We start from the raw sequence: 57,671 nt of genomic DNA, 5'->3' as shown, positions 1-57,671 counted from the left end.
CCACCACGTGCGAGGCTATGTCGCCACGGGGCGGCAGAAACACGGGGCGGCTTCGGCCGTCGGTAGGCGCAAGACCGTCCCGATGCCGCGAGTCCACGCGATGACGATCCGCCTGAAACGCGCTGGGTATCGCAGTCGCTATCGTCTACGCAAGCAGGTGGTCGAACCCGTGTTTGGCCAGATCAAGCAGGCGCGTGGGTTCAGGCAGTTCTTGTTGCGGGGCCTGTCGCAGGTCGCTGGTGAGTGGAGGTTGCTCTGTAGCGTGCACAACAGGCTGAAACTGGCCAAAGCGAGAGGATGACGCCCTCACACCTGGCCGACACGGCGGCGGCTAGCTGAATTATCACGTCTCGCTGTCGTACCTCGCCGAGAACATACCGCTCGGCACTCATTGCCGACCATTACTCGGACAGGCTCCTAGGGCTAGAGGAAGTGAAGTCGCTTCGCTCCTTCGTTGGGCGATCACACAGTGTGGAGGGGCATTTGGTCCCTTTTTTTGGCGGGAAGATACTGTCAGAGATCAGACCGCAGGACGTAGAGGCCTTCAGGGGACAGCGGAGGAAGAAGAACGGCAATCCAGCGAGCGTGCAGACGGTCAATCACGATCACATTGCCCTGAAGCATTGTCTGAATGTGGCGATCCGGAGGGGACTGCTTCAGAGCAATCCTGCATCAAAAGTTCCGATGCCCAATCCGGAGAACGAACGCGATAGGGTATTGAGCGATGAAGAATGGAGCAAGTTGTATCAGGCAGCTAAGCCGCATTTGCGTCCTGTCCTTCTCACTGCCTATCAGTTAGGGCAGCGGTTCAGTGAAATTGTTGGCCTGACATGGGATCGGGTCGATATAAAGCGAGGTTTCATCACGTTGCGGTCTCTCGATACGAAGACCAAGACGGCACGACAGGTGCCAATGACTCCGGACGTTAAAATGACACTTCAACGCCTTGCCAAGGTTCGGACCCTTACGACGGCGACAACCGAAGCTGTCTCCCGACATGTCTTCACTTATGAGGGGAAACCTCTCCAGCGTGTGAGCCGATCTTTTAAAACTGCTCTGAAGGATGCCGGCATCTCAGACTTTCGATTCCACGACCTCCGCCACTGTGCCTCCACAAATCTACGAAGGGCAGGGGTGGACACAGCAACCGCTATGAAGATCGTTGGCCATAAGTCAGAGAAGATGTGGAAGCGATACAATGCGATTGAGGAGCGGGACTTGACGCAAGCGGCTCAAAAGGTTCACAAATACCTCCAAGAGAACACTAGGGGAACACTAGCCGAGAACATTGCTACTTATTCTGCTAATAAGCGCACATAAGTAATTGAAAAAGTGAAGGCGCCCGTAGCTCAGTCGGATAGAGCATCAGCCTTCTAAGCTGAGGGTCGCTGGTTCGATTCCAGCCGGGCGCACCATAGGTCTTCTTCTCCATATGCTGGTTATTTCATCGTGCCGTCCTGCCATCCTTGCCCTCTAGGTGAATCGATCTGGTAGATCGGGTCTGTTTTGTTTGTTTGTTTGTCTGGTTGAACCAGACTATACGGCTTCTTGGTATCCGACTCCGTCGTGCACCTTTCACGAAGCTCGAAATTCATAAGGTCATTGGGGTAAGGAAAAAGATTCTAGTATTGCAAAACTTTCGAGAACTTGTCCCTCTTGAAGTCTCCAGGCCAAGCGCAGTATCGTAGCTCAGCTAGGGCCGTAGATCTTCATTATTACTGACTTATCCAGAACGGAGGGTACCATGGCAGTACGATTGGGAGACGAAGCACCGAATTTCACAGCAGAGACGACAGAAGGAACGATCAACTTCCACGAGTGGCTGGGTGGCGGTTGGGGAATTCTTTTCTCGCACCCGAAGGACTATACCCCGGTTTGTACCACGGAACTAGGGACAGTCGCGAAGATTACTCCGGAGTTCAAGAAGCGCGGAGTCAAAGTGATTGCCGTCAGTGTCGACCCTCTGGATTCGCACAAGGGCTGGATCAACGATATCAATGAGACGCAAAAGACGACGATGAATTACCCGATCATCGCCGATCCTGACAAGAAGGTTGCGACCCTCTACGACATGATCCATCCGAACGCGATCGATAACATGACGGTTCGATCAGTTTTCATTGTCGGGCCGGACAAGAAGGTCAAGTTAACGTTGACCTATCCTGCTTCATGTGGTCGAAACTTTGATGAATTATTGAGGGTAGTCGACTCTCTTCAGTTGACCTCGAAGTTCAAGGTGGCGACGCCGGCCAACTGGAAGGATGGAGAAGACTGCATCATCACCCCGGCTGTAAACGATGCTGAAGCAAAGACGCTGTTTCCCAAAGGCTTCACAGTCGTGAAGCCCTACCTGCGCTATACTCCACAGCCGAACAAGTAACGAGAGGTTTGACCGGTATCCGGTATTAGGGGCGGGGGCGGCCGTGAGCTGCTCCCGCCCTTTGTATGTGATCCAGGATGTTGAAGTAGCGCGCCAGCAGGAGAAGACCGTTATTTGGTGTGGTTTGTTTGGTTAAACCAGACAGACCAGATGAACCGGAGAAATAAAACAAACCAGTTTGAGTCTCCTGCTCGTTGTTTGTCTTTTATCCCAAACGTGCAGGCTTAGGAAGTGCCCGCGTTGACAAGGGCAAGACGATGGACGAGAGGAGGAGTAATGCCTTGATAGTGGGAGGGGATTGAGCCTGTGGTATTACTCCTTTGCAGTCCAGCCGAAAACGATGACCGCCATACCAAGAATGGCAATTCCGGCTCCAGTCCAGTCGAAGACGGAGAGTTTCTCGCCATCCACGACCTTCAGCCAGACGAGGGCCGTGGCCACATAGACGCCGCCATAGGCAGCGTAGACCCGTCCGCTGGCGGCCGGGTGGAGCGTGAGGAGCCAGACAAAGGCAGCGAGGCTGAGCGCTGCCGGAACCAATAGCCAGATTGATCCGTCCTTGCGAAGCCAGAGGTACGGTAGAAAGCAGCCGACGATTTCGGCAAGGGCCGTGAGAACAAAGAGTGCAGCGGTCTGGATCAGAAGCATAGGTACGTTCCCTTTCTTCTGGGCGATAACGTCTCATCACGCAATAGAAGAGTCAAGTTCGAAGGGCTCGGGCAGGGAATGATAATTTACGATTGAAGGTCAGTGTGTCGAAATATTTTCCCGCAGTTTGCTATACGAGTAACAGGCCAGCTGAGCGAACTTTTCCCCAGGAGGTAGAGCCGAGAAAGTGTTCAAATTCGCGAGCGGTTCCTGGAAACGTGGTTTTCGTTTTTTGGAGTAGGGGGTAGGGATTCGATAGGTTGTGTTGCGGTGTCGATTGGCGAATCAGATCGTCAAGCCACTGAGCTTGTTGCTTGGCAAGTGTCAGGACGTGATTGCTGGTTCGTCCCGTGAAAATGAGTCGCGTCCTATTTCCCACAGTTTCACAAACTGGTTGTCCACCGAGCCAGACCAAGCGCCGTTCAGCTTGAGGATTGTCCTCCATCTGTCGGTTGTTTAGCAGTCGGCGTACCCATGTTGCTGCTACTCGTGGCTTGGGGACGGAATGATCGAACCACTCCCGCACATCCAGTCTAAGCCCGCGGTCTTCGAGATAGTTCAGCATGGATCGACGTAGGCCTTCGCCGAGCCACTCCGGGGTTTTGGCCAGACGGTCCTGATGTATCAAATCATTCTCGGCGAAACCATGAAACTCCGGGCCTACAATGCGGATACCGTTTGCGGTGGGATTGAGGCCAATGGGGCTGTGGGCCGTCGTGGTAAACCGATGCCAAAAGGCAGATTGTATCAGGCCAGCCGCAACTAACTGGCGAACTCGCTCCAGCGAATCGACAGTCTCTTGAATCGTTTCGGACGGACAGCCATACATCAGATAGGCATGTATCAGTATCCCGGCCTCCTTAAAGGCTGCAGCGACCAGTGCCGTCTGGTCGACAGTAATGCCCTTCTTGATCTTCGAGAGAATGCGGTCCGACGCGGCTTCGAGTCCCGCCGTCACAGCGATGCAGCCTGAGGCGGCCAGGAGACGGCAGAGGTCTGGGGTAAAGGCTTCTTCAAATCTGATATTGCCCCACCATGAAATCGTGAGGCCTCTTTCAAGGAGCGCCAAGGCGAGTGCCTTCAAAGCCGCGGGTGGCGCTGCTTCGTCGACAAAGTGAAATCCCCGGCTCCCGGTTTCCGCGACCAACTTCTCAATCTGTTGGATGAGCCGATCTGTCGGCGTCATCTCATAGCGACTGATGTAGTTGAGCCCGACGTCGCAAAATGTGCATTGTTTCCAATAACAGCCGTGGGCAACCGTGAGTTTATTCCAATGGCCCTCCGACCAGAGGCGATGCATCTGGTTGGTACTGTCAAGAATCGTCAGATAGCGATCGAGCTTGAGCCCATCGTATGTCGGGCAGCCGACATCGCCCATGGTGAAATCTCTCGCGGAGGGGTCGTGTGTGTAGATGACACGACCCGCGTCTCGATAGAAGGTGCGGCAAAGGGCCGTGCGCGGCCTGGTTCCAGCCAGGTGTTCCACGAGCGAGAGCAACGGACGTTCGCCGTCATCCAAGGTGATGAAATCCACATAGTCGAACACGCGGGGATCGCTGACGCGGCGCAGTTCGGTATTGGCATAGCCTCCCCCGAGGACGACAAGAATATTGGGCTGGCGTTGCTTGATGGCCTGGGCAATTCGAAAACCTCCATAGAGATTGCCGGGAAATGGAACGGATAGCCCCACGAGCGATGGGTCTAGACGATCGATGTGAGCCCACAGAGCATCCAGCATGAATTGATCGGTCAGGCTTGGTGGCTCCGCCAAGGCCGTTTCCATGGCAGTGAAAGAGGATGCTGAACGTGCGATATGTTCTGCATATCGGCTGAGCGCAAAATGCGGCGAAATCGTCGCCTGCACCAGATCCGCCAGGTCTTCGAGAAACCAGGTCGCATATTGTTTCGCCCGGTCTTCCATGGGCACCCTGCGAGCGAATGCCGATCTTCCGCGTGATCTGGGCCCCTGTGGTAAGACACCGACTCGAGCCAGGTGTACGGCCAAGGCAGGATTGCGTCCCTGCAGAAATTCCATCACGGGAGCAATCTTGTCCAGATAAGCTTGCTCCATGGCGAGCATCTGCGTTGCCTCCTCAGGCAATTTCTCTCCCTGCTCACGAACCAAATCAAACACCTGCTGAAGCCCCGCCCGGCTAAATAGGCGCAGCACCATTTCGATCCCAAGATCGGCCTGGCGACAGGCGATTCCCTGTGAACGGAGGAACCCCGTGAGAAAAGCGGTGGATGGATAGGGGGTATTCAGCTGAGTGAGCGGAGGGGTGAGCAGCAGAACCGGTCGGCCAGCCATGGGCTCGACATATCATACTGATTGGGCAGATTGCTATGCACCATTGACCGGGAAATTGATACCCGACTTTCTTTGTGGATTTGGTGACGGGACGGTGAGAATCGACCACAACGAGCACGACTGAAGCATAGCTGCTCTAACCCTGGGGATACCGATTAAAGTATTACCACAAACATGCCGGTAGAGTAGGGCTGAACGGACTACGTACCCATTGGATCTAACCCGTGGCCCAACGGACCATTCCTCTCGAACAGCTCAAGGTCGGCATGTACCTGATCGGCGTAGACCGATCATGGTTACACACGCCGTTTCTTCGTCATAAGTTCAAGATCAAGGATCAATCTGAAATCGACGCGCTCCTGCGAGCCGGGATCACTCAGGTGACGATCGACACCAAGCAGGGGCTGGATGTTGTAGACCGTGAACCAACTCGGGCAGTGACGTTCGAGCCGGTTCTTGTCGAAAGCTCCCCAGCCGTGACACCCCAGGCTTCTGTGGCCGTACCATCTTCCCATCCCCCTGCGGTCATGCTGGCTGAGAACCTTGCAAAAGCCACGCAGCGTCGCGCCCAATGGGTACAGCGTCTGAATGGCCTGTTTGAGCAGGCGCGCAAGACCGGGTTCTTGCAACAGGAAGTCGTATATCAGGTCATCGATGAAATTATCGGTGACGTGCTCGAGCGGCAGGCCGCCTGTTATGCGGCGTTGGTATTGCGACGGCCTGATCCAACGCTCCATGAACATGGGCTGACCGTCTGTACCCTGTCCGTGATGCTTGGGCAGGCCCTGGGCTACAACCGTGAGCAGTTGGAGCAACTGGGGATCGGGGGCATGCTGCACGATATCGGACTGACACGCATACCCCAGAACCTTGTGAAGCGTCCGGGCACGTTGGCCCCGGCTCAAAAGGCTTTGTACGATAGCCATACGACTCAAGGAGGCGCGCTACTTGAACAAGGCGGATCGTTCGGCCAGGCCGTTCTTGCCATTGTGAAAGGACATCATAATTTGACCGTGGAGGCCGGAGAGAGGGAAGGGCTGTCGACAACAGATCATGCATTCACCCGCGTGGTTGGGATCATTGATCAGTATGATGAACTGATTACCGGACACACAGGTTTGACGCCGATGTCTTCGCATCAGGTGTTGACACAGCTCTACCAGCGCTATCGAACTGATGAGGGGCTTGTGCAGATTGTGTCCTACTTGATTCGTGTTATCGGAGTCTATCCTCTCTACAGTCTGGTCGGATTGAGTTCCGGCGAACTCGCCGTCGTCGGCGCAATCACACCGGGGAAAGCCCACCTCCCCCTTCTGTATATCTGCAGAGACCAGTATGGGAATCGATGTCTTCCCCCGACCCCCTTGGATTTAATCCATGAACCAGAGGGTGGAAGGGCGATTCGTGATGTGCGGGATGCGGTTCGAGAAGGGCTCGATGTCGAAACGATTCTGCGGCAGGTGGCAGCATGAGCCGGTCACAGGGCCAGACCCCTGATCCTGTTCCCCAAGGGAGCCTCTACTGGTTGCCCACTCGTGAGGACACGTCTCTCATTTTCGAATCATCCGGCGAAGCGATGTTTGTGACGGGTCGGGATGGCCGGATTTTGTCTCTCAACCCCGTGGCGCAGCAGCTTGTAGGTCGTCATCAGGATGTCGTGGGCGCACGGTTTCACGATGTGGTGGGCTGTCTTGCTTCAGCGGAAGCAGGCTATCGCGGTTGTCCGTTGGAACACACCATAGGGACTGGTGAAGTTACGATGGTATCGTCCCATCAGTGGAACCGAGCCAATGGGATCGGAATTGAAATTGCCGCGACATTCTGGCCTAGGGGTCGAGGCCCGGAGCCTGTCGGGGCCATTGTCGTCTGTCGGGATCTCACGCTGGAGCGGGAAACGGAGCGAAACATTCAACGGGTGGCCAGGCTCGCGGAAGATGCGCCGAATCCTATTGTGGAGTTTGACGAAGACGGCGTCATGCTCTACGCCAATACTGCGATGGTGGAACTCCTCAATTACGGGACCTCCATTCAGGGGCGAGTGGAAGCCGTACTTCCCCCGAACTTGCCGGATGTATTGAATCACTGCCTCGCTTCGCAAGAGCCCACCGTTCGATTAGAACACCGCGTGGAAGACCGTGTGCTCGCCTGGTCTTTTTTCCCTTTAGGGAGCTCGAAGCAGGTTCGAGTTTATGGAACGGATATCACGGCAGATGTGGCATTGCGCCGGGCGAAAGAAGCAGCAGAAGAGTCGGCGCGCGCGAAGGCGATCTTTCTGGCCACGATGAGTCACGAATTGCGCACACCGATGAACGGCGTGTTAGGCTGTACCCAACTCCTTCAAGATACGTCTCTCACCGATCAGCAGCGGCAGTTACTGGAGACCATGCACCGGTCGGCAGAGTCGCTCTTAGTTCTCGTCAACGACATTCTCGACTTCTCGAAGATCGAAGCAGGGAAGATGACTTTGGAAGTCGCCGACGTCGAAATCCGCCCTCTCATTGAGGACGTCATCACGTTGACGTCGGAAGTGGCAAAGAAGAAAGGGTTGGCCGTTCGGGTTCAACTGGCGCCGGATATTCCGGCTGTATTGCGCGGCGATCCGATTCGTCTCCGGCAAGTCCTGTTCAATCTGGTCGGGAATGCGGTCAAGTTTACCGAGCAGGGCGGGGTGCTTGTCTCTGTGAGGCTGATGCCATGCAATCAGAAGAATTCCGACGCCATCGTGCTCTACTGGACGATCAAGGACACAGGCATCGGGATTACGGCAGACCAGCAGGCGCGATTATTCGGAGCCTATGCTCAGGCAGAAGCATCGACGGCCAGGCGATATGGAGGGACAGGGCTCGGTTTGATGATCTGCTGCCAATTGGTCGAGCTTATGGGTGGAGCGATGATGGTGGAGAGTAAACCGGGCGAGGGCAGTGCCTTTTCGTATACCACCAGCCTGTTGCCCGCGATTCAGCGTGAGACGTCTGCTCATGTCGGCAAGGCATCCACTCCATCGATGACCGACCGCACCACCGCGCTCCGGATTCTGGTCGTAGACGACAATGAGATCAATCAGGTTGTGGCCTGTAAATTTTTGCAGAAACTTGGCTGTCAGGTCGAGGTGGCGCGGAACGGGCGGGAGGCCGTGGAGTCGATCGCCCATGCGATCTACGATGCCGTCCTCATGGATTGCGAGATGCCGGAAATGAACGGCTATGAAGCGACGCAGGAGGTCAGACGTCGCGAACAGAGCACGACCAGGCATCTGCCCATTATTGCCCTCACCGGGCATGCATCGCCGGAAGATGCAGCAAAGTGCCGACAGGCAGGAATGGACGATGTCGTCACGAAACCCTTGACCGTCCCAGCTCTCCGCGAAAAACTTGAACGATTGCTTGCAGTGCCTGCCTCCCAAACTTCTTAAGTTCCTGCGAGTGTGTGCTGAAGCTCTGGATCTCTCGATGTGTGACCCAGTTGAAGGAACTCTGGTAGCGCATGAAGGTTCACGCTGGATTTTGCCCGGCCGCGTCGGTACCATATCGATCTGTCGTAAATACTCAGGTAGCTAGACCGAAGGCTTTGAGGGGTAGGGCTGCTTGTGTGACCATACCCTTCGGCCTTCAGCCTGAACACCTAAAGAGTTACGATGCAGAGAAGCGAAGACTCGGCAGGGTTTGGAGAGGAGTGCACAACGTGACTGAAAAGCTAAACCTTCTTTATAGCGACTTCAATTGTCCCTTCTGTTACGCGCTACACGAGCGGCTTCACGAACTAAGCTTGATCAGCCGCTGTGAATGGCGGGGTGTCCAGCATGCGCCACAACTTCCTCGTCCCATGAAACCTTGGCAGGGCATGTTGGGCGCTGAACTGCGCCACGAGGTGACGGTCGTACAGCGACTGGCGCCGGGTCTGCCCATTGCGCTCCCTCCCGGTAAGCCGAATACCAAACCGGCGATTGAACAGGCGGCGGCACTCCTGCGTCGTGATCGAGCGCAGGGCATGGCGTTTGTGCGGGAGACCTATCGGGCCTTCTGGTGTGAGGGTAAGGACATTTCTGATCCGGTGGTCCTCAAACAATTGGCCGAGCAGACAGGAGCGTCGACGGAGAACGTCGGCGCGATCGATGACGAAAGTCGCCAAATCGGTCAAGCGTGGGAATCGGCCTGGCACAGAACCGGCCAGGCCGGGGTTCCCCTCATGGTCTCACCAGAGGGTGAGCTCCTCGTCGGCTGCGTACCGGAGGAGGAGGTACGGCGCTTCTTTCAAGGTGAATGAACCGTCAGGTCGCGGTTGAGGCCGAGCGTAAAAGCTGATACGTGCTCGACCTTAGCCTCAACCTTAACCTGCTTCGGGTTATGCCAGGTCCAGATTCATGACGTAGTTCTGCAGCTCCCGCCGTTGCTCTTCTTCCATGTTCTTGAATCGCTCGATCTCCTTGCGCAGGGTTTCCAACTCTGTCTCCTGTTGATCCAATTTCTTGACATAGCGATTGTAGAGATCGGAGTTCTGCTGGAGCCGCTGCATGTTTTCGCGGATGCGGGCATGCTCCGCCGTAATCTCAGCAGTCCGTTGGTCGAGGCGAATTCGCTGGGCGCGCGCGTCGTCCAGCTTGCTGCGCAACTGCACTACGCGTTGTAGTGCTTCTTTCACTCTTGGGCTGACTTCCTTGGCCTGCTGGTAGTGAAGGATCTGGTCGAGGCCGCTCTCCATCAAGAGGATCGATTCCTGAAGGGGCAGCGTTTCCTTGACGCGGATCGCCGCGCTCTTCCCCGCATCGACGGCGACGCTGAATCGATACATGTCTCTGGTCCGTTCGGTCGGCTCTTTCGGTTCGGCCAGTTTCCAGTCTGCGCGATAGGGTTGTTCGATCAGGACGGTCCTGGCCTTGGCGTCGCGGTTCTTTACGAGATAGGTCCGGTCTTCGACCAGACGCCGTGAGATGAGCATCGTGCCCTTCTTGAGTGAGACCGTCGCGAGTTCCTGTGTGCCTCCCTGGAATGTCGGCTCGACTTCGGTCTTGAGGTCGAGCGCATAACTGATGAGGCGGTCTTGTCCAGGAGGAAGATCTTCGATACGCGCATCGCCCGCATAGGCGCCGCTGTCGAACAGCGTGATCGGCCCTTGCATGAGATGGAGTGACGAGGTGTTCTTGAGCCGATAGCCGTTCAGCGGATGTTTCGCGTTGACGCTCTGGTTGTACAGCGAGACTTTCTGCCCCTGGAGCGTCTGGCCGATGATGGGCAACAGCGCGCTCTGGTGTTTGGCCAGGGTAACAGGTTGGTCGATCCGATATTCGAACAACTCGCCCTTGTCTTCGGCCATGGCCATAGAAGTGACGCCTTCATCCAAGCTGCTCATTTCCATTTCGGAAGCGACGGCAGCTGCGGCAGGGGCATTGGCACGACCAGCGGTAAGACCTTGGGCCAACTTGCCGAGCAAGCGATCCTTTTTCATCTCGCTCTTGGCTGGAGGAGCAGCCGCCATCGGTCTGAGCTCGTCCATCGCATCGCCGTAGGTCTGGGGTTTGAGATTGGCATAGAGCTCAGGCTGGACGATTGGACGGGGATTGTAGAGGGGTTGGTACAGGTCCATGGCGAAGGAAATGGGTCGTCCAGACACAAGTGAGAGGGTCACGTTACGCCAGTCCTGCGGAGTCTGATTCTCCACAATGGCCCAGCCTTGCAGATAGGGCGCCTTGTCTTCATCCAGGACGAGCCGGTAGGTGGTCTTCCAGACCGGCGTTTCCGTCAGATACGCGATACGGGCTTGGCGGTTCCCAGTGCCGTCGAAGGTAATTGAGACCGTCTTTTTCTGGGCATCGTGATTCGTCGCGAGGGCTGCCAGCGCCTGCTGGAGTTCACCGTTCAAGGCTGCATTCGTGAGCTTGATGCGTTGCACGTTCGCCAGCGAGAGCGTACGAATCCCATCTTCCGTTAGGAGCGAGACATAGTCCTGTTCCACCATACGCTGCTGCGAGCCCTCTCCAATGAATTCCGTTTTCTTCTCAACGCCCAGTAGCGTCCCAGCGATGGGATTGGGCGCGGTGACTTCAACCGGCTCTCCCCGAACCTGCATCAGGATCTGCCCGAGAGTGGGATTCCCGTTCAGGTTGATACCGAAACCGCCCAGTGTCTTCGTCACGGGATCGCGCGACCCATAGGTGATTGAAGAGACCTTGCCACCGCCGAAGTCCTGCACGACCAGACTTTTCAGCATGTCGTTGATCTGGCTCGTGTGCAGGCGCAGATCGAGCCGCGTACGATCATTCACCGTCCCCTCATGCTGAAAGTATCCGACACCGCTGGAATAGAGGGAAATCCTGGAAAGGGGAACGACAGCCCCCTCCTCCGCCAGAACAGGCCAGGGAGACAGCAGGATTGACACGAGGATCACACGTCTTATGAGGGCGTGACCGGAGTGAATCGACCGTGCATACATAGGGCCTCCATCGTAACATGTTGCACCAGGCCGGCATGGCCAGGGTGATATGACCTATCCTTGTCATGTCGTCAAGAAGCAGAACCTTTCAGTTCATTCTTAAAGAAATGTGATCGCGTGACTGTTCAAAATTGTTACCTCTGCACTTGAATCTTGACTGACCTGGCGCGGTTTGATACAAGTGCGCCAGCTTTTCTGACGGCTGCAGTGCACTTCCTCCCGGAGCGGTCCTTTGCAGCATCAAGATTCCTGGGCTTGGACCCGCAGATCTCTCCTGAAAACATCTGTTGTCGGGCTTCTGTTGCTCGGTGGCAGGCTGCTCTGCCCATCGGTGGCGCATGCACGCAGACTCCCTGACGGCGAATTGACCTTCTTCAACATCCACACGAACGAACGACTACAAGTCCAGTATCGTGATTACGAAGGCAATTATGACCTCACCGCGCTGGATGAGGTGAATCATATTCTGCGTTGTCATCACACTGGAGAAGTGGCCGCCATCGATGTGCGCATGTTGGAACATGTCAATCTTGTGCAGAAGGCGGTCGACAGCGGGGGCGAGATCCACGTGATTTCCGCCTATCGGTCACCCGAGTACAATGCCCAGCTCGTGAAGCGGAGCCGGCGAGTCGCGCAGCATAGTCTGCATGTCCAGGGACAAGCGCTCGACTTCTATATTCCCGGTATCAAGATACGGGAGATGCGCGATGCCGCATTGAAGTTGCAATATGGCGGCGTGGGGGTGTACCAGCGTGCCAAGTTCATCCATCTCGATAGTGGGCCTTTCCGGACCTGGTAATTCCCTCCTGGCAGGATGCTGAAAAACGCCGCCAGCATCGTTCTCGCATCGTTCAGATCCTCAACGTACCCAGAGGGTACGCCTCGGTTCTTCACTCGCTGCGGCCTTGCTGGACGGCATTTTTGAGCATCCTGCCACATCAGGTTCGTTTGAGGAACAACACCGACAGAGGTGGAAGTGTGACCGCAAGGGAATGGGGCATGCCGTGGAAGGGGACCGCGTTCGTGTGTAGGCCCCCAAAATTCCCCATGTTGCTTCCCCCGTAGACCGAGGCATCGCTGTTCAACAGTTCGCGGTAGTAGCCTTCGCTTGGCACGCCGATTCGATAGTCATAACGCGGAACAGGGGTGAAATTACACACACACAGAATATGATTATCCTGATCCTTGGCTCTTCTGATGAAGGCGATCACGGAATGGATCGCATCGTGGAAGTCGACCCACTGGAAACCGGTCCAGTCGTGATCGATTTCGTGTAGGGCCGGTTCTTGGCGGTAGAGTAAGTTGAGGTCTCGCACGAACCGCTGGAGCCCCACATGCCGCTCGAATTCGCAGAGGTGCCATTCCAGGCTTGTGTCGTGGTTCCATTCACACCACTGCCCGAATTCTCCTCCCATGAACAGCATCTTCTTCCCGGGATGCCCATTCATGAAACCATAGAGGGCGCGCAGATTGGCAAAGCGTTGCCAGTCATCACCGGGCATTTTATTGAGCAGCGATCGCTTTCCGTGGACCACTTCATCGTGCGAAAGCACCAGGACGAAGTTTTCATTGAAGGCGTAGAGGAGTCCGAACGTAATTTGATTCTGGTGAAAGGGGCGGTGGACGGGATCGTGGCCGAAGTATCCCAGCATGTCGTGCATCCAGCCCATATTCCACTTAAAGGTGAAGCCCAGTCCTCCGGTATAGGTGGGTCGTGAGACTCCCGGCCAGTGTGTGGATTCCTCGGCGATGGTCATGGCGCCGGGGAAGTCACGGTGGACCAGGACATTCAAATCTTTCAGCAGTGTGACAGCTCCGATGTTTTCGTGCCCCCCGAACTGATTGGGAATCCACTCTCCCTCCTTCCGTCCGTAATCGAGATAGAGCATCGAGGCAACGGCATCCACGCGCAAGCCGTCGATATGGTATCGATCCAGCCAAAAGAGCGCGCTGTTCAGCAGGAAGTTCCGCACCTCGACGCGATCGTAGTTGAAAATACGGCTATGCCAGTCGGGATGATAGCCGAGCCGTGGATCGGCATGGTCGTAGAGGTGTGTGCCGTCAAATTGGTCAAGCCCATGAGGGTCGTCCGGAAAGTGGGCGGGAGTCCAGTCCATCAGCACACCGACTCCGGCTTGGTGTGCCGTGTCGACGAAGGCCATGAAGTCTTCGGGAGATCCGTACCGACTGGTGACGGAAAAATAGCCGGTGGTCTGGTAGCCCCAGGATCCGTCGAATGGATGCTCGGTAATCGGCATAAGTTCAACATGGGTATAGCCCATATACTTCACGTATGGGATGAGCTTTCTCGCAAGTTCGGAATAGGTCAGCCAGCGATTCCCTTCCTCGGGAATACGCATCCAGGAGCCGAGATGGACCTCGTAAATTGAAACAGGTCTAGCGAGCGGGTCTTGCTGTGCCCGAGCCATCATCCAGGACTGGTCCTTCCATTGGTATCGAGAGAGTGTTCGAGCGATCGAGGCAGTTTTGGGGCGCAGCTCCGATGCGATTGCATAGGGGTCGGCTTTCAGGAGCAGCGTCCCTTGATGGTGCGGCAGAATTTCATATTTATACAGAGTGTTGTCTGCGAGGTCTGGAATGAAAAGTTCCCAGAGACCGGTTGATCCGCGGTTTGTCATGGGATGGCGACGGCCGTCCCATTGATTGAAGTCCCCCACAACACTGACGCGTTTAGCGTTTGGTGCCCAGACGACAAAATGGATTCCCACGATACCCTGAACTGTTCGGAGATGGGCACCCATGGTTTCATAGGCTTTGAAGAAGGTGCCCTCGGCGAAGAGATGCAGCTCAAAGTCGGTGAGGAGGGGAAGAAATCCATAGGGATCGTGCCGCTCCGAGACCTGTCCTTCATGGTCCATGATGCGGAGCCGATAGGGGCTGGTTCCGAGTGGACCGGGAACGATCACTTCGAACAGCCCTGCTTCATGCAGGCGGTTCATGGGAATGGGCTGTCGATCTTGCTCACCGAGGAGTAGAGCGACGTTCTTGGCCTCCGGCAAGAAACATCGAATGGCTACAGTAGGGGAACTGCCCTGGGCCATCGGATGAACACCAAGTATTGCGAGTGGATCCCAGTGGTGGCCCTGGACGAGTTGATCGAACGGCAAGTCTGACATGCGAAAAGATTCCTCAGTGCGTACAACGTATCACAGCGGAGATGAGATAGAAATGGAGCAGAAGAAGGGCGCGATCAGCACGATCTGCCATCTGAGGTCCGCAAGGCATTTCTTGAATCGGGGAGCCTCCGGGGGAAAATCATTTCGCAATTTACTAGTGATCCAAAAACAGTCTGCTAGACTGTGAAACGTGCAAGCCCTCGTAAGGGGGTCATAAGTCTGATTTTCCCGGCATCTCTGGTTAGTTTCGTTCAACAACTAACGGGAGAGATGCGCCCGGATGCAGCGGACGTTTTCAGGGGTCCCCTGGAGGAATATTAGAGCCGCGTCATCACATCCACCGGAATAATAGCTATGGATCGATCCCTCGAATCTGAATCGGAACGAGGCGCGTTGCGGCGCGCGGCCGAGTCACTTGCTGCCACTGTTGCTCAGCCGGAGGGCGAGCATGACTCGGGCCTCTGGGCGCGGTTTGCCCATGCTGCGACCATCGAATCATTCTGTGTGAGCTGGCTCGAACTCCAATGTCGCGTGGTCGGTCCGGTGGAAGCCGGTATGGTCTTGTTGGGCCCGGCGGACCGAGGACCGTTCCGACCTGTCGCGACCTGGCCGGTGAAGGGGCATTTCGTCACCCATCTGAGTAAAACAGCCGAGCGGACGCTGAAGGAACGGCGGGAAGTCGTCACGCGGGGCGGCGACGGGTCCGGCTCCACCGCGTCCGGGATTGGGCGGTACACGATCGGGCGACCGATCGAAGCTTGTGGTGTGGTCCATGGAGCGGCCGTCATCGAAGTGGTATCCAGCAGTGACGCCAATTTGCAATCGATGGTGCGCCAACTTCACTGGGGTGCTGCCTGGCTGGAGTTGCTGTTCTCGCGGGAAGCGGTCAAGGCGGAAAAGGAAACCCGCGAGCGCATTCAGGCTGCGCTGGATCTGGTGGCCACGTCTGTCGGCCATGAGCGGTGCTACGAATCGGCGATGGCGCTGGTAACGTCGTTGGCCACGAAGCTGCAGTGCGATCGTGTGAGTATCGGGTTCGTCTCAGGGGGCCGCACGCGCGTGTTTGCCGTGTCGCACAGCGCAGAATTCAAGCAACAAACCAATCTCATTCGGAGTATTGGCGAGGCGATGGATGAAGCGGTGGATCAACGGGAGACCATCGTCTATCCAAACGGGCCGCCGAGTGCGGGAGTGGTCTCGCGCACCCATACGGAGTTGGCCAGACAGCATGGGGCCGGGGCCCTCTGTTCGGTCCCGCTGGAAGCGCTCGGTGAACCGATCGGCGCATTGATGCTCGAACGGCCGATGGATCGGCCATTCGACAATAAGACGGTCGAACTCTGCCAATCCGTCGCCGCCCTGGCCGGTCCAATCCTGGAGACGCATCGGCGGGATGATCGGTGGCTGATCACCAAAGCGGCGGGCTCCGTCAAGTCCTATCTCGTCTCACTGGTCGGCCCGCGGCATGTGGCGCTGAAGGTCACAACCGCAGTGGTAGTGGGCCTCGCACTTTTTTGCTTCCTGGCGAAGGGAGACTACCGTGTCTCGGCCAAGACTGTGCTGGAGCCGATTGTCCTGCGCGCGGCTGCCGCGCCGTTTAATGGATACATTCGTGAAGCGCCGGTGCGGGCCGGCGATCTGGTGAAGGCAGGTCAGATGCTCTGCACGCTGGATGACCGGGAGTTGAGGTTGGAGCGGCTGAAGTCGCTGAGCAAGCTCGAAGAATACCAAAAGGAATATCACAAGGCGATGGGCGAGCGGGAGGCAGCCAAGGTCGAAATCGTGACCGCGCAGATCCATCAGGCGCAAGCGGAGATCGCCCTGCTCGACGATCAGCTCGCGCATACGAAAGTGCTCGCGCCGTTCGACGGGATCGTCGTGACCGGCGATCTCAGCCAGCAGTTGGGTGCGCCGATCGAGAAGGGGAAGGTGTTGTTCGAGGTCGCGCCGCTCGACAGTTACCGGCTGGTCATCGAAGTGGACGAAAGGGACATCGCGGACGTGGCGGTCGGGCAACGGGGTTCCCTCTTGCTCTCGGCCTTTCCGTCCGAGGAGATCACGGTGACAGTAGAGAAGGTGACGCCTGTGTCCACGGCCAAGGAGGGCCGAAACTTCTTCCGGGTCGAGGCGCAGTTCGACCAGCCGCATGACCGCCTGAGACCCGGGATGGAAGGAGCCGGCAAGATTGAGATCGATCGTCGATCCTTGGTGTGGATCTGGACGCATCAAATCGTGGATTGGATGCGATTGGCGCTCTGGTCGTGGCTCCCCTGACAAAGTAACTGGCAAGTAGCAAGTAGCTAGTAGGAAGTAGGAAGCGCAAGGCGCGGGAGGTTTCGAGTTGCGAGTTTCTAGCCTCATGATTATGGACCGATTCGTCCACTCGCCACTCACCACTCACCACTCACCACTTGCAACTTTATGAGTGAAGCTCTCTTTAGCCCTTCCTGGTACCGCGTGGCGAACCTGGCGCCGCGTCTGCGGAGCCATGCGCAACTGCATCGCCACCAGTATCGAGGCCAGACCTGGTACGTGCTCCAGGATCAGTCGAACGAACGATATCATCGCTTTTCTCCAGCCGCCTATGCCTTTATCGGCCTGATGGATGGGCGCCGCACGGTCCAGGAGATCTGGGAACTCGTCTCGACGAAGCTAGGCGACGATGCGCCGACCCAGCCTCAGGTGGTGCAGCTCTTGAGCCAGCTTCACTCAACCGATGTGCTGCAGTGTGATATCCCCCCCGACATCGCGGAACTCTTGCATCGCCATGAGCGCACCAAACAGAAGAAGTGGCAGCGCAAACTGATGAATGTCTTTGCCTGGCAGTTCCCCCTCTTCGATCCGGAACGGCTGCTGCAGACCTTCGTGCCGTTAGTCCGGCCCTTCTTCGGGTGGGGCGGGGCGTTGGTGTGGCTTGCGATCGTGATTCCCGGCGTGCTGATCGGCGCCACGCACTGGTCGGATCTCACGGCCAATCTCATCGACCAGATCAGCACACCGCAGAATCTAGTGCTGCTCTGGTTTCTGTTTCCGATCATCAAAGCGCTGCACGAGTTCGGCCACGCCTTTGCCGTCAAGGCGTTCGGCGGGGAAGTGCACGAGATGGGAATCATGCTGCTCGTGTTCTCGCCGGTGCCCTATGTCGACGCCTCGGCTTCATCGGCCTTCGCCAGTAAGTGGCAGAGGGCAGTCGTCGGCGCGGCAGGCATGATCGTCGAATTGGTGCTCGCGTCGATCGCCATCTTTGTGTGGGTGAGTGTCGAGCCCGGTATCGTCCGCACACTGGCCTATAACACCATCATGATTGCCGGGATTTCGACCGTCCTCTTCAACGGCAATCCCTTGCTCCGGTTCGACGGGTACCACATGCTTGCGGATCTCACAGAGATTCCCAATCTGGGCCAGCGGGCCAACAAGTACATCGGCTATCTCTGTGAGCGTTATCCCTTTGGCTGCGAGGAGGCGCAGGTTCCTCATGCCACGCCGGGCGAGCGCGTCTGGTTTGTCGGGTATTCTGTCAGCGCCTTTCTCTATCGGGTGTTCATCGTATTCGTCATCCTCATGTATCTGACCGATCAGTGGTTCGCGCTCGGCATGTTCTTCGCCGTGGTTACGGCGGTCACGTGGTTCCTGATTCCGCTGGGAAAGGGGCTGGGCTATCTGTTCACGAGCGCGCGCATCCGTCGCGTGCGTGGGCGGGCGATCGCGGTCACGAGTGGAACGGTGGCGGTCATCATCGCGGCGCTCTGTTTTACCCCTGTGCCGTTTCGCACGCGCGCGGAAGGTGTCGTGTGGATTCCGGACGAAGCGATCGTGCGTGCCGGGGCCGATGGATTTGTCGAGAAGGTCGTGGGGATTCCGGGATCGAAGGTGTCGCGAGGTGATGTGCTGGTGGTCTGTCAGGACTCGGTGTTGACAGCGCAGCTCACCGTGCTCGAGGCACGCCTCCGGGAGATCAACGCGCGCATTCGCGAGCAGATTCCGGAAAACCTCGTGAAGGCGAAGATCCTGGAAGAAGAAAAGCGGTACGTCGAAGAGAAACTCGCCCGCACGAGAGAACAGGTGCAGGATCTCGTCATTACCGCAAAAGTTGACGGCACACTGGTCGTCTCGCGCGTGGATGATTTGCCCGGCCGATTCGTGCATCGCGGAGACGTGCTGGCCCACGTGGTGGATCTGAATACGTTGACCGTGCGAACGGTCGTGGATCAGACCGATATCGATCTGATCCGTCACAGTACGAAGCAAGTCCAGGTGCGCTTGGCCGAACGGCTGGTCAGTCCGATCGATGCCGGGGTGTCGCGTCTGGTCCCGGCGGCGAGCGATGAACTGCCGAGTCCGGCGCTCGGAAGCGATGGCGGCGGACAAGTTCCCATGGACCCGAAAGACCCGAAGGGCCAGAAGGCCCTTCGAAAGGTCTTTCAGGTAGATCTTCAATTGCCCGTCGAGCTGGGTGTGGTGAATGTCGGCGGACGCGTGTATGTACGGTTCGATCATGGATGGGCGCCGCTCATGGCCCAATGGTATCGCCAGGGACGACAATTATTCTTGTCGCGATTCAATGTTTGATATCGCGAGTCAACAAACGGCGCTGCATAGCGCCTATCCGGAACGGGCAGTGCCACGCGAGAGCTGGTTCGACCGCCAGGGGGTCAAGTTCGCGAGCCCCATCATGCGGCGGCTCCGCGAGCGTACGGCGACAAGGACCGATGTGATAGGGCCGGTCGCAGAACAGGGCCGTACTCTGTCCGGCTTGCGAGATGACCAGCTGCGCAAAGAGGTCGTGCAACTACGAGAAAGACTCCGGCTCGAGGGTTTCAGCAACGAACTGGTATTTCGCTCATTCGCTCTGGTGCGGGAGGTGGCCCACCGGACGATCGGCCAACGGCACTATGACGTGCAGGTCCTCGGAGGGTGGGTTCTGCTCAACGGTTGTGTGGCCGAGATGGCGACGGGAGAGGGAAAGACCTTGACTGCCACATTGGCAGCCGCGACGGCGGCGCTGGCCGGCGTGCCGGTGCATCTGATTACCGTGAACGACTATCTGACCGCGCGAGACGCGGAAGAGATGGGTCCGATCTATCAGATGTTGGGTCTGACGGTGGGAGTCATCACCCACGAGCAGAGCCCTGTGGCGCGCCGGGCAGCCTATGCCTGCGATGTGACCTACTGTACGAACAAGGAACTGGTGTTCGATTATCTGCGTGATCGCCTGGCCGTCGGGCGGCAGCCCAATCGTATTCAACTCCAGCTGGAGAAGTTGTATGGCGATGCGACGAGACTCCGGAATTTGGTGCTCCGCGGGTTGTGCTTCGGTATCGTCGACGAGGCGGACAGCATCCTGGTGGATGAGGCGCGGGTGCCGCTCATTATCGCCAACAGCGGCGGGCAGGTGCCGGAGAAGCCTCTCTATGAGAAGGCGTTGCAGCTCGCGCATGCACTGACACGGGGGTCCGATTTCGAGATCGATCCGCGGGAACGGAGCGTTCGCCTGACGCCGGAGGGGCAGGCGCTGTTGACGGAACGGACGAAGGATCTCACCGGCTTCTGGTCCGGGCCGCGGCGGCGTGAAGAGCTGGTCCGGCAGGCGCTGACGGCCCTCCATTTGTTCAATCGCGATGCCCATTATCTCGTCAGGGACGAAAAGGTCCAGATCATCGACGAGTACACGGGGCGCATCATGGAGGACCGCTCGTGGGAACAGGGTCTCCATCAAATGATCGAATTGAAGGAAGGATGCCCCCTCACGCCGATGCAGGCGTCGCTGGCCCGGATCACCTACCAGCGGTTCTTTCGCCGGTATTTGTGGCTGGCCGGGATGACCGGCACGGGTCAGGAGGTCGCCACCGAATTGTGGCAAGTGTATCGCCTGGCCACCGTGACGGTTCCGACGAATCGCCCGCGGCAGCGGAAATGTGTGGGAGAGTGGCTGTTCTCGACGGCGGAGGAGAAGTGGGAGGCGGTCGTCGATCATATCACAACGCTCCATAAACAGGGGCGGCCTGTTCTGGTGGGGACCAGATCGGTCTCCGCTTCGGAGATTCTGAGTGTGAAACTCACAGCGGCCAGGATTCCGCACGTCGTCCTCAACGCACGCCAGGACAAAGAAGAGGCGGATATCGTTTCCAAGGCAGGTCTTCCTGGTCGCGTTACGGTAGCCACGAACATGGCCGGCCGTGGCACGGATATCAAGTTACTGCCGAAGGTGGCGGAGGCGGGAGGTCTGCACGTGTTGGCCACAGAACGGCACGAAGCCGGGCGCATCGACCGACAGCTCTATGGCCGCAGCGGCCGTCAGGGGGATCCGGGAAGTTTTGAGATTGTCTCGTCGCTGGAGGATGAGATCATGACAACGTCGCGACGCCTCTTGTGGCGGTGGGCGGCGCAGGCGCTGGTGAGTCGAGGTAAGCCGCTGCAGGGCAAACCGGCTGTGTTTCTCATGCGGCAGGCCCAGTTGTCGGCCGAGTCCTTGCACGCACGGATTCGCCGGGATCTGTTGCGGCATGAGGATTCGTTGGAAACTTCGCTCGCGTTTTCCGGACGATTGGAATGAGGCAATCGGGAACCTGCGTAGGTTGATAGGCTGAAGACTGAAGGCTGAAGGGGGCCGGAGCAGTTCCCAAGTCGGGACAATGGAATAGGGTGATTGAATGGACATGTTCGTGGAATGTCAGGAAGTGAAACAGCCACACAAATGGCGGCTGAAGGGGCAGTGTGCGACGGGCACCCTGATCGTCGCAGCGGCACTCTCTGCCCTGTCGGTGCCGTCTGTATGGGCAGCGGGAACGGCCTGCGTGATCACACCCTATGACGAGATTTCCATCGGGACCCCGGTGGAGGGTCTCATTCAAACGGTGCCGGTGGACCGGGGAGATTGGGTCGCGAAGGGACAGGTGATCTTGACACTCGAATCGAGCTTCGAAGAGGCGACTGTTGCGTTGGCGAAAGCCAAGGCGGAGGCAGAAGCGGCGTTGAAGAGCAGTCAGCTGAAGATGGGGTTTACCAGCCGGAAACTCGAACGGGCTCAGGAATTGTTCAAGACCAACTCCATTGCCCAACACGAAGTCGATGAGGCCCAGACGGAAAAGGCCTTGGCGGAATCGGCCTATCGGGATGCATCGGAACACAAGCGCCAGGCTGAATTGGAATTGAATCGCGCCACAGCTGCGCTGCAGCTGCGCACGATTCGAAGTCCGATTGCCGGCGTCGTTGTCGATCGGCTGCTGTCTCCCGGCGAGATGGCCCGCCAGCAGACGCCTGTGATGAAACTGGCGCAGATCAACCCATTGCGAGTGGAGGTGTTTGCGCCGCTCTCGCTGCTCGGGAAGTTGAAAGCCGGCATGAAAGCCGATGTACGTCCGGAAGGAAAGGGGCAGCCGGTTCTTCAAGCGAAGGTTATGGTGGTGAACAAAGTCGTCGACAGCGCCAGCGGCACATTCGGGGTGCGCTTGGAACTGCCGAATCCGAACAATGCAATTTCCGCCGGCCTGGCGTGTACCGTGGATTTTCACCTGTCATCAGCCGAGGGGCCTTAGCGACTGGTCTGTCTGGTCTATTCGGTCTGTCTCGTGTGTTTGGTTGAACGAGAATAACTAGATCAACCAGATAGACCGAATAGACCAGACAGACCAAATCACGATCTTCTTGTAGTGAAGGAACTGCGACCGTATGCGAATCTACACCGGCGTGATGTTGGCAATCTTTGTGGCTGGTCTTCTGTGTGCGGGGCACAGCCAAGCTGCCGAGTCGTCGCTGCAGCCCCCACCGGAGCTGCCGGTCCTCAAGCTGAGTTTGAAGGACGCCATTGAGGCGGCGCTGGACAAGAATCCCAATGTGCGCTTGTACAAAGAACGGATTGAAGCGGCGCGGGGCGTCGCCACCACGCAACTCGGCGCCCTCTTGCCGAACCTGGCCTCGTCGGCCAAATACAACAATCAGACCTTCTTTCAAGGGACGCTTGGTGGGGCGCCGATCCGGAGCGATCCCTTTAATGTCGCCGATGCCCGAGGCACCCTGTCGCAGTCGCTCTTCAGTTGGAGCTTGATTGAACGGTGGCGCGCCTCGCGCGCGGCCCTGGCCGTCGCGGAAGGGGAATCCGAGACGACGAAGAATGACACGATGGCGACTGTGGCCTTGAATTACTTGGAAGTTCTGCGGAACGTCGAGAGCGTGGCCGCACGGACGGCGAATGTGGAGCTGTACAAGGAACTCGTGGCCTACATTAAAAGCCGGCAGAGCGGCGGAATGGCCACGGGCCTCGATACGGCCAGGCTGGAAACCCAACTGGAGAATGAACGGCAACGCTTGGAGTTGGCCAAGAGTGATGTCGAGCGGACCAAGCTGATCCTGACCAATGCCTTGGGCATCACCTTTGATGCGACGCTCATCCTCACCGATGAACTCAAAGCGCCGGATGAGCCGGTGCCCACCCAGGACTATGCCCGGGAGGTGGCGTTCGTCAAGCGGCCGGAACTCAAGGCCCAGGAGCAGCGATTGCAGGTGTCGAGCCTCATGCTGAGTTCGGTCAAGGGGGAGCGACTGCCGTCGCTGCAGGCGGATGGCAATTACGGGCTCATCGGCAACCATATTGACAGCACGCTGAGCACCTACAACGTCGGAGTAACCTTGTCGGTCCCCATCTTTGATGGGGGCCAACGGCAGGGGCGGATCGGCGAGAGCCGCAGCCGTCTTCTTCAAGAAGAGATCAAGATGGACATCGTGACGCGCCAGATCACGATGGAGTTGCGGGAAGCGCTGGTGACGCTCGTCTCGGCGAAAGAACAGCTCCGGATCGCCAAGGACGGGCTCAAGGCGGCGCTGACCGAAGTGCAGCTCGCCCGAGAACGGGTGCGGGTGCTGAGTTCGAACACGTTGGAGTTATCCAACTCGCTCTTTTCTCTCTCACGCGCGCGGGATAACATGATCGACGGCTTGTTTCGGGCGAACGCCTCGCGCGTGAATCTGGCGCGCGCGATGGGACAAGTCGAAGAACTGCGGTAGTCTCGGATACCGGAAGGTTGAGGTTGAGGCTAAGGTTGAGATGAGAAAAGTCTGATCTCAGCTCCCTCTCAAGGTTTCTCTCGTTCCTCGAACTAAATAAACCAAACAAACCAGCCCAGCCCCCACTTTTGAGGGACAACCTCCGGGGAATGCCCGCGTCATGGCGCCGTTGTATAACTATTCCATGGCTCTTATCACCAATCACCAAGGGAGATTTCGCGTGAAACTTACAAACCTGTTCAATCTTAAGAAACGTCACCGCCGCGCGCCGCGCGCCAATGCGTTTGTGCTGGAATCGCTGGAACCCCGCTTGATGCTGTCAGCCACACCCATGACGCCCGTGGATGTGACTCACGACCACGTGGGCCATTCGCATGTCGAGAGCGCAGTGATTTGCATTTCGGACACAATGGGCAACGGAGGCAGCAATCACTCTCACCGGAAGCCAGGCGCGAACGGATGGAGGGACGACCTCGCCATCAATTGCGGCATAAGTACGACTACCACTCTGACCTCCAGCGCCGCCACGTCCATCTATGGAGATGCGGTCACGTTTACGGCAAGAGTGACGGCTGCGGACGGAGCTGCCAGACCGGTAGGTTCTGTCGAGTTCTTTGATGGAACAAGGTCACTGGGAATCGATGACACCGCCAGTAGAGGCAGTCGCTCGACCGCAATCTTTACCATTTCGGTATCGAACTTCACGGCCGGCACTCATGCGATCCACGCCGTGTTTACCGGCGGTACAGGGCGAGAGCCTGAGTGGGCTGGATCTGAGCGGCACAACGCACACGAACATCGGGATCTACACCGACCGCCGGACGATCACCGGCATGATGGGGGGCCGCAAGAGAACCATTGGCGAGGCCACCATGAGTGGCTAGAACATCTTCGATACAAGAGCAGCACCTCCGGAAATCTCGAACAGACGGTGAGCCAGAAGAGTCTCACGGCCAGCTTCACAGTAGCGAACAAGACCTACGACGGCACGACGACGGCGACCGTGCAGACCCAGACGCTTGCTGGAGTCATCGCGAGTGACGATGTGAGCATGAGCGGCGGCACTGCGGCCTTCGTCGATGCGAATGTGGGCAGCAACAAGACCGTGACACTCACGGGGGCGACGCTCGGCGGTCTGGACGCGAGCAACTATAGCCTGACGTCGGTCAATACGACGTCGGCGAACATCGCCAAGGCGAACGCCACGCTCGTCCTGACCGGCTACTATGGAACCTACGACGGGGCCGCACACGAGGCGACGGGCACGGCAACCGGCGTCAACGGTGAGGACCTGAGCGCCGGGCTGGACCTGAGCGTCACGTCCCATACGAATGCGAATGCGGGCGTGTACATCGATGCGGTGACCTTCACCGACGTGACGGGCAACTATAAGAATACGCTCAAGAACGCGAAGAGCACGATCAAGCAGGCGAACGCGGTGATCAGCCTGACGGGCTACTACGGCACCTACGACGGGTCCTCGCACCAGGCGACGGGCACGGCGACGGGGGTCTTGGGGGAGGACCTGAGCGGGCTGAACATGAGCGTCACATCCCACACGAATGCCGGCGTGTACATCGACACGGTGACCTTCACGGACGTGACGGGCAACTATAAGAATACGCTCAAGAACGTGAAGAGCACGATCAACCAAGCCAATGCCGTAATCACGGTGACCGGCTATGATGTGATCTACGATGGCCTGGCGCATACGGCGACGGGGACGGCGACCGGCGTCAACGGTGAGGACCTGAGCGCCGGGCTGGACCTGAGCAGCACGACGCACAGCAATGTGGGCACATATCTCGATGTTGTGACGTTCACGGACGTGACGGGCAACTATAAGAATACTGTCAAGAACGTCAGCAGCAGGATCCTCTAAACTGTCTGACGCCCGGAGGTCACGCCGCATAATGCGTGACCTCCGGACCGTACGCCCTTGCACCGCACCTTCTGATACTTCAGCTTCCCCATAGGGGACAGGCAACCTTTCCTTCACTGCGCGCATCGAAAGATATAACTGTTCCCTCCAAGCTTGCTTATTTGCCCTCGTCTGGAACAGTACCCGTGTCAGGCCTGACTGCGGCCGTCGAACGAGGTTACAGATAACCCCTCCAAGCTCGCTTGCTATCTCTTCAGGGATGGGGGCTGATTGATTTTCTATTGCGCGCGTCCAACGAGGGGAGTCTTCGACCGCGCGTTGCGCGAGCACAGAAGATCATCAGGCTCCATCCCCTCTTCTGTTCCGGGAGCAAAAGGCCGACACGGGCACTGTTCCATCCTCTGTACCGTGGGGGCTCTGCGAGCAAGAAGGATTGTTGGCTGCCCCCTCTCTCACTCCTATCCCCCCTATGGGGGATCTTCCAGCACCTAAGATGGATTTTTTCCCACCCAGCGACAAGTGTACACATAGCAGGACTTTTGCTGAGTCCGTCGTCAATGAGGGAGATGGGGAAGAGCACCTTCAAACAAAAATTCCGCGGTTCATATCACTAACCAATGGGAGATTCCGACATGAAGTTCAAGAAACTGTTTGCCTGCAAAAAGAACAACCGGCGTCAGCCGCGCGCCAACGCATTTGTCCTGGAGTCACTGGAACCGCGCCTGCTGCTGTCGGCCACGCCGATGACTGCGGCGGTGGTGACCACCGACCATCTGGACTATGCGCCGGGTGAGACGGCCGTGATTACCACTTCGAATCAAGCCGGCGAGGGTCTACAATTCGATGCAGGCGAACTGGTGCGTTTTCAAGTAAGCCGCACCGACGGCATGGCGGATTACAGCGGCTCGACGGCCGACGTCGGTCCTGCAGGCAACGAAGCCTGGTATGTCGTCGACGGCGTCGGCGGGTTTGCCGCGCATCGCGGATCGGATGTGAGCGGAGACGGAATCGCCGACTGGATCGCGCCGGACAACGATCTTACCGTGAACAGCAGCATCAGCACGACCTGGTTTGTGGAGGAACAGTACAGAAACTCTTCCCTCTTAGTGACGGCTGCCGGTCAAGAGTCCGGGGCTGTGGCAACCCAGGCCTTTACGGATGAAGCAGTGAACACGGCCACCGTGCTGACCCAGAGTTCCGCTACGTCTACCTATGGAGATGTGGTGACGTTTACCGCGACGGTGACAGCGGCGGTTGGTACCGAGGCACCGACCGGCACGGTGGAGTTCTGGGATGGGTCGGCGTTGATGTGGACCGCCTCTGTCCCTGACAGCACAGGAGCTGGAACATCGACCTGGAGCATCCCCTCCTATCAGTATCTCATCGAGGGAAACCATCCGAATCTCCATGCCGTATTTATCGGCGCAGTAGACCCAGTCACAGGAGACAAACTGTTTTTTAATGACAGCACCTCCGCCAGCATCACACACCAGGTGGCGGCGAAACAAATCACTGCCAGCTTCACCGTGAACGACAAGGTGTATGACGGCACCACCTCAGTCTCAGCAGCCGACGTGACCGTGACGCTAACGGGAGTCCTGGCGCCGGACGATGTGAGCCTGGCCTTCAGTTCGCTCACCTTTAGCGATGCAAATGTGGGCAGCGACAAGATCGTGACGCTGACAGGCGCGACGCTCATCGGCACGGAAAGCCTCAACTACAGCCTGGTCTCGTCTACCCTCACGAGCACAGGGAACATCACAGCCAAGGAACTGACGGTCAACTTCACTGTGGACAACAAGGTCTACGACGGCAGCCAGGCAGCGACAGTCGTGGGGACCCCGTCGATTTCAGGAGTAATCGGGAGTGACGACGTGAGTCTGAGCGGCGGTACGGCAACATTTGACACGGCAGACGCCGGCACCGGCAAGACTGTGACATTCACGGGCGCGGCGCTGAGCGGCGCGGCATCTGGCAACTACAGCCTGGCGCCGGTCAATACGACGACAGCGGATATCACCAAGGCTGACGCGACAATTACCGTGAGCGGCTACACCGGCGTCTATGATGCGGCGGCGCACGGGGCGACCGGCACCGCGACGGGCGTCTTGGGCGAGGACTTGAACGCCGGCCTGAACCTGGGCGCAAGCTTCACCAATGTCCCAGGCGGGACGGCCAATTGGGCGTTCAGCGGCGGGACCAACTACAACGACGCGAACGGCAGCGTGGCCATCGTGGTTACCAAGGCGAATGCCACGATCAGCCTGACAGGCTACGTCGGGACCTACGACGGGGTGGCGCACCAGGCGACGGGCAGCGCGACGGGGGTGTTGGGCGAGAGCCTGAGCGGGCTGGACCTGAGCGTCACGTCCCATACGAATGCGGGTGTGTACATCGATACGGTGACCTTCACGGACGTGACGGGCAACTATAAGAACACGGTCAAGAACGTGAAGAGCACGATCAATAAAGCCAACGCCGTCATCAGCCTGACGGGCTACGTCGGGACCTATGACGGAGTCTCGCACCAGGCGACGGGCAGCGCGACGGGAGTGTTGGGCGAGGACTTGAGTGCCGGGCTGGACCTGAGCGTCACGTCCCATACGAATGCGGGCACGTATATCGATACGGTGACCTTCACGGACGTGACGGGCAACTACAAGAACACGATCAAGAACGTGAAGAGCACGATCAATAAGGCCAACGCTGTCATCACCCTGACGGGCTACGTCGGGACCTACGACGGAACGGCGCACCAGGCGACGGGGACCGCGACCGGAGTGTTGGGGGAGGACTTGAGCGCCGGGCTGGACCTGAGCGTCACGTCCCATACGAATGCGGGCACGTATATTGATGCGGTGACCTTCACGGACGTGACGGGCAACTATAAGAATACGCTCAAGAACGTGAAGAGCACGATCAACAAGGCCAATGCCGTGATCACGGTAACCGGCTACAGTGTGACCTTTGATGGGTTAGCCCACACGGCAACAGGGACGGCGACGGGGGTGCTTGGTGAGGACTTGAGTGCCGGGCTGGACTTGAGCAGCACGACGCACACCAACGTCGGGACGTATCTCGATGTGGTGACCTTCACGGATGTGACGGGCAACTACAAGTTTACCGTCAAGAACGTGAGCAACAGGATCCTCTAAGGGCGCCAGAATAGGCGGAGGTCGCGCCGTATAAGACGTGACCTCCGCACCGTTCATGATGTGCGCGGGACCCCGATAAGCGCGTGACGAGCGGGATCCGAATGTCTGAGTTCCGGGTTCTGAGTTTTCTGATCTTCGGACTTCAGCCTTCAAACTCTGCCCATCGAACCTCGAACTTTCGCCCGCTTCGCTCATTTCATACTCAGAACTCAACACGCAGAACTCAGAACTGGCTTCATTCCGCACACCTCTCTCACGATTCACAAGCAATGAAAACATGGTCCACCGAGTCAGGGTACCCGGCGAACTATGGCTTGTGAAACCTCACTGCACCTCCCCCATTTGAGGAGCAACTTAAGAGGGATATTCCCTCCTGGAAGAGGAATAGTTGTTCATCGGAGATGAGCGTACAGACTATTCCGTGCAGTTGTCGGGGAATCTGCCCGGGTCTAGTGGCTGAGAATCCGGGAGGTTGGATTGAGGCCGGGGTTAAGAGGGAGATGTGGAAGTAAATCTTCAGAAATAAATTCCGCGGCTCATATCACTAGCCCGCATTATTCACGAGGGTTCGTGACGAAACGGCTGAGACGCGTCATGAGAGGGGCAAGCGCAGCCGGGAAGGAGGGAAGCATACTTGAACAGTATGTTGACCGACTGAGTGGCGAGCACGCCCGTCGGAACAGCGTATCGGCGGTTGCAGTAGAAGCCCTCGTGAATTATGCGGGTTAAACCAACGGGAGATTCCAACATGAAATTCAAGAAACTGTTCAGTCTCAAGAAACGTAACAGCCGTAAGCCCCGCGCCAATGCTTTTGTACTCGAGTCGCTGGAACCCCGCCTGCTGCTGTCGGCCACACCCATGACGGCCGCCGTGGTGACCACCGACCATGTGGATTATGCGCCGGGTGAGACCGCGGTGATTACTACGTCGAATACCAATGGCGACGGCCTGCAATTCGGGGCCGGTGAATTAGTTCGCTTTCAGGTGAGCCGCACCGACGGCATGGCGGAATACAGCGGCTCAACATCCGGCGTGGGACCGACCGGCAACGAAGCCTGGTATGTCACCGACGGTATCGGCGGATTTACCGCCCATCTGGGATCGGATGTGAGCGGCGACGGCGTGGCCGACTGGATTGCGCCGGACAACGATCTCACCGTCAACAGCAGCATCAGTACCACCTGGTTTGTGGAGGAACAGTATCGGAACTCCTCTCTCTTAGTGACGGCTGTCGGTCAAGAGTCCGGGGCTATGGTGACGCAGGCCTTTACAGACGCCGGGACGAACACGACGACCGTGCTCACGGCTACTGCCGCCACCACCGTGTATGGAACGAATGTAGATTTCACCGCGACGGTTACGGCAGCAGCTGGGACTGTTGACCCGACCGGGAGTGTGGAGTTCTTCGTCGATGGAATATCACTGGGGATCGAGACCGTCAGCAGTGGCGGCGGTGCTGATGGGGTCGTGCAATTTAAAACGAACGCCTTCACGTTCACTCTTACGTCCGGCGTTCATTCGGTCCATGCAGTCTTCACCGGCACAGCAGGCAGTTTCAATGACAGCACCTCTGCAAACATCTCGCACGAGGTGACTCAGAAGCACATCACTGGCCGCTTCACGGCCGACGTTTCCAAGGTCTACGACGGTACTACTGTAGCGCCCGGAGTTGCCACGTTGAACAATGTCGAGCTGATCGATCTGGGCAACGTGGGCCTGACCGGTTCGGCAAACTTCGATACGGCAAATGTCGGCGTCAACAAAGTTGTGACGTTCACTGGTGGAATCCTCACCGGTTCGGCCGCCGGCAACTATATCTTGGACTCGGTCACTGGTGACCAGGCTGACATCACTCCGGCCACTGTCGTCGTGAGCGACTACACGGGAGTCTATGACGGGTTGGCCCATGGGGCCACGATCGTCGGCGCCCCTGGTGAGGACTTGAGCGGTTCCCTGATTATGACGAAGCCCACCAACGTGGGCAGCTATACAGAGAGCTGGACCTTCGCCAATCCCAACTATAACCCCGCCAGCGGGACCAACAGCATCACCATTACCAAAGCGAACGCGACGATTGTTACTAGTGGCTATCACGGTGTCTACGATGGAGCGGCTCATACAGCCACTGTCACCGCAACTGGTGTGTTGGGCGAGAGCCTGAGTGGGCTGGTTCTAAACGGTACGCCGCACAGCAACGCCGGCATCTACAGCGATAGCTGGACCTTCACTGACAGCACGGGAAACTATAACAGTACGAGCGGGAGCGTCATCAGCAGTATCGCCAAGGCGAACGCGACGATTTCGTTGACGGGCTATGTCGGCACCTACGACGGGACAGCGCACCAGGCGACGGGAACGGCCACCGGGGTCCTGGGCGAGAGCCTGGCCGGGCTGAACCTGAGCGTCACGTCGCACACGAATGCCGGCGCGTATCTCGATACGGTGACGTTCACCGATGTGACGGGCAACTATAAGAATACCGTCAAGAACGTTAGCAGCAGTATCGCCAAGGCGAACGCGACGATCTCGTTGACGGGCTATGTCGGCACCTATGACGGGACAGCGCGAGCCTGGCCGGGCTGAACCTGAGCGTCACGAGCCATACGAATGCCGGCACGTACATTGATGCCGTGACCTTCACGGACGTGACGGGCAACTATAAGAATACGATCAAGAACGTCAAGAGCACGATCAACAAGGCCAACGCGGTGATCACCGTGACCGGCTACAGCGTGGTCTTTGATGGCCTGGCGCATACGGCGACGGGGACGGCGACGGGCGTGCTTGGTGAGGACTTGAGCGCCGGGCTGGACTTGAGCAGCACGACGCACACCAACGTCGGGACCTATCTCGATGTCGTGACCTTCACCGATGTGACGGGCAACTACAAGTTTACCGTTAAGAACGTGAGCAACCGGATTCTCTAAACACTCACGACGGTCGGAGGTCATGCCAGGTGGCATGACCTCCGAGCCTTGGAGCGAAACTACCAAATAAACAAAACAAACCAAATGAACCAGATCAACCAGTCTTCCGACTCCCTCCAATGGGGGCCAACTAAAGAGGGGTATGTCTGCACCTAAGATGGATGGTCTCTTGTGAGTGACGAGCATACAAATACTCCATGTATTCGCCAGTGGTTCCGGCAGGCAGAGGACGACAACATGTCATTTGAGGTCGACGTCAACAGCGGACATGAGCGAAACCCCATTCGAAATACGTCAGCGGCCCATCATCACTAACCAACAGGAGATTCCAACATGAAGCTCAAGAAACTGCTTAATCTCAAAAAGCGTAACCGACGTGAGCCGCGCGCCAATGATTTTACAGTGGAGTCGCTGGAACCACGTTTGCTGCTGTCGGCCACGCCCATGACTGCGGCGGTGGTGACCACCGACCATCAGGACTATGCGCCGCGCGAGACAGCGGTGATTACCACGTCGAATCAGGCCGGCGACGGTTTACAATTCTCAGCCGGTGAAATGGTGAGCTTCCAGGTCACCCGCACCGACGGCATGGCTGATTACAGCGGCTCAACGACCGGCGTGGGACCGGCGGGCAACGAAGCCTGGTATGTCGTCGACGGAATGGGCGGGTTTACGGCCCATCTGGGATCGGATGTGAGCGGCGACGGCGTGGCAGATTGGATTGCGCCGGACAACGACATGATGGTGAACAGCAGCATCAGCACGACCTGGTATGTGGAGGAGCAGTACCGGAACTCGACTCTCTTAGTGACTGCCGCCGGCCAAGAGTCCGGGGCTATGGCTACCCACGCCTTCACGGACGCCAATGTCAACACAAGCACCGTGGTCACTGCCAGTTCCGCTACGTCCACCTATGGAGACGATGTGACCTTTACCGCGACAGTGACGCCTTCGGCTGGCGGAACGACCAACCCGATCGGTACGGTGGAGTTCTTTGATGCCCTGAATAATTCACTGGGGGCCACCTCCAGTGCCACCCCCGGCAGTGGCTTGTCTTCGGTCTTTAGCGTCACCCTCTCAGCTGCCACTCTGACTCAGCTCGCTGCCGGCTCCTATTCGATCCATGCAGTCTTCACCGGCGGCGATAACGGCACCGACAGCTTCAATGACAGTCCGTCCGTAGCGGTCGACCATACAGTCAACCAGAAGAACATCACAGGCAGCTTCGGAGCGGAGAGCAGGGCCTACGATGGCACCACTGCTGCCTTCGTATTGTTTACAGACCTCGATCTCAGTGGAGTTGTCGGTCTCGACGAGGTGGCCCTGGGCGGTGGTATTGCGACCTTCAACGATGCGGACGCCGACTTCAATAAAACCGTGACCCTTATCGGCGCGACCCTCTTCGGCGCAGATGCAGGCAACTACAACCTGACGTCGGTCGCCACGGCTCTGGCGGATATCGATAAGGCAGCAGCGTCCGTCACAGTGAACGGCTTTATCGGAGCCTTCGACAATCAACCACATGGAGCGACCGGCACGGCAATAGGCGTACTCGGCGAGGACTTGAGCGGTCTCCTGGATTTGGGTCCGAGCTTCACCGCGATAGGGACCCACGTAGCCGACTGGACCTTCAGCGGCAACAACAACTATGATCCTCAGTTCGGTACTGTGGACATCGTGATTAACGAGGTGACTGTCAATACGACCACCTCGATCTCCGCTAGTACAAACGCCACCACCTATGGAGATCAGGTCACTCTCACCGCGACCGTCACAGCCTTGGTTCCTGATGCAGGCGCTCCGATCGGCACGGTCGAGTTCTTTGATGGGGTGGGGAACTCACTGGGGTTCGGCAACTTCGACGGTAGCCTCGGATTGGATTCAACCTTTACACTGAACATCGCGACCCTCACAGCCGGCCTACATAATCAGATCCATGCAGTCTTCACCGCCCCGGCAACCTTCTTTGGCAGCACCTCGGGCAGCACGATAGTGGATGTGAGCAAGGCTACCGTGACTGTGACAGGCTTCAACGGCACCTACGACGGATTGGCGCATGGGGCGACGGTTGTGGGGGTCGTCTTGGGCGAGGATCTGAGCGCCGGCCTGGTGAGTGACACCTTTACTAACGTACCAGGCGGAACAGCGAACTGGAACTACACCGATCTCACGGGGAACTACGAGAATGCCAGTAGCGCCATTGCGGGCACTGTCGAAATTGTCATCAACAAGGCTGACGTCACGCCCGTTGACTACATCGGTGTCTATGATGGAGCAGCCCATGGGGCCACGCTTGTGGGAGTCTTGGGCGAGATCCTGATGACCGGCCCGCTGCACACCAATGCCGGGCTCTTCACCGACACAATCAATTTCATTGGCGGCGCGGGAAACTATAACGATTTTAGTGGGGACGTCATTACCAGCATCTCGGCCTTGGAAATTACCGGCAGCTTCACGGCGAACAACAAGGTCTATGACGGCACCACTGACGCGACTGCGCAGAACACATCGCTCTTGGGAGTCATCGGGCTCGATGATGTGACTCTGGACGGTGGCATCGCAACCTTCGACGACGCGAATGCCGGCATCAACAAGACCGTGACTCTCACTGGCGCAACGCTAGGCGGAGCAGCCGCGGGCAACTACGTCCTGTCGCCGGCCGCTATTACGGACCAGGCGAGCATCACGGCTCTGGCGATCACCGGCAGCTTCACGGCGAACAACAAGGTCTATGACGGTACCACTGCGGCCAGCGTGGCATCGACGTCGCTCACGGGAGTCCTCATTGGTGACCTGGGCCTCGTGGACCTGAGCGGCGGCACTGCGACCTTGGCCGACAAGAATGTCGGGGCCGGCAAGACCGTGACACTCACCGGCGCGACGCTCACAGGTGTGGCTGCGGGGAAGGGCGACTTCACGGCGGCGAACAAAGTCTATGACGGCAACGCCGTGGCCTTCGTAGTGACCAGGACCCTCACGGGAGCCATCCTGGGTGACGATGTGAGTCTGACCGGCGGCACTGCTGCCTTCGACGATGCGAATGCCGGCATAGGCAAGACTGTGACGCTGACTGGCGCGGCGCTTACCGGTGCGGATCAGGGTAACTATACTCTGTCTCTGTCGCCCATCACGACGACAGCGAACATCGTGGCCTTGGGAATCACGGGCAGTTTCACAGCAGACCACAAGGTCTATGATGGCACCACTTCGGCCAGTGTGGCATCGACGTCGCTCACGGGAGTCCTCGCTGGCGATGTCGGCCTCGTGAGCCTGACCGGCGGCACTGCGAGCTTCGACGATGTGTTAATCGTCGGCGACGGCAAGAATGTCGGCACCGGCAAGACGGTGACACTCACGGGCGCGACGCTCGGCGGCGTGGCATCAGGCAACTACAGCCTGCTGTCGGTCGCAACGACGACGGCGGACATCACGGCCCTGGACATCACGGGCAGCTTCGCGGCGGACAGTAAGGTCTATGACGGGACTACTCTGGCCGCCGTGTCCGGGACATCGCTCGCGGGAACCATAGTGGGTGATGATGTGATCCTGACCTTTGACCAGGCGGACTTCGATACGAAGGACGTCGGTATTGACAAGACCGTGACGCTCCTGAACGCGGCCCTTTTCGGCACGGATGCAGGCAACTACAATCTGACATTGGTCGCCAATGCGCTGGCTGACATCACGGCGTTGCAGCTTGATTTCAGTTTCACCGTGGACGACAAAGTCTATGACGGCAATACGACCGCGACCGGCTTGATCGGGAATCTCACAGGATTTATCGGCACGGATGACGTGGATTGGGACTTTGGCACGGTCGCCTTCAACTCGGTGATCGCCGGCCCCACCAAGCTGGTGAACCTCACTGGCTTGATTCTGATCGGAGTAGACGCGGGCAACTATAGCCTGGCGTCCTCCTTCGTCCAGAGCACGGCTGCTATCACGCAAAAGCAGCTCACGGTCACTTTTACCGTGAACGACAAGGCGTATGACGGCAACACATCGGTGACAGGCCTGGTCACGACGGTCGATGGAGTCATCGCTCCAGACAACGTGACCCTGGCCTTCACCTCGGTCGCCTTCAACTCTTCGATCGTCGGCCCTGCCAAGTTGGTGAACATGACGGGCGCGACGCTCATCGGTACGGAGGCGACCAACTACAGCCTGGCGTCGTCCACTATCACGAGCACGGCGGCTATCACGGCCAAACAACTCACGGCCAGCTTCGCCGTGAACAACAAGGTGTATGACGGCAACACGGCTACGACCGGCTTGGTCATGACGCTCAACGGAGTCATCGCTCCGGACAACGTGAGCCTGACCGGCGGCGTTGCCACCTTCGACGATGCCAACGCAGGCAACGGCAAGACCGTGACCCTCACGGGCCTGGGGATCACCGGCACGGAGGCGACCAACTACAGCCTGTTGTCGTCCACTGCGACGTCGACGGCGAACATCACCAAGGCGAACGCGACGATCACCGTGAGCGGCTACACCGGCGTCTATGATGCGACAGCGCACGGGGCGACGGGTAGCGCGACAGGCATAGGCGGCGTGAACTTGAATGCCGGCCTGAACCTGGGTGCGAGCTTCACCAATGCGCCTGGCGGGACAGCAAACTGGTCGTTCAGCGGCGGGACTAACTACAACGATGCGAACGGCAGCGTGGCCATCGTGATCAACAAGGCCAACGCCACGCTCGTCCTGACCGGGTACTACGGGACCTACGACGGGGCGGCGCACCAGGCGACGGGGACGGCGACGGGCGTGTTGGGCGAGAGCCTGGACGCTCGTCCTGACCGGGTACTACGGGACCTACGACGGGGCGGCGCACCAGGCGACGGGGACGGCGACGGGCGTGTTGGGCGAGAGCCTGGCCGGCCTGAACATGAGCGTCACGTCCCACACCAACGCGGGGACGTATATCGACACGGTCACCTTTACGGACGTGACGGGCAACTACAAAGATACGATTAAGAACGTGAAGAGCACGATCAACAAGGCCAACGCGGTGATTAGCCTGACCGGCTACTACGGCACCTATGACGGGTTCGCGCACCAGGCGACGGGCACGGCGACGGGGGTGCTGGGCGAAAGCCTGGCTGGCCTAAATATGAGCGTCACGTCGCACACCAACGCGGGGACGTATATCGACACGGTCACCTTTACGGACGTGACGGGCAACTATAAAGATACGCTCAAGAACGTGAAGAGCACGATCAACAAGGCCAATGCCGTGATCACGCTGACCGGATACGACGTGCTCTACGATGGCTTGCCGCATCAGGCGACGGGGACGGCGACGGGGGTGTTGGGCGAGGACTTGAGCGCCGGGCTGGATCTGAGCAGCACGACGCACACCGCCGTCGGGACTTATGCCGATACAGTGACGTTCACCGATGCGACGGGGAACTACAAGTTTACCGTCAAGAATGTGAGCAACCGGATCCGCTAATCAGATCATGACGATCGGAGGTCACGCCACGAGGCGGGACCTCCGACTCGGATATTAGGGGGTCAGGAACCATTTGCGCGCAGCGCCCTACGGGTCGTTCCGACAAATGGTTCCTGACCCCCTCACATGGACGGAGTTCTCCATGAAGTCCTGGCTTGCTTGGTTGCAGATGCTCGGATTGGTCCTTGTGGCTCTCCTTTCCGTCGTGGCCCTCTTGAGTATCGTGATGCGCCCTTTTCGCTGGGCTGATCGAAAGCCGGCGCACCTGTAGTCAAAAGCCCGCAAAAAAATAACGTCTGTCTGGTCTGTTTGGTCTATCTGGTTTCTTCGTGTTTCGAACCAGACCAAGCTCGCTCGTTTACGGTATCCAAAGGATAGCCCGGATGAGTCCCCCACTGCGCGTCTTTCCCCCTTCCATATCTCTCTCAGAGGGTGGCCCGGTCGATCCTCGATTGCGGGCATCAAACGATATACAAGCTCATTCCAAGCTTGCTTGTTATCTCTTCAGAGATGGGGGCTGATTGATCTTCCACTGCAGCCTGCTAGATCGATCTGAATCCTTCCAGCTTGCTTGCTGCTTGATCGAAGGTGACGGTCGTTTCGCATCGACTGAGCCGATTGGTGGTTCCCATCAAGCAATCGGCAAAGTCGGCTTTCCCTGTCCGATACAGACGAAAAGCGGTTCATGCTGCCTGCGGATCCTCGATCTTCAGCTGATCTGGTTCATGTGGTTTGTTTTATTTGTTTGGATTCTCTGGTCAGATTCAACCAAATAAACGAAATAAACCAAATAAACTTGCCTTTCACACAGGTCTCCCCCCTTCCCCCCCTTTAGTAGGTCCCTCCCTGCTTCTGTGGAATAGTCGATCACGGTAATTCCATGAGATACCAGACACCATCAACAAATAAAAAGTTCATAAAAAAGTGATTGACAACAGGGCCAGCCCTTCAGTCAGAGCGCAGGCAGCAGTCGAGCGGACAGAGGCAAGGTACGGAGAATGAGCAACCGGATGAAGCTTAGTCAGGAGGCGCCGCTATGAAGAGTTCACGTCGCGGTTTCATGAAATGGAGTCTGGTGACCGGAGGCGCCACCTTGGCCGGCTTGGGCCTGCTGAAGTACGCACGCGCTCAGGAAGTCTGCCCGCCCCCTCCTCCACCACCGCCGCCCGGGACGGATCCAATGCCCATACCGGAGGGATTACAGGGGATGCCGGGGGGCAAGAGTCCGGCCACGACACCCTGGGTCGTGCCATTGTCGATCCCGCCGATTCTCCCGCAAGTGGCGAGTCTGACTCCACCGGTCAATCAGGCGGAGCACCAGCTGAATAAGGGGTTCGGGTCAGACCCGGGTCCGGTGAATGAACTCTATCAGATCGATATCAAGCCTGGCATGCACAGTTTTCATCCCGAACTTCCCCCTCAGGAGATTTGGGGGTTCGAAGGCATCACCCCTGGTCCGACGATGATCGCGCGGTACGGGCAGCCGAAGATCGTGCGGTTCCGTAATCAACTGCCGATCAACCATGTCGGCCTCGGCGTGCCGGAGACCTCGACCCACAACCACAACGGGCACCAGGAATCATTCAGTGACGGACACCCGACCAGCTTCCTCATCTCGGGCCAATACAGAGACCATCATTTTCCGATCGTCTTGGCGGGCAACGATCCGCGTGAGGCCCTCGGCACTCTCTGGTACCACGACCATCGCGTGGACTTTACGTCCCAGAACGTCTACCGCGGTCTCGCCGGTTTCCATTTCTACTTCGACGACGTGGATTCCGGCAACGAGCAGGACCCCAATCCGCAGGCCCTGCGATTGCCGAGCGGCGCCTTCGACGTCCCGCTCATGTTCACGGACAAGGCGTTCGACAGTTCGGGCCAGTTATGGTTCGACCCCTTCAATTTCGACGGATTCCTGGGGGACAAGTGGGCGGTCAATGGAAAGATTCAACCCTATTTCAATGTCGCCAGGCGGAAGTATCGCTTCCGGTTGCTCGACGGAGGGCCTTCGCGGTTTTATGAATTCTCGCTGAGCAATCACAGGCGGATGACCCTCATCGCCACCGACGGCAATCTGTTGGAGTCACCGCTGCTGGTTGAGCACGTCGGGTTGGGTGTCGCCAACCGGCGGGATGTCATCATCGACTTTTCCGAGTATCCCATCGGCACCGAGATTATCCTCGAGAATAACCTGGAGCAGAAGGACGGGCGGAAGCCGACGGGCAAGTTGCTCCATCCCGGATCGCCGGTCCTCAAATTCATCGTGGATCGTGACGCAGTCGGCGCCGAGGAGGACTTCAGCCAGGTCCCATCCACCTTGCGCCAGATGCCGGTGATGGATCTGGCCACAGCGCAGCAGCACCAGCGGACATTTCGGTTCGAGCGGACGAACGGTGCGTGGGCCATCAACGGCAATTTCTTCGACGGCGACATCCCCACCTTCACCATCAAACAGGGTCAGCCGGAAATCTGGACCCTCAAGAATGGCGGAGGAGGCTGGGCCCATCCCATCCACATTCACCTGGAAGAATTCCGGATCCTCCTGCGCAACGGCGAGGTCCCGGGCCTTGAAGAGCAAGGCCGTCACGACGTCGTTGTGCTTGAGCCGGGGGATGAAGTGAAGATCTATATCCGGTTCAGGACCTTCTTGGGCAAGTACGTCATGCATTGCCACAACACGCTTCACGAGGACCACGCGATGATGTTGCGGTTCGACGTGGTGCCCTGAGGCGAGTGGCAAGTAGCGAGTGGTAAGTGGTGAGTAGCAAGTGGCAAGTGGCCGGAACGAGATAAAACGAGACACGGGAGACGGAAGAGCAGGTGAAGGTTCAGGTCGAGCGAAGACTCCGAAGCTCTTCAGCTCAACCTTAGCCTCAACCTTAACCTTTATGTGATCGAGCCATCGGAGGAGTTGTCATGAAACGACGCGCGTTCCTAGCCAGCATGGGGATCTCTCTCATCCAGACGGCGATGGCCGCAACGGCAGGCCTGGCCGAGGAGAAGCCGACGACGGCACCGATGCCGAAGCCGACACCGGCGCCGGTACAAAGACCGGCAACGGCAGACGGTCCGAGCGCTGCGCGCTTTCCGGACGTTGTGCTCACCACGCATGAAGGAAGGGATGTGCGGTTCTACCAGGATCTCGTGAAGGGCAAAGTCGTATTGATCAACTTCATGTATGCCACCTGCACGAACAGTTGTCCGACCTTCACCGCCAATCTGGTTCGTGTTCAACAGCTGTTCGGCGACCGTGTCGGCCGGGATGTGTTCATGTACTCGATCTCCCTGGATCCCGAACATGATAGCCCTCAAGTCTTACGCGACTATGCCAAGAACTATAGTGTCCAGCCTGGCTGGACGTTTCTGACCGGGTCGCTGGCGGATATCACAACGCTGAGGCGCAGATTGGGCCTCCGTGATCTGGATCCGGTCGTCGATGCAGACAAGACCCAGCATATCGGAGTCGTCCTGTATGGCAACGAACGGTTCGACCGCTGGGCTGCCTGTCCGGCTCTGTCGGAACCGAGGGAAATCGTTAAGTCCGTTAGGTGGGTGAGTGGCCCCCAGCAGGTGCCGGCATGAACCAGGACCCTCTTATCTCCACACACAGAGGCACAAGTCGTACGAGGAGCACCATGAATATCTTCACAAAATTCCGACGTTCGAGAATGCAGCTGATCTGGATTCTGGTCGGCGTGGTCGTGACGGCCGGCGCGGCGGTCGCGCAACAGATCTGCCCGATACCACCGCTCCCACCTGGTCCCTTGAATCCGGTCGCGCCTGGGTCAGGCAGTTTGAAAGGGGTCCAGCCCCCCCTCCCCAAGGCCCTCGACACCGTCATCAAAAATCGTCAGATGGCGATCGTCCTGGGCAAAGCCTTCTTCTGGGATCAACAGGCAGGCAGCGACGGGAACGCCTGCGCGAGCTGCCATTTCCACGCCGGCGCAGACAATCGGACGAAGAATCAGCTGAACCCCGGGCTGAGGGCTGTGCCTGAGGACACAACTTTCAAGCCGACCAGGACCGGAGGCGGCGGGCCGAATTATCTGCTGAAGGCAGCCGACTATCCGTTCCACGTCCTGAGCAACCCGCTGGATCGGGATTCCGCCATCCTGTTCGATTCGACCGACATCACGTCTTCGCAGGGCACGTTCGGGGGCAATTTCATCGAGTTTCGCAGCCAGGGCCAAGAGGAATGCTCGTTAGACACAGGGAGCATTTTCAGCGTGAATGGAAAGCTGGCCCGCAACGTCGAGCCCCGCAATACACCGACCACGATCAACGCCATTTTCCAACTCCGTTCCTTCTGGGACGGCAGGGCGAACAACCATTTCAACGGGGTCAATCCCTTCGGCCGCCGGGATCCCAATGCGCGTATTCTTGTCCGGCAGGCGGACGGTTCCATCGTTCCCGAAGTGATGGACCTGGAAAATGCGGCGCTGGCGTCGCAGGCCGTGGGGCCCCCGCTCAGCACCCTTGAATCCTCCTGTGCCAACCGGACATTCAACCTGATTGCCCGTAAACTCTTGACTCATATTCCGAAGCCGCTGTTCGGGCAAAAAGTCGAACTCGACGACAGTGTGTTGGGGCCCTACGCGGATAACGGGACCGGCGGGACCGGGCTCAAGGCGGGCGTGACCTATTCCTCCTTGATTCAGGCTTCGTTCCACGACAAGTACTGGCTCGCCCCCGGCTACGCTTCCGTTGATGGCTACACGTTGATGGAGCAGAATTTCGCCCTGTTCTGGGGGTTGGCGATCATGATGTACGAGTCCACGCTCATCTCGGACCAGACGAAGTTCGACGGGTTCGTCGGCACCGTGACGGCCACCAACATCGGTACCAACTTTGTCGTAGATACAGCGACTCCACCCAATCTTGCCGCGCTGTCGCAGCAGCAGGTCAACGGGATGAGTATCTTCATGGGCAAGGGCAGATGCGTCGCGTGCCATAAGGGTCCGGACTTCACCGGCGCCGGCTTGAACTTGCAGTTCACCCAGACCGCGAATCAGGAAAGTGTCATTGAACGAATGTTCATGGGGAACCAGCAGATCGCGATCTACGACAACGGGTTCTACAACATCGGCGTGACTCCGACGAACCGGGATCTGGGGGTCGGTGCGGACGATCCCTTCGGCAATCCTCTGTCCTTCGCGCGGCTGCTCAAACAGTCGCTCGCAGGGGCGATCATTCCGGATTCCTTCGTCGTGAATCCCTGTATGTTGGAAGTGAATCCTTGTGCTCCGATTGCGGGCCCTCTGGCACGCGACGCAGTGGATGGAGCCTTCAAGACACCTGGCCTCCGCAACGTAGAGCTGACCGGTCCCTACATGCATGACGGCAGCATGGCGACGTTAGAACAGGTCGTGGAATTCTATAACAGGGGCGGCAATCGCCGCGGACCGATCGCCAGCGATACGACAGGGTTCGACCACAGCCCTGAGTGGGGAAATAACCCGAGCAATTTGGATATCGACATTCAACCCTTGGGGCTCACAGCCCAGGAGCAGTCAGATCTTGTGGTCTTCTTGAAGTCCTTGACCGATGAGCGGGTGCGTTGCGAAAAAGCGCCCTTCGACCATCCCTCCTTGAGCAATACCAACGGCCACTCCAACCTCGATGCAGACAATAATGGAAAATTGGACGATCAGATCGCCCTGCTCCCCTCCGTCGGTGCTGGGGGGCGACCGGCCAAGGGTATGTCCTGCCTCCAGCCCTTCCTCCCGGCGAATGAGGCTCCATCGTTCATGCCTTCGACGCCGGCGAACGGTGTGACGGGGACTCCGTACAGCCACCAAGTGCTCGCGACCGATCCGAATCTTCCCAACGACAGCCTTGCCTATAGTTTGGTGGCCCCGATCAAGGCGGGGATGACGATCAACTCAGCCACGGGAAAGATCAGTTGGGTGCCGTCCTCGACTCAAGTCGGCGCCAATGCCGTGAATGTACGGGTAACAGATGCTGGTGGCTTGTATACGACGCAGATCTTGACCGTGAACGTCGCGGCGAATGTCGCGCCGGTCATCACGTCGAAGCCGCCTACGACCGGGAAGGTCGGTGTGCCGTACAACTACACGGTGCAAGCGACAGATGTGAACGGCGGCCCCATTGTCTTCAGTGGGCTGACGGGGAATCCTGTGAACCTGTCGGTCAACGCCACGACAGGTGTCGTCACCTGGATACCGACGGCGGCGGGGAGCATTCGTATCAGGCTGCGGGCGATCGATTCAGGGAATCTGGCCGCGATTCAGACTTTCTACGTAACTGTTGCACCGTAAGTGTCGGGGACAGGCGCCCTTCTGATTGGCGCCTGTCCCCCCTGTCAACAACCCGTTCGTAGGGTAAGGCCCTACTGCTGTGGAATAGGAACCGGTTGCGGGGCTGTCATAGGGTGGGTGCCGCGAAGTGGCGAGTGGTAAGTGGCGAGTAGCAAGTGGCCGGATCGATGTGCACATGATCGAAAAAAAAGAAATCTGCAACCAGAAACTAGAAACCAGAAACGTGAAACGCGCATGAACCGAATCAGGAACAGCATTCACCTTCATCAGAAAAGGAGCGTCACCATGAAGCGGCACACCTCCTCACTCTCACCGAAAGTAGCCGGCCTGGCGCTGGCTCTCTTCGGGTTCAGTGCGATCCTGGGCTTGGGATCGTATGGCGAGGCCAAGGCAGCTCAGCCGGCCCTATCGCAATCCTTTGTCATGGATCGTGCCGGCACAGGCAACTACGCAGCAACGCGCGTCAGCCGCGGAACCAATGACCGGAAATGCCCGCGCAGCAGCAACAACGGCTGTCAGAAGGATTTTGCGCCAAAGCAGCCGCGGCCGCAGACGAACTAATAGGATGTGAGCGTAAGAAGGATCGATCGGAACGAGCGTCATGAACGGAATCACGTATCAGTTTTCACAATCATCTTAAAAGGAGCGGCATCATGAAGCAACCACGCAATTCCTGTCTCTCTCCGAAGGCAGCCGGCCTTGCGCTGGCGCTGTTCGGGCTAGGTGGCATCCTGGGAGCGCCGGGCGAAGCTAAGGCCCAAGCGACCGCAACGATCATCGACGGTGTGATCGACCGCATTACGCTCGATACTCCAGGCGACCACTGGTCCGGCGGCACCATCGAGGTGGGTGGGCAGAAAGTGATTATTCCGAGAAATCTCCTGATGGACTTGCCGGCCAATCGGCAGACTCTGCAAGAGTTCTTGGCAACAGCTCCTGGGCTCTGCCCCGCGTTAGGACAGAGCGGCCTTGCGAGGGCAGATAGCCCGTTTTGCAACACCAGCGGTCAGCCTGGTTATGCCCTCATCCATGCCAATCGCACGAGCAATGGCAACGTGATCGCCGGCGACGTCTTCATCCAGAAGGGGATTGACGCGGTTTCAGGCACTGTAACCTACATCAACTACGATAATGGCTATTTCAGGATGAACGGGATTCTCAACGACCCGACGACCGGCGTGATGGTTCGTCTCAACGATCCTGACGGCCGCCATACGGTCCAGTCCGGCCCTGGTTGCGTGGCCGGTCAGAACAACTGCAGCCCCGATCCCCGGTTTACGCTCGATGGGGACAACTATACCAACACCTACACGACCGGATATCCTGTCTGTATTCCGAGTACGGTTTCCCGTACCTTCACTGACGCGCTGGATCTCAACACGAATAATAATGTGACAGAAACTCTTGTCACCGCTGCTTTGAGCAACGGCACGGGCGACCTGCTCTGTCCCACGACCAATCGCACAGTCAACAACGGCAACCCTGTCGCTGACTCCCGTCGCTTCGCCCCCATCATGCTGGGCGACAGCATGACAGTGGAGGGCAACTTCGAGAGGATCAACGGCGTGCGGTTCCTGTCTGCCCATTCGTCTACGGATCGTAAGGCGCTCACCACCAGTCCCGCGCCTGACCAGCCGGACTACATGTTCCTGGCGGAAGTGGAGATTGACGCAGCAGGTTTCCAGAACCAGAGGGTCAGGACCCTGATCATCGGCTTTGCCACGAGGGCGCCGGAAGATGTCTTGATCTGGAGTTTACATTACGACCCGACGAATAACGAAGCCCATGAACTGCCCTTGGCCACGGTCAGGGGGTGCGACATCGCCGGCGGGCCAGGGACTTGTGGCGCGCAAGGCATAGTTGGTATCCCCAATATTTTCAAGATCCGCCACGACATAGATTTCGTTGTCGGCGCTGATCCCAGGCTGGACCCCTGCGCCCACCTCATCGGGGATCCAAGGATGCACACTAACGGAGTCATCCCTTGCAACAACGTTACGGGCAACACCAGCAACATGTTCGGCATCCTGGCTCCGATTCCGCACGAGATCCAGGCTCGCACTGGCCATGAGATGGCCGATCTCTTCGCAGGTGGCGTGCATGGCGCGTTGCCTGGCCCGAGGATTCTCAAAACACTGGATATCAACGGCAATGAAGCGACGCATGGGCAATACCTCTTTCCTTTCGGCGTAGGCTTAGGGGGCGTTTCCTTCCCGGAGTTCGACGAGATCGATCTGGATGCGACTGCGACCCCACACGGCTTCACGGGCCTTCCCTGGAACCTGGACCGGAGACTGAGTCCTGGAGGCTGTTTCCCCGAGGGAGTCTGCGAGACCACGGCGCAACCCCTCACACCCTTCCCGTTTGAACTCCTTGACCCGAGGATCCAGGCGAGCCTCCCACTAGGGGCCTATAATGACCCAGCCTTTACTCAAACATCTCTCCCAAGGGTAGCGGACCGCATCCTCTCGTACGTGGATGCGACCGGCAAGGCCAACGGCAATACGACGGTTCTGGCCTGGCCTCCGACAAATCCCGGCCCGATCCCGATCACTCCTGTAGCAGACATACCGGCGTCAAACCTGCCGCCGCTCATTACCTCCACGCCGAATCTGGTGGCAAATGCGGCGGGAAACATCATCTATAATTACCAGGTCGTGGCAACGGATGACGGAGGGGCTGCGAACCTGACCTATACGTTGGGTGGGTCCCCACCGTCAGGAATGAGCATCGTGGCGTCCGGGCCTGGAGCTGGCCTGATCAGCTGGAATCCGACAGAGGCGCAGGCGCCGGCACAGGGCGTGACCGTCACAGTCACGGACAGCGGCGGCCTCTATGATAAGCAGGCCTACGTCATCGGTGTGAATGGCTCTCCCTCCTTTGCCACAGTCACGCAAGCGACGACCGCAAAGGTGGGAGTACAGTATGTGTATCAGCCGTTTGCCAACGATCCGAATACCGGCCAGGTGCTGACCTTTGCGATCTCTATTCAGCCGAACGGGACAGCGCCGTTGGGGCCGACGACCATCAATCCCTTGACCGGTCGGTTCACCTGGACCCCGACCGTGGGGCAGATTGGTGCGAGAACGTTCCAGTTGCGGGTGACCGATGCAGCCGGTGCGACCTCGACCAGGACGTTCAACGTGACCGTGGTTCCGTAAGCGTTGGGGACAGGCTCCCCCCGTCGCCTGACTTTGGGGGGTGCCTGTCCCGGTTTTGACGGTAGGAGTAAGCAGTACGGTAAGTGAACGGGCGGGGCCACGGAAACGTGGCCCCGTTTTTTTGTGGGGACTGGCTCCGCCGTCCTCGGCGGTGCCTGTCCCTGTCCGAAGACCCGCAAACAGACGCACAGAACAAGTGAGATAGGCTGAAGCTGAAGTGTTCGGAACTTCAGACTCTGACCTTCAGCCTTCGGACTTCAGCCTGCGGGCCGCGCCTGTCCCGCTTCACGCGCAAGCGCAGCGGGTCGCCGCAGCAACGCGGATGTAACGCCGGCGAGCTATGACTTGGTATGTTCTCGGAGGAAGTCTGCGATGGCGGACTTTTCTGTTTCCCCCTGGGCGACGGCGAGCACCGTGGCCACAAGAGCATGGTAGGGGATCTTAGTCTCCACCCCGTTCAGTTCCAGGAATGTGAGCGCTGCGGCTGTCCCGACACGTTTATTTCCGTCGAGAAACGGATGGTTCTGCACCACGTGAAAGAGATAGGCCGATGCCATCTCGAAGAGATCGCCGTGAAGATACTGATCGCCAAACCCGGACTGGGGCGCCGCCAGAGCTGACTGTAGAAGCGCAACATCGCGAACCCCAAGCGTACCGCCGTATCGTTCAATCTGATCGCGATGGATCTCCATGACCTCATCGAGGGTCAAGAATTGTAAATTCATCCTCTACTCCGCCAGCTTTTTCAGCGCTGGACCGTACTGTCGATTCACCTTTACCAACGCCGCTTGAAACCTTTTCCGCCGCGCGGGAGTCTGAGCCGGTGTCACGATGAGACATTTCCCGTCTGTTTTGATGTTGAGAGGAGTGTCTGCATTGATCTCCAAGAGATCCAGGACTCCGCGATCGAGCACAAGGGCCAGACTGTTGCCGTGCTTCGTCAGCTTTTTGATCATGCCCACACCTCCGTAACAGGTCTCATAATGTACTCACATGGTAGCACCGTCGTTCCGTACCGTAAAGCCCCAACCTGCCTTTCTCACGCCTCACGCTTCACCGTGCCCCGTTCATCATCACTATTCCCGCTTTTTCTTTCGCTGGCCTCCGTCTGGAATTTGTTATCTCAACCTCAACCTGCGCCGTAACCTTCCCGGACATTGCGGCTGAGAACAAGGGCAGGCAATGCCGCAAACAGCTGAGCCAGGCCATTTGGCGGACTTTTGCAACATCAGCTGTCAATAACTATTTCGTAGGGGGTGCCCCCTACCTCTGCGGAGTAGGCATCGCGTCGTACGGAGTTCTATTGTGCACCCGGGGTAACTTTAATCAACTTTTACTGAAAACTTAGTTACCTTTTACTTGTCTGTACGTCTGAGGCGGGCCTGGCTGGTTGGTTGATCTGGTTTATTTGGTTTGGTCCGAAGCACGAAAGAAACCAAACAAACCAAATCAACCAAACAAACCACCTGGCGAGATAGACCAAACGAGAGAAAGAGTAACTGGTTTCATCATTCATCTTCATGGCGATGTTCGCTCTTTGGCCGGCTGAGCAGACGTCCCTCAACTAAGGAGGGGGGATTTCATGGCAACATATTTACCGCCTGATGCATCGAAGAGACGTGTGCGAGAAGCAGAAAACGCGCGGAACAACCGCTGGGAGATTGTCAAAGCGCTCTCCCATGGCCAGATCAACCGGCGGGATCTGATCAAGTGGGGACTCATCACCTCGGCAGGATTGTTATTGGCCAAGAACGGCTTAAGCCCCTTTGCCAAAAGCGCCTTCGCCCAGGTTCCGACCGGCGTTCCGCGATCGCCGGTCGGGAGTGCGTTGCCCTTTGCGCAGCCCTTGAATCGGCTCTCCTATGTTCCGCCGACGCCCCTGACGAAAATCGTACGGCCGAACGGCGAGTGGGAGGCGGCTTGGCCCAGCGGAGGAGATCCGACCGCGAAGCGGCTCTCCTGGCACACGGACTTCAGCGCGCACCAGGCCGGCAATACCTCGTCGAACCCCTTTATCAACCCCGTCACCAAGCGGGGCCCCATGGAAGGACGCCCGCCCGGTGAGTGGTTCGGGCATCAGCGCTGGAAGGAGTTTTTTCCGCAAGTCGGCTACGCCCTGGCGTTTGGCGAATGTGCCACTGGGACCAAGTTCCACCCGGCCTGGCCGGACCAGGAAGCGAACAAGATGTGGCCCATGTACAGTTTCGAAGGGTTTGGAGCAAAGGGCCACTTCCCGATCCCTCTCCTGAAGGGGCGCTATGGGGAGCCCATCATCATGCGGGCCTACAACAATCTGCCAGTGGACCGCACCAACAACGGCGGGTTCGGCCGCAATGAGCCCTCGACACATTTCCACAATGCGCATAACGGGGCGGAGAGCGACGGCGCCTCCAACGCCTTTCACTTCCCCGGAACCTTCTACGACTACCATTGGGGCACAACCCTGGCGCGCCACGACATGATCAATCGGGATGCGACAGATCGTCGCGCCTCCGGCCCTGATGGACAAGGCGGATTGATCCAGGTGCCGGGCGACTGGCGCGAGCTACAAGGCACGCTCTGGTTCCATGACCACCGGTTCTTCTTCACCGCCGAGAATGTCTACAAGGGGATGGCGGCGATGATGAACTACTACAGCGGGCCGGATCGCGGCAACGAAACGCTCGACGACGGTGTGAATCTCCGGCTTCCCAGCGGCAGCCTGCTGGATTATGGGAACCTCGATTTCGACGTGAACCTCTTCATCGCCGATCTGGGGACGGATCAGGACGCCCAATGTCGATTTGACATCTTCACCACCGAGGGGTTCGTGGGCGATCTGTTGACTGTCAACCAGGCCTGGCAGCCTTACATGGAGGTCTTGCCAAGAAAGTATCGATTCCGCCTCATCAATGGCTCCATGTCGCGGTTCATTCAGTTGGCCTTGGCAGATGAGGACGGCAACTTCGTCCCGTTCCAATTCATTGCCAACGACGGGAACTTCACGGTCCGTCCGATCACCCTGACGCGGCTGGATCAGCAGGGCACGGCGGAGCGCTACGACATTGTCGTGGATTTCTCCCGCTACCAGATCGGCGACAAGATCACCCTGGTGAATCTGTTGAAGCAAATCAGCGGGAATAAACCGGACGGGGCCCTGTCGCTGGCGCAGGCCCTGGCTCAGTGGCAGTCTCCGGATCCGCTGGTGGACCCGGCCGTTGGCCCTGTGATGCAATTCCAGATTGTGAGCGAGCTCGAGAGCGTGGATGTGCCGGGCCACATCCATCGCGCAAGCGACCAAGATCCGAGCCGGGTGCCCTCGACCTTGACCGAGCAGATTCCGATCGTGGCACCGGTGCGCGAGCGCCATGTCGAGTTTGGGAGAAGCGGGAACGGGGATTCGCGGGATCCCATCACGGGACAGTGCAATCCTGATTGCCCCGAGGACATGCCCTTTCCCTGGACCATCAAGGTCAACGGGGAGACGCCTCATTCGATGAATGCCAATCGTATCTCGCTCTTGATCCCGAAACCGGGGGAGGTCGAGCACTGGACCTATCAGAACGGCGGCGGAGGCTGGGACCATCCGATCCACCTCCACTTCGAAGAGGGCGTGACGATGAATCGCGGCAACGATTCCATCCCAGCCACAGAGAGCCTGGTTCGCAAGGATGTCTGGCGGCTCCGGCCCAGTGGGTCGGTCAAGTTCCAGGTGCGCTTCGGGGAATATGGCGGCGCCTACGTGAACCATTGCCACAATACGGTCCACGAAGACTTTGCCCTGTTGATGCGCTACCAGGTCCTGACGGATAAGGACAATCCCAAATCCTCGAACCTGCATGCGGACATTATTCCGACGCCAATTCCTACGCCGGACGGTTGCACCTATATGACGCCGGATGTGTTGGTCGAGGGCAATCCATTAGGGAACCAGGTGACGGTTTCGGCCGCGCCGGTCATCAGCTCCACACCGATCCTGGCAGCGACGGTGGGGGCGGTGTACAGCTACGATGTGAATGCCACGGATGCGAATGGCGATACCTTGACCTACAGCCTGGACAATGCGCCGGTTGGGATGGGCATCAATGGGGCGACAGGGCAAATCACCTGGACGCCGACATCGGATCAGATGGGTGCCAATCAGGTGACTGTCCGGGTGGCGGACCCGAAATCCCTCTTCGCGACCCAGTCCTTTACCCTCACGGTGGGGCTGACGGCAGTCGCGCCGGTGATCACCTCGACGCCGATACTGACGGCGAAGGTCGGCACTGCCTATCGCTACGATGTGAACGCCACGGACGCCAACGGTGGCACCCTGACCTATCGGCTGGTGGCGCCGATTCCAGCCGGCATGACGATCAACCAGGCGACAGGGCTGATCAGTTGGACGCCCACGGTGAACGGATCGTTTCCTGTGACGGTGCGAGTGACGGATCCGGGCGGCCTGTTTGCCCAGCAGGCATTCACGGTGACCGTGGCTGGCAATGCGGCGCCGGTCATCGACTCGCGGCCGCCTACCACCGGCAAGGTGGGAGTGCCCTACAACTATACGGTGCATGCCACGGACGCCAACGGCGACGCCATCACCTACCGTGCGGGGGGCGGCAACCCCAATAATTTCTTCGTCCACGCGACAACGGGCGTTGTCACCTGGACGCCGACAGTGGCGGGGAGTATCCGGATCCGGGTGCGAGCGAGTGACACCGCTGGCCTCACGACCGAACAGAGCTTCTTCGTGTCGGTGGCGGCGTAGAAATAGTAAGTAGCGAGTAGTAAGTGGCAAGTAGAAAGTTGCCGGATTGAAGGGCCAGGCACCTGCCTCTGGCAGGCGCCTGGCCCAGTCCCCGAACAACACTAGAAACTCGAGACATGCAACTCGCAACTCCCCCGCGTTTCACGCTTCACGCCTCACGCGTCACGTCTCAGGTTTCGCGCTTTACGCTTCACGCATCACGCTTCACGATCCGTGCGCTGCTCCTCTGGATTTTCTGCGCAACGCTTTTCGCCGCTCCTGTGTCGGCCGGGAACTGGGGCGCATCCTACATCCCGAATGTGCCGCTTGTGACCCAGGACGGGCAGACCGTCCGGCTGTACGACGACTTGATCAAGAACAAGATCGTCCTGATCAACTTCATCTATGCCAGTTGCAAAGAAGTCTGTCCCCTCGTGACGGCCCGTATGGCGCAGTTGCAGAAGGCCTTGGGAGACCATGTGGGGCGCGACATCTTTCTCTACTCGATCACGCTCGATCCGGAACATGACACGCCGGCGGTGCTGAGGCAGCATGCCAAGGCCTTTCACGCAGGGCCAGGCTGGCTGTTTCTGACCGGCAAGCCGGAAGATATCGCCGTCGCCCGCTACAAACTCGGAGAGCGCGGAAAGGGTTTATCGGATCACAAAAACGATGCGATGGCGGGAAACGGCGCGACCGATGATTGGGAGCGCACCTCCCTGTTTCAGGATACCGGGCAGCTTGCCCTGGTGATGCTGAATATGGATCCTGCTTTCCGCGCTAAGAAGGGGAATGCCCCAGGAACCGCCTACGCCGATATGTCGCCGGTCCCCTATGTGAACCAGCCGGGCCAAGCCCTCTTTATCAAGGCCTGTTCCTCCTGTCACACAATCGGCCAGGGCGATCTTGTCGGGCCGGATCTTCAGGGCGTGACCACTCGTAGAGATCGAGCCTGGCTCTCTGAGTTTCTTCAAGCGCCCAATGTGATGCGGGCGAAGAAGGATCCGATCGCTGTGGCGCTCTCAGCAAAGTTCCCCGGCGTCGTGATGCCAAACCTGGGCCTGTCGGAGGCGGACGTGGGAGACCTACTGGCCTATCTGGACAACAGAATGGCGCGGCTGGCCGGACCTTCCCACCTCGACGTAGCGCCACAATCACAGCAATAACACTACCCCTTCTTTTGTGGTATAGCCCCCCCTTGAATAGGAACTGTATCTTGTGCCAGCGCTAGATGGATGCATTCACCAGAGGGTCATTCCATGCAACGGTCATCGATGCTGTTCAGTTTTCTCGGTGCAGTTGGCTTAGTCGGATTGCTCAGCGGCTGCGGCGGCGGGGGGTCGTCGAGTCCAGCAACAGGCAGCACCAGCGGATCTGCCGCGGCCTCAGGCACGGTTACCGGATTCGGCAGTGTGTTTGTGAACGGCAAGAGGTTCGAGGCGAATGATGTAGAAGTGCGGCATGACGGCATCACAGAGCGGTGCACTGTCAATCCCACCACGACATGCGGGCTCAAGCAGGGGATGACGGTCACGGTCACTGGTTCCTTCGACGGCAACAAGTGGGTAGCCGGCACGTTGGTGCAGAAGGATGCAGTGGAAGGCTTGGTGCAGTCAATCGCCGCCGATGGATCAAGTCTGGTGGTGATGGGCCGGACGGTCCTGGTGGATCGCGGCACGTTGATCGACAGCAATATTTCAGGACAAAACATTCTGAGTCTCTTGGTGGGGAAAGACTCTGTCGAGGTGAACGGGTATATCAGGCCGACCGGCGAGATCCAGGCGACCTTCATCGAGAAAAAGGCTGTAGGGACTGTCACGCCTGAGGTGAGGGGTTTTGCAAAGAACCACGATGCTGGTACCAAGACCTTCCAGATCGGCGTGTTAAACGTTGTTTATGACAACAATACGATCACAATCGACATGCCGAATCCGACCGGCAATGCCTGGAACGGACTCTTTGTTGAGGTGAAGGGAACGAACTTTGATTCCGCAACGACGACCCTTATTGCGACGAAGATCGAGCCTGAGAATCAGGTTGTGCAGCAGGCGGACGAGTTCGAGGTGGAAGGATTCGTGACCCAGGTTGTAGGTCCTGGAAATTTCTTTATCGGGACAGCCCATGTGCAAACGACTCCAAGCACGGAGTTTCGAGGCGGCACGATCGATGAGATTGTCGAGGGTGTCAAGCTGTCTGTTGATGGCGAGTTAGCGAACGGAATCCTGACAGCGACGCATGTGGCGACCAACGCAGCCCCTGTCATCACTTCAACACCGACCCTGGTAGGGACTCAGGGTGTGGCATACAGCTACGACGTGAATGCCACCGATGCGAACGGCGATACGCTGACCTATAGCCTGGTGGAACCGGCCCCGTTCGGCATGAGCATCGATCCGGTATCGGGCCTGATTGCCTGGACACCAGTGGCCCAGGTAGGTGACAACCCAGTGAGCGTGCAGGTGTCGGACGGCAGCCTCGCGGCTAGCCAGTCCTTCACTGTGAAGGTGGCGGCGACCGTCGCGCCGGCTGCACCAGTCTTCATTACCCCGACTGTGCTACCACCGGCATTTGTGCAAACGACTTATACCACGACCGTAATTGCCACGGATGCGAACGGCGATACGCTGACCTATAGCCTGGTGGCGCCGATTCCAGCCGGGGTGACCATCGACAGCACGGGGGTGATCAGTTGGACCGCGGCGGCGGGTCAGGTCGGGCCGAATGTTGTGACTGTGCAGGCGCAAGACAACAGCAGCGTTAGTCTGGCAACCATCCAGACCTTCACCATCAACGTGAACCAGGCTACGGCGGCAAGTGGCGTGACTTTTGGATTTGACGATCTCACAAGGGGTGGCTACAACGTCACGCAGCCAGGCATCTGGACCAATGAAGGTCCAAATGCATTCTCGACTTTAAGTGGCTCGGCCATCATCGTGCGAGGGGACTCGACGGTGACCATAGACAGTCATGGACTGCCGAGACTTAATCAACCGGAGTTCACATTTTTGGGCGTGACCCTGATCAACAGGGGGACCAGTGACACCACCTTTGCCATTGCAGGCTATACCGGTAGTCACGGGGTCACGGCTTTTTACTACACGGTAACTATAAAGGTCGGAGGCCCGTCGGTTACAGTACTGAACTCTATCCCCGACAATTCCAATAGACCGATGAACGCGTCGATCGAACGACTGGAAGTGAATGGAAACAGTCTGTTTACTCCTGATTTCGGGGTCAGCTGTCTCGGAGTCGGGACATCCGGAGGCGCTCCTACCTGTCCGTGAAGCGTGAGACGTGAAACGTAAGGCGTGAGGCGCGGAGCGTGACCCGTGGAGAAGTTTTGGGGTTCATGTTTTGAGCTTCTGATCGATCGGGCTACTTGCTACTCGCCACTTGCTACTTGCAACCTGCAACTCGAAACCACGGAGAACCATCATGTCCCAACCCATCAACCGACGAAATCTCGTCAAATATAGCCTCGCAACCCTTGGCGCCTTCACGCTCGGCCAGGGGCGGCTTCCGATTCCCTTCCTGAACGGACCAGGGGAAGCCTTAGCCAAGAGCGGCCCTTCTTCTTCCGGCAGCAGCAGGAGCGGAACAGTCTTCGGCTACAGGCCATTTTCACAACCGCTGTTTATCCCCTCGATTGCCCAGTCCCGGCCGCGTGGGACTCTCTCACCAGCGCCGGGCCAGTATCCGCGCCCAGGGGGGCCAAGCGGGAGGCCCTCTGTGCCCCACGGACGGTTCGACGATGTGGCTCATGGTATCGCCCCGGAGTTTGACGGTCGGGTTCCCGGTTTTCCCTGCCCGGACTGGAACCGCTTCTCCAGCCATACCCATGAGAAAGAATATCGTATCGCCATCGAAGAGACAGTCCAGTCGTTCTTTCCGGGAGTCGACACGCCGATTTTCGCCTATCGAGACATCTTTGCAGGAGGTCCGGGGCGAACACCTGGCCCGACCTTCCTGGCGCGTTTCCGGGAACCGGTGGTGGCCCGCTTCGAAAACCACCGCACAAAAGATCGCTCACCCATCAACACGACCGGCCACGATATCGAGGCGTCAGTCCATCTTCACGGCTCCCACGTTCCGGCCCATGCGGACGGCGCTCCTGACTTCTATGTCTTGGCAGGCGAGGCGCGAGACTATTACTGGCCCAACATTGAACCGCGTGTGACCCAACCGGATCGGCGGGCGGGCATTTGTACAGGTGCATTCGATCCGACCTGGACTCCCTCCACACTGTGGTACCACGACCATGCGATGGATATCACCGGGTTCAACGTGAGCCGGGGCCTGGCAGGGTTTTACCTCATGTTCGACGAGCGGGAAGAACAGTTGATCGAGGACCGGGTCCTGCCTGATACGTTTCAAGGGTTCGATATCGGGCTGGCCCTGACCGATCAACGGTTCAACGCGGACGGGACGCTGTTCTACGATTTCTTCAACCACGATGGCCGCCTGGGCGATGTGTTTACGGTCAACGGGACGGTGCAGCCGTTTTTGCAAGTGCAGCGGCGTAAGTACCGTTTTCGAATCCTGAACGCTTCGAACGCGCGGGTCTATCAATTGCGGCTGAGCAGCGGCCAGCCCTTTCTCGTATTCGGGGCCGACAGTTGGCTCTTCCCCAGGGCCGGTCTGGTGAAGAACTTCGAACTGGCCAGCGGCCAACGCCATGATGTGGTCATCGACTTCAGAAACGCGCCTGACGAGGTGTTTCTCGAGAACATCATGATTCAAACCAGCGGGCGCAAGGGGGATGGGGTGGACCCCAACAAACCGACCCAGCTGATGAAGTTTGTCGTCACCGGGGCTCCGGTGGCCAACGATGTCATCATCGATGACGGCACGGTCATTCGAGATCAGTGGGCGCCGATTTCCGACAATGATGTTGTCGCAGCTCGGACCTTCGTGTCGGACCGTTCACTGGGGGCCTGGACGATCAACAATCGGTTCTTCAATCCGAGACGAGCGGATGCGGTCCCCGAGCTTGGCACCACCGAACAGTGGACCTTTGAAAATGGTGGAGGCGGCTGGTGGCACCCGTTTCATACGCATCTTGAGGGGTTTCAGATCAAGAGTCTCAATGGGAAGACACCTCCGTTCGAGCGGTCGTTTAACAGCGATTTGGTCAACCTGCACGGGGGTGAAATAGCGAAGGTGTTGATCAAGTTCCGCACCTTCACCGGTCCCTTTTCTTTCCATTGCCATAATGTTGAGCACGAGGACATGCGCATGATGGGGTTCCATGACCCCAGGCCATTCGGGCAGCGCAGCCTGCTCGATGGGGAAGCCAGAATTGATCCGGAGGTATCCGGAGTCGTTCCCGATTGCACTGAATTGGAAGAAGAGCAGCGCATCTACTTCGACGTCGCGGGGGATCTAGATCGAGTCAACGGAAGAGGTGTCGGCTTCCCTGAGTGCGAGTTCGATATGAACAAGAGGGGCAATCAATCGTGAGCATGCGGGCTGTCCGCCGGTTGCCGGGAGCCTGGATCATCATGGCCTGCGCAGGACTTTGGCTCGCCTGCGCCTGTGCGCCGATCCGGCCTCCCGACGCAGGCCATGACGCGCGCGAGGATCTCACGGCGCCTATCCCTGTCTTCCCCAACATCTTCCTGTTGACGCAAGAAGGCCGGTCGGTTCGTTTCTATGACGACTTGGTGAAGGGGAAAACGGTCCTCGTCAACTTCATCTACACGAGCTGTGAGAAGAGTTGTAGTCCGACCACAGCGAATCTTGCGTTGGTGCACGGGCTGCTGGGAGACCGGATCGGGCGTGATCTGTTTCTGCTCTCGATCTCTCTGGACCCGGCGGTAGACAGGCCGAAGACGCTGAAAGAGTATGCCGCTCGCTTCGGGCAATTCCCAGGGTGGTATTTCCTGACAGGGGATGAGGCGGAGATCGAGAAGCTGCGCTGGAAGCTGGGCCTGTATGACCTTGATCCGGCTGTCGATGCAGACAAGACGCAACATGCCGGGGTCGTCATTGTCGGGAACGATACGACGAACCGGTGGTCGTCCCTGCCGGCCCTCATGGATCCCCGGCAGATTGCTATGACGGTGCTCCGAATCAGCCGAAACGGCAGGGAAGTTTCGGGTTTCTAGGTTCTAGGTTTAGATCAATCCGATAACTCGAAACTCGAAATTAGCCCCCCCCCATTCTCAGCAGTCGTACGTCCTATCCCCTACTTTTGTTGCCT

At 58.2% G+C, this 57,671-nt stretch carries 33 protein-coding genes, 1 tRNA gene and 1 pseudogene (1 of these 35 only partly in view); 29 read left to right on the top strand and 6 right to left on the bottom strand.

Annotated elements, in window-relative coordinates:
* From HZB34_01970 to HZB34_01955, 4 genes and pseudogenes are all read left to right on the top strand, one after another.
* Positions 1-301: pseudogene (locus HZB34_01970) on the top strand (transposase); it begins 1,031 nt to the left of the window's first position.
* A gap of 182 nt (positions 302-483) precedes the next feature.
* Positions 484-1,320: a site-specific integrase gene (locus HZB34_01965; GenBank protein MBI5314720.1), complete on the top strand. Its 837-nt coding sequence runs from the start codon at positions 484-486 to the stop codon at positions 1,318-1,320.
* Positions 1,321-1,338: 18 nt separating this feature from the next.
* A tRNA-Arg gene (locus HZB34_01960) sits at positions 1,339-1,415 on the top strand.
* A 329-nt stretch (positions 1,416-1,744) separates the two neighbouring features.
* A complete protein-coding gene (locus tag HZB34_01955; GenBank protein ID MBI5314719.1) occupies positions 1,745-2,380 on the top strand; it encodes a peroxiredoxin in 636 nt (211 codons plus the stop codon).
* 312 nt (positions 2,381-2,692) lie between these two features.
* On the opposite strand, the gene HZB34_01950 is transcribed toward HZB34_01955, so the two are convergent.
* Both HZB34_01950 and HZB34_01945 read right to left on the bottom strand, forming a co-directional pair.
* Positions 2,693-3,022, bottom strand: coding sequence for a YnfA family protein (locus HZB34_01950; protein ID MBI5314718.1), 330 nt, complete (start codon positions 3,020-3,022; stop codon positions 2,693-2,695).
* A gap of 136 nt (positions 3,023-3,158) precedes the next feature.
* Entirely contained in the window at positions 3,159-5,336 is a 2,178-nt protein-coding gene (locus HZB34_01945) for a radical SAM protein (protein MBI5314717.1), read from the bottom strand.
* A 224-nt stretch (positions 5,337-5,560) separates the two neighbouring features.
* Here HZB34_01945 and HZB34_01940 point away from each other — a divergent pair, with 224 nt between their 5' ends.
* From HZB34_01940 to HZB34_01930, 3 genes are all read left to right on the top strand, one after another.
* Positions 5,561-6,808 carry a DUF3391 domain-containing protein gene (locus HZB34_01940; protein MBI5314716.1) on the top strand — a complete coding sequence of 416 codons (1,248 nt, stop codon included), beginning with the start codon at positions 5,561-5,563 and terminating at the stop codon, positions 6,806-6,808.
* On the top strand, positions 6,805-8,748 hold the full coding sequence (locus HZB34_01935; protein ID MBI5314715.1) for a response regulator: 1,944 nt from the start codon (positions 6,805-6,807) through the stop codon (positions 8,746-8,748). The genes HZB34_01940 and HZB34_01935 overlap by 4 nt, the downstream gene beginning before the upstream one ends.
* Before the next feature lie 269 nt (positions 8,749-9,017).
* The gene (locus HZB34_01930) at positions 9,018-9,599 is read left to right on the top strand and encodes a DsbA family protein (protein ID MBI5314714.1); all 582 of its coding nucleotides are present in this window, start codon (positions 9,018-9,020) and stop codon (positions 9,597-9,599) included.
* Between the two features lie 78 nt (positions 9,600-9,677).
* Here the strand turns inward: HZB34_01930 and HZB34_01925 are convergent, their stop codons facing one another.
* Positions 9,678-11,762 carry a hypothetical protein gene (locus tag HZB34_01925; GenBank protein ID MBI5314713.1) on the bottom strand — a complete coding sequence of 695 codons (2,085 nt, stop codon included), beginning with the start codon at positions 11,760-11,762 and terminating at the stop codon, positions 9,678-9,680.
* Between the two features lie 232 nt (positions 11,763-11,994).
* Between HZB34_01925 and HZB34_01920 the strand changes: the two genes are divergently transcribed.
* Positions 11,995-12,561, top strand: coding sequence for a DUF882 domain-containing protein (locus tag HZB34_01920; GenBank protein ID MBI5314712.1), 567 nt, complete (start codon positions 11,995-11,997; stop codon positions 12,559-12,561).
* A 139-nt stretch (positions 12,562-12,700) separates the two neighbouring features.
* Here the strand turns inward: HZB34_01920 and glgB are convergent, their stop codons facing one another.
* A complete protein-coding gene (gene glgB / locus HZB34_01915; GenBank protein ID MBI5314711.1) occupies positions 12,701-14,899 on the bottom strand; it encodes a 1,4-alpha-glucan branching protein GlgB in 2,199 nt (732 codons plus the stop codon).
* 354 nt (positions 14,900-15,253) lie between these two features.
* Here glgB and HZB34_01910 point away from each other — a divergent pair, with 354 nt between their 5' ends.
* The 16 genes from HZB34_01910 (at position 15,254) to HZB34_01835 (ending at position 46,758) form a co-directional block, all read left to right on the top strand.
* Complete coding sequence (locus HZB34_01910; GenBank protein ID MBI5314710.1) at positions 15,254-17,173, top strand: efflux RND transporter periplasmic adaptor subunit; 1,920 nt, start codon at positions 15,254-15,256, stop codon at positions 17,171-17,173.
* Positions 17,174-17,320: 147 nt separating this feature from the next.
* Positions 17,321-19,468, top strand: coding sequence for an HlyD family efflux transporter periplasmic adaptor subunit (locus HZB34_01905; protein ID MBI5314709.1), 2,148 nt, complete (start codon positions 17,321-17,323; stop codon positions 19,466-19,468).
* Complete coding sequence (locus HZB34_01900) at positions 19,461-21,452, top strand: preprotein translocase subunit SecA (GenBank protein MBI5314708.1); 1,992 nt, start codon at positions 19,461-19,463, stop codon at positions 21,450-21,452. Before HZB34_01905 ends, HZB34_01900 begins: the two co-directional genes overlap by 8 nt.
* A 103-nt stretch (positions 21,453-21,555) precedes the next feature.
* Positions 21,556-22,434 (top strand): efflux RND transporter periplasmic adaptor subunit, encoded by an 879-nt coding sequence (locus tag HZB34_01895; protein ID MBI5314707.1) that lies wholly within the window; start codon positions 21,556-21,558, stop codon positions 22,432-22,434.
* Positions 22,435-22,567: 133 nt separating this feature from the next.
* Positions 22,568-23,899 carry a TolC family protein gene (locus HZB34_01890; protein MBI5314706.1) on the top strand — a complete coding sequence of 444 codons (1,332 nt, stop codon included), beginning with the start codon at positions 22,568-22,570 and terminating at the stop codon, positions 23,897-23,899.
* A 220-nt stretch (positions 23,900-24,119) separates the two neighbouring features.
* The gene (locus HZB34_01885; GenBank protein MBI5314705.1) at positions 24,120-25,781 is read left to right on the top strand and encodes an Ig-like domain repeat protein; all 1,662 of its coding nucleotides are present in this window, start codon (positions 24,120-24,122) and stop codon (positions 25,779-25,781) included.
* 632 nt (positions 25,782-26,413) lie between these two features.
* Positions 26,414-28,936: an Ig-like domain repeat protein gene (locus tag HZB34_01880; GenBank protein ID MBI5314704.1), complete on the top strand. Its 2,523-nt coding sequence runs from the start codon at positions 26,414-26,416 to the stop codon at positions 28,934-28,936.
* A 748-nt stretch (positions 28,937-29,684) separates the two neighbouring features.
* Complete coding sequence (locus HZB34_01875; GenBank protein MBI5314703.1) at positions 29,685-31,520, top strand: Ig-like domain repeat protein; 1,836 nt, start codon at positions 29,685-29,687, stop codon at positions 31,518-31,520.
* Between the two features lie 47 nt (positions 31,521-31,567).
* Positions 31,568-31,864 carry a hypothetical protein gene (locus HZB34_01870; GenBank protein ID MBI5314702.1) on the top strand — a complete coding sequence of 99 codons (297 nt, stop codon included), beginning with the start codon at positions 31,568-31,570 and terminating at the stop codon, positions 31,862-31,864.
* A 333-nt stretch (positions 31,865-32,197) separates the two neighbouring features.
* Entirely contained in the window at positions 32,198-36,841 is a 4,644-nt protein-coding gene (locus HZB34_01865; protein ID MBI5314701.1) for an Ig-like domain repeat protein, read from the top strand.
* Positions 36,753-37,319, top strand: coding sequence for a hypothetical protein (locus HZB34_01860; GenBank protein ID MBI5314700.1), 567 nt, complete (start codon positions 36,753-36,755; stop codon positions 37,317-37,319). The genes HZB34_01865 and HZB34_01860 overlap by 89 nt, the downstream gene beginning before the upstream one ends.
* A gap of 1,390 nt (positions 37,320-38,709) precedes the next feature.
* Complete coding sequence (locus HZB34_01855) at positions 38,710-40,047, top strand: multicopper oxidase domain-containing protein (protein ID MBI5314699.1); 1,338 nt, start codon at positions 38,710-38,712, stop codon at positions 40,045-40,047.
* A 188-nt stretch (positions 40,048-40,235) separates the two neighbouring features.
* Positions 40,236-40,901 carry an SCO family protein gene (locus HZB34_01850; GenBank protein ID MBI5314698.1) on the top strand — a complete coding sequence of 222 codons (666 nt, stop codon included), beginning with the start codon at positions 40,236-40,238 and terminating at the stop codon, positions 40,899-40,901.
* Between the two features lie 53 nt (positions 40,902-40,954).
* Positions 40,955-43,597, top strand: a complete 2,643-nt coding sequence (locus HZB34_01845; GenBank protein ID MBI5314697.1) for a putative Ig domain-containing protein — start codon at positions 40,955-40,957, stop codon at positions 43,595-43,597.
* 285 nt (positions 43,598-43,882) lie between these two features.
* Positions 43,883-44,158: a hypothetical protein gene (locus HZB34_01840; GenBank protein ID MBI5314696.1), complete on the top strand. Its 276-nt coding sequence runs from the start codon at positions 43,883-43,885 to the stop codon at positions 44,156-44,158.
* Between the two features lie 92 nt (positions 44,159-44,250).
* Complete coding sequence (locus HZB34_01835) at positions 44,251-46,758, top strand: Ig-like domain-containing protein (protein ID MBI5314695.1); 2,508 nt, start codon at positions 44,251-44,253, stop codon at positions 46,756-46,758.
* A gap of 338 nt (positions 46,759-47,096) precedes the next feature.
* Here the strand turns inward: HZB34_01835 and HZB34_01830 are convergent, their stop codons facing one another.
* On the bottom strand, positions 47,097-47,483 hold the full coding sequence (locus HZB34_01830; protein ID MBI5314694.1) for a type II toxin-antitoxin system death-on-curing family toxin: 387 nt from the start codon (positions 47,481-47,483) through the stop codon (positions 47,097-47,099).
* 3 nt (positions 47,484-47,486) lie between these two features.
* A complete protein-coding gene (locus HZB34_01825; protein MBI5314693.1) occupies positions 47,487-47,714 on the bottom strand; it encodes an AbrB/MazE/SpoVT family DNA-binding domain-containing protein in 228 nt (75 codons plus the stop codon).
* A gap of 626 nt (positions 47,715-48,340) precedes the next feature.
* Here HZB34_01825 and HZB34_01820 point away from each other — a divergent pair.
* From HZB34_01820 to HZB34_01800, 5 genes are all read left to right on the top strand, one after another.
* Positions 48,341-51,490 (top strand): putative Ig domain-containing protein, encoded by a 3,150-nt coding sequence (locus tag HZB34_01820; GenBank protein MBI5314692.1) that lies wholly within the window; start codon positions 48,341-48,343, stop codon positions 51,488-51,490.
* Between the two features lie 116 nt (positions 51,491-51,606).
* On the top strand, positions 51,607-52,635 hold the full coding sequence (locus tag HZB34_01815; GenBank protein MBI5314691.1) for an SCO family protein: 1,029 nt from the start codon (positions 51,607-51,609) through the stop codon (positions 52,633-52,635).
* Positions 52,636-52,728: 93 nt separating this feature from the next.
* Positions 52,729-54,753: a putative Ig domain-containing protein gene (locus tag HZB34_01810; protein ID MBI5314690.1), complete on the top strand. Its 2,025-nt coding sequence runs from the start codon at positions 52,729-52,731 to the stop codon at positions 54,751-54,753.
* Between the two features lie 151 nt (positions 54,754-54,904).
* Positions 54,905-56,929 (top strand): multicopper oxidase family protein, encoded by a 2,025-nt coding sequence (locus HZB34_01805; GenBank protein MBI5314689.1) that lies wholly within the window; start codon positions 54,905-54,907, stop codon positions 56,927-56,929.
* Positions 56,926-57,576, top strand: a complete 651-nt coding sequence (locus tag HZB34_01800; protein MBI5314688.1) for an SCO family protein — start codon at positions 56,926-56,928, stop codon at positions 57,574-57,576. Before HZB34_01805 ends, HZB34_01800 begins: the two co-directional genes overlap by 4 nt.
* The last annotated feature ends 95 nt before the right edge of the window (positions 57,577-57,671 follow it).

The organism is Nitrospirota bacterium (assembly GCA_016219645.1).
GTDB lineage: Bacteria > Nitrospirota > Nitrospiria > Nitrospirales > Nitrospiraceae > Palsa-1315.
This window is presented reverse-complemented; position numbering and strand designations above follow the sequence as displayed.

Coding starts and splice junctions, on each gene's coding strand:
- HZB34_01850 (MBI5314698.1), top strand. CDS start 40,236: ATGAAACGACGCGCGTTCCTAGCCAGCATGGGGATCTCTCTCATCCAG.
- HZB34_01955 (MBI5314719.1), top strand. CDS start 1,745: ATGGCAGTACGATTGGGAGACGAAGCACCGAATTTCACAGCAGAGACG.
- HZB34_01935 (MBI5314715.1), top strand. CDS start 6,805: ATGAGCCGGTCACAGGGCCAGACCCCTGATCCTGTTCCCCAAGGGAGC.
- HZB34_01835 (MBI5314695.1), top strand. CDS start 44,251: ATGAAGCAACCACGCAATTCCTGTCTCTCTCCGAAGGCAGCCGGCCTT.
- HZB34_01855 (MBI5314699.1), top strand. CDS start 38,710: ATGCACAGTTTTCATCCCGAACTTCCCCCTCAGGAGATTTGGGGGTTC.
- glgB (MBI5314711.1), bottom strand. CDS start 14,899: ATGTCAGACTTGCCGTTCGATCAACTCGTCCAGGGCCACCACTGGGAT.
- HZB34_01815 (MBI5314691.1), top strand. CDS start 51,607: ATGCAACTCGCAACTCCCCCGCGTTTCACGCTTCACGCCTCACGCGTC.
- HZB34_01865 (MBI5314701.1), top strand. CDS start 32,198: ATGAAGCTCAAGAAACTGCTTAATCTCAAAAAGCGTAACCGACGTGAG.
- HZB34_01805 (MBI5314689.1), top strand. CDS start 54,905: ATGTCCCAACCCATCAACCGACGAAATCTCGTCAAATATAGCCTCGCA.
- HZB34_01910 (MBI5314710.1), top strand. CDS start 15,254: ATGGATCGATCCCTCGAATCTGAATCGGAACGAGGCGCGTTGCGGCGC.
- HZB34_01830 (MBI5314694.1), bottom strand. CDS start 47,483: ATGAATTTACAATTCTTGACCCTCGATGAGGTCATGGAGATCCATCGC.
- HZB34_01895 (MBI5314707.1), top strand. CDS start 21,556: ATGTTCGTGGAATGTCAGGAAGTGAAACAGCCACACAAATGGCGGCTG.
- HZB34_01905 (MBI5314709.1), top strand. CDS start 17,321: ATGAGTGAAGCTCTCTTTAGCCCTTCCTGGTACCGCGTGGCGAACCTG.
- HZB34_01880 (MBI5314704.1), top strand. CDS start 26,414: ATGAAGTTCAAGAAACTGTTTGCCTGCAAAAAGAACAACCGGCGTCAG.
- HZB34_01845 (MBI5314697.1), top strand. CDS start 40,955: ATGAATATCTTCACAAAATTCCGACGTTCGAGAATGCAGCTGATCTGG.
- HZB34_01900 (MBI5314708.1), top strand. CDS start 19,461: ATGTTTGATATCGCGAGTCAACAAACGGCGCTGCATAGCGCCTATCCG.
- HZB34_01890 (MBI5314706.1), top strand. CDS start 22,568: ATGCGAATCTACACCGGCGTGATGTTGGCAATCTTTGTGGCTGGTCTT.
- HZB34_01860 (MBI5314700.1), top strand. CDS start 36,753: ATGAGCGTCACGTCCCACACCAACGCGGGGACGTATATCGACACGGTC.
- HZB34_01840 (MBI5314696.1), top strand. CDS start 43,883: ATGAAGCGGCACACCTCCTCACTCTCACCGAAAGTAGCCGGCCTGGCG.
- HZB34_01825 (MBI5314693.1), bottom strand. CDS start 47,714: ATGATCAAAAAGCTGACGAAGCACGGCAACAGTCTGGCCCTTGTGCTC.
- HZB34_01810 (MBI5314690.1), top strand. CDS start 52,729: ATGCAACGGTCATCGATGCTGTTCAGTTTTCTCGGTGCAGTTGGCTTA.
- HZB34_01925 (MBI5314713.1), bottom strand. CDS start 11,762: ATGTATGCACGGTCGATTCACTCCGGTCACGCCCTCATAAGACGTGTG.
- HZB34_01945 (MBI5314717.1), bottom strand. CDS start 5,336: ATGGCTGGCCGACCGGTTCTGCTGCTCACCCCTCCGCTCACTCAGCTG.
- HZB34_01875 (MBI5314703.1), top strand. CDS start 29,685: ATGAAATTCAAGAAACTGTTCAGTCTCAAGAAACGTAACAGCCGTAAG.
- HZB34_01820 (MBI5314692.1), top strand. CDS start 48,341: ATGGCAACATATTTACCGCCTGATGCATCGAAGAGACGTGTGCGAGAA.